A 55,048-nucleotide genomic window follows, 5' to 3' on the forward strand; every position below is an offset into this window, starting at 1 on the left:
CGCCAGCGCCGAGAGATACCCCGCCAGAGCCATTTGCCGACCAAGCGCGGCGCGCAGGATTTCAGAGCGCTTGCCCGGCGCATTGGCCAGATGCAGCGCCCAATCCAGATAGGCAAGCGCGGCCGAGGCCGGCGACAACCCACCCGTCAGCCGCCCCTCACTGGCATGCAGCATCAGATCGAACGGATTGGCGCGAGGCGTTGTCTTCGTCATGGCTTAATTACTCACCTTGGTTACGGCGCGCTTGCCCGCCCCGGACTCAGTGGCATTTTTCGCATCGGCTTGCGCTTGCAGGTTTCCGGCCATCTCGCGAACGAATTCGGCATAGCGGTGGCCCACCTTGTCGGCCAGCTCACCCCAGGTCTCGGCACGCACCGAGGCGGTTTCCATCATCATCCCCAACAGCTCCAGTTGAAAATCCGCTAGGTCTTTGGGATCACGGCTTTGCGTCAGTTTCGCGAAATGCTTGGGAATCTCTGCGTTGCTTTTCAGCAGCGGGTCCATGTGATGCTGAATGGCATCGCTATAAAGCCGTTGCAGATCGGTGGCGAAATCCGTGAGATATTCCAGCCTTTCACTTCCGCTTGCGACCGTATTGGCACCCGGCGGGGTTAACCAGCTTCGGGTCAGCGCAGTCATCTGGTCAAGGCCTTGTTTGAAGACATCCTGCGTATCGGGCATGCGTATCTCCTTTGTTGCTGTATTCGCTGGCGAGGAAGCGCCCCGCCCGTCGCTGCAATGACACAAGCATCACGCCCGCAAAGGCTAGATGGTGTTCGATTTGGCAGCTGTCATCCACCTGACCCTGTGCTTCAGCTATTCGTGAAGCTTGGTTAGCAAAGCGAGACCCGCGCGCAGGGGGGGCTCAGGTAGCCACGATAAGCCCGGCGTTACAGAAAGGAAACATCACGGGAATGTGCCTCTGCCGTCTCGCGCGCCATCTCAGCATCTGGTGATCTCGTCTGCGTCAATCCTCGTAGGGCGAGAGTCGCATCAACCGGGTGTTTCCGTCCCCGAAATTGCGTTCGGGAACAGAAAATATTCATATCATATTGCGACCAGAGGCCGCCTCACTCCCCGTCAGCCGGGAAATTGCGCCGGGCATAGAGCCAGGCAATCAAGTAAAACCCCAAGTATATCAGAGGCACGAAGAAGATGATCTGGACCAAATTCATGCTTTGTTTTCCTTCTGACGGCTGGCCAGTTCTTTTTTCTCTGCGAACTGGGTTTCAAACATCACGCCCCCTGCGACGGACAGCAGAATGATCATCATCGTCCCTAGCAACCAAGCGAAATACCATGGCCCATGATCACTGGCGACGACGGCAAGCAGCAGGCAGAACGCGGCGATGGCCGAGAATGCGACGAACTTGAAGAAACCTTTCATAGTCAAACCTTTCATGTGCAGGAGCCTGTCAATAGGCCTCATCCTCTTCCGAGGCCTCATCAAAATCAGTGACGCGGCGTTTGCCGCTCATCAACGCGTATATCCAGCCTGTGTAGGCGATAATCGCGGGCACGAAGATCAGCGCCATCGCAAGCATCCAGCCAAGCGACATCGCGCTGCCACTGGCGTTCCAGACCGTCAGGCTTTGTGCCGGGTTCGAGGTTGACGGCATGAGGAACGGGAACATCGACACGCCAACCGTCCCGATCGTTGACACCCATGCCAGCGCGTTCACCCACCAGCCAAGGATCGGGCGATCAGACCGAAGCAGGAACGCCGCTGCAAGCATCGAAATCACGCCAATCGCGGGCACTGCCCAAAGCAGAGGCACAGCCGCGTAATTATCAAGCCACGCACCCGCCTGCATCGCGACGGCAGGTCCGTGCAACGGTGTTGCGGGTCCGCCAGCATCGACGACCCCGGTGATGGTGAAGCCCTGAATAAACGACACCCAGACACCACCGATCACGAACAGCACCGCAGCTATCATCCCCGCAATCGAGCCGTAACGCTTGGCACGACCGTAAATGGGATCTTCGCTGCGGATCATCAGCATCGCGGCCCCCTGCTGTAGCGCCAGACACAACGACAAAACGCCCGCAAGGATCGCAAAGGGGTTGAGCAGATACCAGATGAACGACTGCTCGAGCACATACTGACCGTTCCACTCGAAATGATAGGCGACGCCTTGCATGACGTTGCCCATCGCCGCGCCATAGATAATCATCGGCACAGCACCCGAGATCAGGAACATCCAATCCCAAGTTTCGCGCCATTTGCTGCCTTCGAGCTTGGAGCGATATTCAAACGCCACCGGGCGCAAGATCATCGAGAACAGCAACAGGATCATCACCACATAGAAGGTGGAGAACGAAGTCGCATAGAGTGTCGGGAAGGCCGCGAAAATCGCGCCCCCGCCAAGGATGAACCACACTTGGTTACCGTCCCAATGCGGGCCGATGATATTCAGCGCAACGCGGCGTTCCTTGTCATTTCGCCCGACAAAGCGCAGCAACGCGCCGACCCCCATATCCATGCCCACCATCACCGCGATGCCCATCAGCAGCACGCCCAGCAGCACGAACCAGATCAATTTGAGTATGATGTAGATTTCCATGTGTCTCTCTCCGGTTCACTGCCAGTTCTTCGCCGCAGGTGCCGCGCTGGGAATGGTGCCCGCGCCACCCGATGTTCCGAGCGCCGCCATATCCGCGTCGTCGCCGCCATCGTCTTCGGGCCCTTTGCGGGCGAATTTGAACATCAGATACAGCTCGACCGCGATGAACGAGCTGTAAAGCAGCACAAAGCCCGCAAGCGAGAAGATCATGTAGCCCACCGAATGGTTCGACGCCGAAATAAAGGTCGGCAGCTTTTCATAGACCGTCCAAGGCTGACGCCCCGCTTCGGCAGTCACCCAGCCATAAAGCGTCGCGAGCACCGGAAGCGGGATCGACCACATGGACAGGCGCAACACCCAGCGGCGGCTCTCCAGCTTGCAGTTCAGGCTGTAGTAGGCCCCAAATGCGCACAGGAAGAGGAAGAAGAAGCCAAGCGCCACCATGACACGGAAGGCGTAGAATTCGACCCATACGTCAGGAATCGAGGCTTTTGCGGTCTTGTCGATGATCTGCTGGCGATTTTCCGGGGTGATATTGCTGAGATCGAAATGCGGTGCAAATTCGGTTGCCAGCAAGCCATAACCCAGATCTTTCGCATTCACCTGATACGCGGCCAGATCGGTCGCATCCTGCGTTTCCGAGTATTTCTTCAGCGCAAGGGCTGCGTCGATGCCGCGATCAATCTTGGGTTTGTTCTCATCCACGATGGTGCGCAGACCCTTGACCGGCTCGTTCATGGTGTGCGTCAGAAGCGGCGTCAGCACATAGGGAATACCGATCGCGAAATCGTTCTTCATCTCTTTCTGGTTCGGCCAGGCGACGATGTCCCAAGATGCCGCTGGCGGCTTGGTATTGTCCCAAATGCCTTCCATGGCGGCGACCTTCGCTTCTTGCATCAGATAGTCAGTGCGCCCCGAGGCATCGCCCAAGGTGATCACAGCCATCGTAGCCGTCACCCCAAAGATCGCCGCCATCCGGAACGAGCGCAGCGCGAACGCGCGATGGCGCTGGCGCAACAGGTAAAACGCGCTGATCCCCATCACCAGCATCGCCGCCGAAACATAGCCGGCAACGGTCGTATGCACGAATTCCGCCTGCGCCTTGGAGTTGAACACCACTTGGGCGAAATTCGCCAACTCGAAGCGCATCGTGTCGGGATTGAACTTGTCACCGACGGGATGCTGCATGAAGCCGTTGGCGATCAGAATCCACAACGCCGACAGGTTGGACCCCAGCGCAACCAGATAAGTCACAGTCAGGTGGCCGTATTTGCTCATCCGGTTCCAGCCAAACATCATCAACCCGATGAACGTCGATTCCATGAAGAACGCCATCAGCCCCTCAATCGCGAGCGGCGCGCCGAAGATGTCTCCGACCGCATGCGAATACAGCGACCAGTTCGTGCCGAACTCGAATTCCATGGTGATGCCGGTGGCGACACCAAGCGCGAAGTTGATGAGGAAGAGTTTGCCCCAAAACTTCGCCATCTGACGATAAACGTCTTTACCGGTCACAACATAGACCGTCTCGATTGCAGCGAGCATGAAAGACAGGCCCAAGGTCAGCGGTACGAACTGGAAGTGATAGAGCACCGTTAACGCGAACTGTAATCGCGACAGCTCGACGACGAGATAATCCATGCGCTGTTCTCCTGAAGTTAGTAAATCAGCGCTTGGAACGCGAAAAGCGGTCCAAGCAGCATTCCCTTTACGGTTGGAACTTTGGGCGTTGCTGATCATTGATCCAAATCAATGTCGCCCCGGATCTCTCAGGCTTGTGAACGACATGTGATGGGCGCGACGATGTTTTTCGCCGCGAAATGCAGGATCGCTCGCGCCGCTAAGCCCGATACCCAGAGCACGGCAGACACAGCGCCTTGCCATCCTTGAGATGGACCTTGTTTTCAGCAACGACCTCGCCACAAGACTCGCAGACGACCAGATTGAAGTTCGCGTCAGGCGCGTCAGGAAGCGGGTAGTCGAACACGTCAGACACCGTGAACAGGTCTTTGTCCTGCTTTGCCAAAAGGTTCTCAACCAGCGGTTTGCTGACCTCGAGGAGCATAGGGCGTTACCAGCGCGCCGATCGGGGCCGCGATAAGCGATGTCACGATCAGCGGGACCGAGCCACGAATATCGACCATTTTGGCGCGCAGGTAATAGGTTGCCGCAGAAAGCGCCGTCACCCCGTTGAGCAACAAACCAGTCGGGATCGCCACGGTCTTCATATCGAAGCCCAACCAAGTAAAGGCCGGGATATAGACCATCGCGCCTCCAAGTCCCAACATCGAAAAGATGAAGGCCAGCACCCCGATGACAAGACCGGTCAGGACAAGCAAATTCATGGACACCTCCAAGCAGTAAGTCTGGCAGACAGCAATTCTGGGTTTTCGGCGTGGGGCAACGAAACGCGAATGCGCCGCCATCCCTCCTCGCGATTTTGCTACTAGGACTGTCAGACAGCTAACTGCGCCGTCTGTGCAAACACCACAATCAGGGGGTGTCGAGGCCGCCGCTATCGCTGGTCCCATCCCCCGTTAACAGGAGCAAAGCATGTCCCAGACGTCTTCACCGGGCGCGCCACGCAAGGCGCATAAATTCACAGTCTGGGGCGTTGCCCTGATGACTGCCGCTGCCGTTTCTTAGCCTGCGGGGCTTGCCGATGATGGCCCAGGAAGGGCTGACGATGTGGTTCTACATCGGCTTTGCCACGCTCTTCTTTCTGATCCCCGGCGCGTTCGTGTCCGCCGAGCTGGGCGGGATGTTCACCAAAGACAAAGGCGGCGTCTACACTTGGGTCAAGGAAGCGTTTGGCAGCTCCTGGGGCCTTGCCGCCGTCTGGATGCAATGGATTCAGAACGTCGTCTGGTATCCTGTGGCGCTGGGGTTCACCGCTGGGGCGCTGGCGTATGTGATCGGGAAACCCGATCTGGCCTCCAGCCCGTTTTACAATTTCTCGGTGGTGGTTGTCGTCTATTGGCTGGCCACATTCATCGCGATGTTTGGTGAGAAATCCTACGGCAGCTTCAGCCAATGGCTGTTCGTCCTTGGCACGGTGCTGCCCGGCCTGTTCCTGATGGTGCTCGCTGTCGTCTGGATCGCGCTTGGCAACCCTATCGAGTTGATCTCGGCAAGCGCGAGCGTTGCAGATACGGCCTCTGCCACGGCGCAACAGGTTCACCCGTGGTTGCCCCACATTTCGGGCCTTGGCTCAATCGCCTTCCTTGCAGGCACCGTTTTGTTATTCGCCGGGGTCGAGGTGCAAGGCGTGCGCGCAGCCCAAATGGAGCATCCCGCGCGCGAATTTCCCGAGGCGATGATCCTTGCGGCAATGATCGTTTTTGTCATCTTCACCTTCGGCTCGCTTGCCATCGCTGCGATGTTCCCGGTCAAGGACCTTAGCCTGACCGCCGGGATCATGCAGGCCTATAACGCCGCGCTGGACAAGTTCCACCTTGGCTGGATGGTGCCTGTCGTCGCGGCGTTTCTCGCGGCGGGAGCCTTGGGCCAGATCGTGACCTGGATCGGCGGGCCAAGCCGGGCCTTGCTGCAAACCGCCCAGAACGGTGAAATTCCGCCCCACTTTGCGGCCACCAACAAGGCGGGTGCGCCAAAAATGATCCTGCTCATTCAGGCGCTGATCGTCACGGTGCTGGGAAGTTTCTATCTGATCTTTCCCAACCCTTCGGCGGCGTTTTACCTGCTCAGCGCGATGACCGTGTCGCTGTATCTGCTGATGTATCTGATGATGTATGCCGCCGCGATCCGTTTGCGTTACAGCAGACCCGAGGCGGATCGCCACTTCCGCGTCCCCGGCGGGCGTCTGGGGATGTGGCTGATCGCGGGCTTTGGCTTTCTAGCTGTGGCTTTCGCGCTGGTGGTGTCGTTCTTTCCGCCCAGCCAAGTGCCTGTGGGCTCACCCGCACTTTATACCGGGTTGGTTATTGCGGGGCTGGTCGTGTTTGGCGCAGCACCTTTCCTCATTCACGCGCGCAAGCGGCCCGAATGGGTTCAACACGCTGTGAACACAGCGGAAAACTGATACCCTCCCGGCGCGCGCGGTTGATCGGGCGCGCTGCCTTTCCCAACTTCCCTATGAAGGAGCTTCTGCAGTGCCACTTCACCACACAAACACCATTCGCGACGCGTTGCTTGACGATGTTTATGCCGCATCCGACCTGTCGCATGCGCTGCCCAAATACCGCCTGCCACTAAGCGAGCGCAGCCCGCGCCACGCCTATACGCTGGTGCATGACGAGCTGATGATGGACGGCAATGCGCGCCAGAACCTCGCCACGTTTTGTACCACATGGATGGAGCCTGAGGTGCGCGCGCTGATGGCCGAGAGCGTCGATAAGAACATGATCGACAAGGATGAATATCCCCAGACCGCCGAGATCGAGGCGCGCTGCGTGCATATCCTTGCTGATCTGTGGAATTCACCCGAGGCCGCCGACACGATGGGCTGCTCGACCACCGGATCCAGCGAGGCGGCGATGCTGGCGGGCATGGCGCTGAAATGGCGCTGGCGGGACCGGCAACACGCCGCTGGCAAGCCGACCGACAAGCCCAATCTCGTGACCGGTCCGGTGCAGGTTTGCTGGCATAAATTCTGCCGCTATTGGGATGTGGAGCTGCGCGAGATCCCGATGCAAGGCGACCGGCTGCTGATGAGCCCCGAAGAAGTTCTCAAGCGCTGTGACGAAAACACCATCGGCGTGATGCCAACGCTGGGTGTGACCTTTACCGGCCAATATGAGGATGTGAAAGGCGTCAGCGATGCGCTGGATAAGTTGCAGGCCGAGACCGGGCTCGATATTCCGATCCATGTCGATGCGGCCTCGGGTGGGTTCCTTGCCCCCTTTGTGACGCCCGACCTGCTGTGGGATTTCCGTCTGCCCCGCGTCAAGTCGATCAACGCCTCGGGGCATAAATTCGGGCTGGCACCGCTGGGGGTTGGTTGGGTCGTGTGGCGTGATAGCGCCGAACTACCCGAAGACCTTATCTTCAAGGTCAACTATCTTGGCGGCGATATGCCAACGTTTGCGCTCAACTTCTCACGCCCCGGCGGAGAGATCATCGCGCAATACTACAACCTGATCCGGCTGGGCTTTGAGGGCTATCGCAAGGTTCAGCAGGCCTGTTACGACACCGCGTTTCGACTGGCCGAGGCGATTGACCAGATGGGGATGTTCGACCTCATCCATGATGGCGGCACGATGGGTATCCCGGCGGTGTCGTGGTGTTTCAAACCCGGTATCGACCCCGGTTTCAGCCTGTTCGATCTTGCCGACCGGTTGCGCACGCGCGGCTGGCTGGTGCCCGCCTATGCCATGCCACCCGAGCGCGAAGATCTGATCGTTCAGCGCATCCTCGTGCGCCACGGATTTTCCGAAGACATGGGCAACCTGCTGATCGAGGACATGCGCGCAGCCCTTGCGCATTTCGAGAAACACCCCGTCGGCGTGCCGCTGACGCAGTTCGAGTCCGGCAGCTTCGATCACAGCGGCCGCTGACCTTTGGCCCCGCCGGATCGCGGCGGGGCGACATCTTTGATGAACGCCAAAACAGGACGCAAAGCCATGAACACGCAAGCAGACACCTTTGTCGAAACCCTCGTTATCGGCGGCGGGCCGGGGGGCACCCCTGCGGCGATGGCACTGGCGCAATCGGGTCGCGGCGTGATGCTGGTCGAGGCGGGCCAGGGCTTGGGCGGCACCTGCTTGTTTTCCGGCTGCATCCCGTCAAAGATCTTCCGCGAGACCGCGTTTCGACGCCACGAGGCGGCGCGCGCCAGCGAGTTCGGGCTTGGCAATACGCCTTCAGTCTTGCCCGAGGTAAACTGGTCCACGGTGCAAAGCCGCCGTCACCGCATTCTCGCGCAACGCTCGGGCGGCGCGCTGGCCAAGGCTAGCGGCCTGAAGAGGCTGGAAGTCGTCTTTGGTCGGGCCCGCCTCACCGGTCCGCGCAGCGCCGTGATTGAGCGCGCCGGTGAACCGATCCGCACGGTCCAATTCGAAACCGCGATCCTGTCGACCGGCTCGGTGCCCAGCCCCCTGCCCGTCCCCGGCGCGGACCTGCCCGGCGTGCTCGATTCCGATAAGCTGATCAGCATCGGCTTCGTGCCGGAGTCCCTCGTGCTGGTCGGCGGCGGGCCGATTGGCATCGAAATGGCGCAGATATTCGCGCAGCTTGGCACGAAGGTCACGGTGCTTGAGGCCGCGCCGCGTATTCTTGGACCGGTAGATGCGACCTTGGCCGATCTGCTGGCGCACCACCTGACCGATTTCGGCATCGCGTTGGAAACGGGTGTTAAACTCACGAAGATTGACGGAGTCGAGGACGCCCATCAGGTTCATTACACCCGGGATGGCAAGGACCACAGCGTCAATGCGCAGGTGGTGGCGATCGTGGCCGGGCGTCATCCCAATGTCGCAGGGCTTGGTCTTGAAACCACGGCCGTCAAACACGGCCCGCATGGCATCAATGTCAGCGAGACCTTGGAAACCGACGAGCCGGGCCTCTTTGCCATCGGCGATGTCGTGGGCAACCCGATGTTTGCCCATTGGGCCACCGCACAAGCGCACGCGGTGGCGCGTCATATCCTTGGGCAGCCTGCAGCCTTCCCGCGCCCCGAGCATAACAGCGCGGTGATCTTCTCGTCGCCCGAGATCGGGATGGTTGGGCTGACCGAAGAGGCAGCGCGCGCAAGCGGCGACAAGATCAGCGTGGCGGAATATGACTACCGCATCGACGCGCGCGCCCAGATCACGGGCGAGACGCTGGGGCGGTTGCGCATCGTCTATCGCGACGACGATCACCGCGTTCTGGGCATCCACGTTCTGGCCGAAGGCGCGGCAGACCTGATGGGCGAGGCCGCACTGGCGGTGCGCAACGGGCTGACGCTGGAGCAGATCGCCGCCAGCATTCATCCGCACCCGACCCTGACCGAGGCCTTCGGTATCACCGCGCTCTCCGCGCTTGCCCAACCGCCACGAGGCTGAGCCTTATCCAAGCGCGGCTCTTTCGCTGCCAGACGGGGAAAGACGCCGATCTCTTTCCCCGCCATTCCCTTTTGCGCGCACTGCCAATATTCTGATCGCGCTTAACGCGCGGCGGAGTTCCCCTTGACCCATTGGCACCTTAGCAGCATCGATTGGCTCGATAGTCTGCCCGACGCGGCCCGGCAGCAACTGCATCTGCAAACGGCTACGCTCGATTTTCGCGATGGTCAGACGATCTTTGCGCCGATGCCCGAACCCGATGCCGTTTTCATTCTGGTTCAGGGGCTTGTGCGCATCTACCGGCTGTCCAGCGAGGGCACGGAATTCACCTTGGGCTACGTCAAACCCGCCGAGGTCTTTGGCGAGCTGGCCGCGTATGATAGCCAACCGCGCGAGAGCTTTGCCCGTGCAATCGATAACTGCATCGTTCTGAAAGTGCCCGTGTTGCTCTTTCGGGACTTGATGCAAACCCTTCCAAGCCTTTGTTATTCCGTTACGAAACAGATCCAAGGGCGGTTCAAGCGCATTGAACGACGCGCTGAAGATCTTGTCTTTCGCTCGGTCACGGCACGGCTGGCCGCGACCTTGCTGATGCTGATGGAGGATTTCGGCGATGATCGAGGCGGGCATTCCTATATCCGACTGCATCTGACCCAAGCCGAATTCGCCACTCTGGTCGGCGCCGCCCGCCCGACGATCAACCAGACCTTTCACCAGTTTCGCACGGCTGGGCTTGCGATTTTCGAAAAAGGCCACGTCGTGATCCTGAACCCGGCAGGGTTGCGCAAAATCGCCGAGAGTCCGTTGATCCCGCCGACCAACTGATCCGAAAGCCGAGACGGTTTGCTCAGGAAATAAGCTATGTCGCTATGCGCTTCTTCAACACGATGTTGCCGCGGCGATGTCGGTCTCAGTGCTGCGGAGCCTCGCGCGCCGCAAAAGATGACGTTTTTGCTATCGTAGTGCCCGTATCAGGGTTTAGACCTGCCGCGACCGCGCCCAGAATAGCGGAGCCAAGCAGCACCGGCTCTTCGGGTGCTGGCGCGGCCAGTTTACCCCCGGCCGCATCGGCCAAGAGCTTTCGGTTCATGCCGCTGCGCCCTGCCCCTCGAGTTCGCTGCAGCGTCGCGCGGTGTCCTTGGGGATAAAACTTTGGCCTGATGCAGCGACGCCACTCTCGAACCGAACTAGAGGATCATCGACAGAAAATCCTGGGTCCGTTTCTGTTGTGGGTCGTTGAATATTGCTGCGGGCTTGCCCTGCTCGACGATCTGGCCTCCGTCCATGAAGATCAGGCGGTGTCCGACTTCGCGCGCGAAACCCATTTCATGCGTGACGACAACCATCGTCATGCCATCAAGCGCCAGCGCTTTCATCGCCTCAAGCACGCCGCTGACCATTTCGGGATCCAGCGCAGATGTGGGTTCGTCAAACAGCATCACATCAGGTTTCATCGCCAACGCGCGGGCAATCGCTACACGCTGCTGCTGGCCACCTGAAAGCTGTTCGGGGTAGTTGTTTTCTTTGCCAGACAGCCCAACGCGCGCCAGCAATTCACGGGCCGTTTCGATAGCCTCTTCGGGTTTGACCTTCATGACTTTACGCGGCGCGATCGTGATGTTTTCCAGAATGGTCAGATGGTGAAACAGGTTGAACTGCTGAAATACCATGCCCACGTGCTGGCGTAGCTTGTTGATGTTGGTCTGCGGATCCGTCAGCGTCATGCCGGCGATTTCGATTTCACCACTGGTTGCCGTTTCAAGGCCGTTCAAACACCGCAAAAAAGTGCTTTTCCCGCTACCAGACGGTCCGATGACGACGACGACTTCGTTTTTTTCGACATGTGCATCCACCCCCTTGAGGACCTCAAGCGCGCCGAATGTCTTGTGCAGGTTTTTAACGTTTATCAAGTTGAAGCCTCCTCTCGAGGTAGGATGCGAATTTCGATACCGAGAAGATGATAACGAAGTACAAAGCGGCGATAAAACCCCAGATGGTGAAGGACGCAAATGTCGAAGCGATCACGATTTGGCCTTTATAAACCAATTCCGCTACACCGACCGGGGCGAGCAACGAGGTGTCCTTGATCGTTTGCGCCGCCTGATTGACCAGGGGCGGGATCATGCGTTTGAACGCCTGTGGCAGAATAATATAGCGCATGGATTGGAAGTTGGTCATCGCAACGCTTGAGGCGGCCTCTTTTTGGCCGCGATCGACGCCAAGAATACCGGCCCGGATGATTTCCGTGACATAGGCGCCTTCGTTCAAGCTGAGAGTCAGGGCGGCGGCAAGAATGGGATACCACAATTGGCCGAACCACGCGTTCACCGGTAGAATGGCGGGCAGGCCGAGGACAATAAAGAAAAGCTGAACCAAAAGCGGGGTTGATCGGAAAATTTCGACATAGGCGGCGGCGATCCACCTAAACACCGCGATTTTAGACAGGCGCATCAAGGCAGCAATCAGCCCGAAAAGCACCATCAGGATGATGGCGACAATTGCGTATTGAACCGTCAATTGCAAACCAACAAGAAGTGTCGGCAGGTTTTGCCAGATCGTTTCCATGAAGCAATCCTTCATTTGTTATTTTGACGGCAAGACCGCCAGACACGAGAGGCGCAGGCCTGAATCGTCGGCCTGCACCCCTGTGTTTAAGCGAACCTTAGTGGTGGTTATTCCGAAACTGCGACGGCTGCCGGCTTTTCGACAGTGTCAACGGCGCCGCTCATATCACCGCCGAAATACTTGACGAACAGCTGTTTATATTCGCCATTCGCACGGATCTTGGCCAAGCCGGCATTAAGTTTGGCGACCAGTTCGGGGTGTTTCTTGCTGACGGCGATACCGTAATATTCACCCGTCAGAAGCGGGCCGACGGTTTTGACGTCAGGTTGGCTGTTTTTGAAGTTAAGGTTGACGGGATTGTCAAACAGAACTGCATCCGCACCGCCGGTCATCAGGGCCTGATAGGCGGAGTCGATGTTGGGGAATTGTTTGATGTGGTCAGTCGAGAAACCATGCTGGGTCAGATAATCAACCGAAGATGTGGCCATTTTGGTCGCAACCACATGGCCTTTCAGGGTGTCAAATCCGGTGATATCCGATCCTTTTTTAACCAGGATCGACAGGCCGGACTTGTAATAAGCGTCACTGAAATCGACGTTCTTCATCCGGTTGGTCTTGATCGTAATCCCGGCCACAGCCGCATCCAGCGATCCGGCCTGAAGGCTGGGAATGATCCCGCTGAAGGGCAGCGTTTTCAATGTGACCGTCATATTTTCGGCCTTGGCGATACTTTTGATCATATCGATGTCAAACCCGCTGACCTTGCCATCCACTTCGCTTTCAAAAGGCGGAAATGTAGTATCGGCCCCGACCACGATATTGACCGGCGCGCTGCTTTCGGCGAGAGCTGCTGTGGTGGCTCCGAACGAAAACGCTGCACTGGCAATCAAGGGGGCGGCGAGTGCGAAAAGCTGTCTACGTTTCATATTCATCTCCTGTTGCGCTTAGTCAAAAGCCCGGGTTTACAAAAACAGGCCCCATCAATGCGCGACTGCGTTCGGATGACGACGCAGTGTCAGCAAACAAATATAAAGCCAGCAATCTCCGGCTTGATGTGAAAACGATTTGGTTAACACGTGTCAGCCATGGGTCGAAATGATGTGACCGCAGCCTTGCGTCAATTGAACGTATCGTGACTTTAAGCGTGATGAGGGCTGAAAGGCCTGACAGCAGACCCTAGGCTCAAGATTTCGGGAGCAAAATTTTACCGACCAAGCCGCTTTGCTAAAAAATACGCGTCGGCGAGGCATGGTTTACTATGTGGCAGGTATCAATCCCGCGTTTCTGAACGCGTTTCTGCAATGCAGCAAATGGATACAGTCACAAAGCCTCAAAAAGACGTCAACTATCGCTTTGGGTTTCAGCAGGGCTTTTAGACGTCGCGAAGCGAGGTCCTTAGCAGGCTGCTGAAGACCTCGCCGATTCGGAACGGTTTCCCTGTCGATGGGACTGAGAACCTTGAGCGCCTGCCCTTTCGCTGCGAAGGGAATGCACGCCTGATGCCAGTTATAGCCTCAGGCGGCCAGTGCTCTGCCCGTTCACACGCCCTGTCGCGACAAAAGACTGGCCGGGCGGGCGCGTGCAAGCGATGCGGTCAGCAGGCCCGCGATGATGGCTTTGGCGATGTCGCCGGGGATGAAGGCGACGACGAGCAGGGTTGCCTCGCTTAGGGATTTGCCAAGAACCACGGACATTCCGACGATCCCAAAGGCATAGAGAACGCCTATGCCTCCGATGATCGAGGCCACGCTGGCCACAAGGGTCAGCGGCGCTTGGCGCCATTTCTGCACGATCAAGCCAGTGACAAAGGCCGCAGCGACCCAGCCAAACAGAAAGCCCGAGGTCGGCCCAACAAAGACTCCAAGACCGCCGCGACCGCCCGACAGCAGCGGCAAGCCAAGGGCTACGAGCAGCAGGAACACCAGCACGGCCATCGCGCCCCGGCGCGCGCCCAAGATCGTACCACATAGCATGATCCCCAGACTTTGCGCGGTTATCGGCACGCCAAATCCCAACGTGATATTGGGCACGATCCCCAAAACGGCGATCAGGGCCGCAAACAACGCCACATTGGCGACGGTCTTTTCCATGCTCATTCCTTCTGTACATCCATCAAGCCACCGCGGGCACGCAGAGCCTCGGCCACGCGGTCGGCATCATCAAGCGCGCACACCGCAAGCGGCAAAACAATACGCCAGCGCGGCTTGCGCGTCGAGCGCGCGCGCCAGCTTTGCGACAGCAACTGCCCTTTTTGCCCCAGAACGGGGATCATGCGGATCACGAGTGCGAGGCAAATCTCAAGCGCGCGCAAGTTCAGACCGAGCCGCGCGAAAGGCGATGTCAGCTTGTGCACCACCTCCATCATATCACTAAGCCGCGTGGTCATTGTCACCAGATTGGCAAGCGCCACAGCGCTGACCATGCGCAGAGTGATGACAGCGCCCTCGGCCATCGCGTCGATCGCGAAATGCCAGATCAGCACGCCCGCCACAAAAGGCCAAAGGATGAACAGTCGCCGGATTCCGACGCTGAAAAACAGCCTGCCGGGCAAGATATAAAGCCCCAGCACCGCCAGAAAAACCGCGCCATGAAACCACAGGTTCGACACGCTCGCCAACACCACCGTCGCCACCAGCAACGCCCCAAGCTTGAGCGCCGCAGGCAGATCATGGGCACGCGTTCTAACGGGAGAGGTCAGAGATATCATCACCCGCTCCCAGCGTTTCCATGGCCTCAAGATACTGCGCTAAAACGCTTTTCGTATCGCCCGAGCGCGCGATTTGACCCTTTTCCAGCCACAGCACGCTCTCGCAATCTTGCAGATCACTTGGATCATGCGAGATGTGGATCACGGCCCCGTCAAACAGGCGCAGATAGCGGCTGAGCTGCGTTTTCGTAGGAAAATCAAGGCCTGCGAAGGGCTCATCCAGCACAAGAACCTTTGGTGCCATCGCGACAATCGACATCAGACACACGAGGTGTTTTTGCCCATGCGACAGCGACGAAACCGGCGATTGCGCCCAGTCCGATTTGCCAAACCGCGCCAGGATAGCGAGGGCGTCACGCTCGGCCTGCGCCTTTTTGCGGCCAAGTTGCGTCAGCCCGAACGCCACCTCTTCGAGGACGGTGGGAAAGATGATTTGATGATCGGGGTTTTGAAACAGGATCCCGACCTCGCGCAGCGCCGCGCGGCGGTCGGTATAAACATCAACGCCATTAAGCCGACAGGTTCCGCCAGCAGGCGCAATCAGCCCCGCAAGGAGGCGCGCGAGCGTCGATTTGCCAGACCCGTTGCGCCCGACAACCCCAAGACGACGAAACGACAGATCAAGGCTGAGCGGCCCCAGTACGCACCGCGCGTCGATCTCTACGCTGGTATCGACGAGGGTTAGCTGCGCCGAAAACGCCTCTTGCATGTGCTCGGCCGGTCTAAGGTCCAACGTCAGTCTCCCAAAGCGATCTGAAGCAGCCCGCACCGTTGGGCTGCCGCATGTGATCTGCGCAAAGCTCATCCCATTTTGCGCGCGGAGAATAAAGAGCGTAGCGTAAAAACAGCGATGCTGAACGGCGAGCATCTTGCCCAAAGAGTAAAGGGCCGGCCAATCTGGCCAGCCCCTGCACACAACAATCCCAACGGAATCATTTGGCTTTCTTCAGCGCCTTCTTAGCGGCTTTCAGTTTGTCTTCCTGACGCGCCACTTTTTCCTTACGCAGTTTAACTTCTTTTTTCAGCGACTTGATTTCGGCTTTCTTCGCCATGGGGAGTCCTCCTGGAGTTTAGGGTTATTGCCCGTCGAGTTGGTCATCATGCTCTTTCAAAAAGCCACGAATGAAGCGTCGAATTTCACGCGCGGCACTGGTGTCGAGCGTGTCACATAGCGAGACAAAACGGTCCCGCTCTGATCCGGCGATCCGGACAATCAACTGACTGTCTTTCAGCGCCTTCTTCTTTGCTTTCTTCTGATCGGTCATGTCGCAACCTCGCACTGGGCCTATATTTGTTATTGCATACGCTATCATTTGTATATGCATTTATCGCGAAAGCCGCCCTCACAAGCGCAAACGCACCCAAAACGCAAACGTCGTAACGCAGATCAAACAGCGTGCAACTCGCCAATTACGGCTTGAGGGGGATCAGGAAGGGCATGGTGGTCCCGGCGCGATTCGAACGCGCGACCTTTCGCTTCGGAGGCGAACACTCTATCCAGCTGAGCTACGGGACCATGTTTCTGTGCTATCTCTGGAAATCCCAGATTTCAACCCAGATGACGTCTATCTGAGCGCGGATATAGTGCAGCGATGCGTGCGCCGCAACGCCAAATCTTAGGCGCGCCGCGTGGCCAGCGCGTCCTCCAGAACGCCCGCCAGCACATCGCGCGGCACATCCGAACTGACGAAACTATCCCCGATCGCGCGCGCAAGGATAAAGCGCAGCTTGCCATCCTCGACCTTCTTATCTTGCGCCATCAGATCAATCAGCGCGTCCGTATCGGGCAGATCGCCCTCAATGTCGCACAGATCGACCTTCATTCCCATCGCGCGCAGATGGGCGCGCACGCGGCTGGGGGCCTCTTGCGAACACAAGCCAAGGCGTTGCGACAGCTCGAATGCCAGCGCGCAACCAATCGCCACACCCTCACCATGCAACAGCCGGTCCCCGTAGCCCGTCGCGGCCTCAAGCGCGTGGCAGAACGTGTGTCCAAGGTTGAGCAGCGCGCGATCCCCCTGCTCGGTTTCATCGCGCGCCACGATATCGGCCTTCATCTGCACCGAGCGTTTGACCGCATGCATCCGCCCCGCCATATCGCCCGCCGCCATCGCGGGGGCGTTGGCCTCAAGCCAATCGAAGAACGCCGCATCGCCGAGCAGCCCGTATTTCACGACCTCGCCATAGCCTGCGAGAAAATCGCGCGGCTTCAGCGTGCCCAGCACCTCAAGATCGGCCAGAACGAGGCTAGGCTGGTGAAACGCGCCGATCAGGTTTTTGCCTTGCGGCGCGTTGATGCCGGTCTTTCCGCCAACCGAGCTGTCGACCTGCGCCAGCAGGCTGGTCGGGATCTGCACAAACCGCACGCCCCGGCGCAGCACGGCGGCGGCAAACCCCACCAGATCGCCGATCACCCCGCCGCCAAAAGCGATTACGATATCGCGCCGCTCGACCTTTTGCTCCAGCAGCCATTCGACGGTGCGGGTGAATTGTGGCCAGCTTTTTGTGCCCTCGCCGGGGGGCAAACGCAGCACGACCATCTCAATATCGCCAAGCCCGGCGCGCAGCGTTTCAAGATGCAGATCAGCCACGGTCTCATCAGCGACCACCGCGACCCGAGGGCGGCGCAGCAAGGGCGCGATCTCGGCCCCGGCATTGGCCAACAAACCGGTGCCGATGCGCACCTCATAAGACCGCGCGCCCAAACTGACCGGCACTACCTCACGCATCATCTCTCTCCTCAAAAAGCCCGTCAACGGCGTGCAGTTCGCGCACGACCTTTTGCGCCATCGCGGCGATCGACAGCGAAGGCGCGGCCTCTACCGCTATCTGCGCCTTGCAATAGTACGGCTCGCGCGCCTCAAGCAGGGCGGCCAGCGTGGCTTTGGGGTCAGCGGTGCGCAACAACGGGCGCGTGTTTTTATGGCGTACCCGGTTCCACAGCAGGTTCAGATCGGCGCGCAGCCAGACCGAAACACCAAGGCGGGCGATCAAATCGCGGTTCCCTTGCGCGAGAAACGCCCCGCCCCCGGTCGAGATAACGCCGGGCGGCCCCATCAACAAGCGTTCCAGAACCTCTGATTCGCGGGCACGGAAAAACGCCTCGCCATCACGGGCAAAAACCTCGGCGACGCTCATTTGCGCCGCGCGCTCGATTTCGTGATCGCTGTCGAGAAACGGCACATTTAGCAGCCGCGCAACCGCCGTGCCCACGGCGGTTTTGCCCGAGCCCATCATGCCCACAAGCACGATGGAACGACTTAACGTGTCGTTCATGCCTTGCTGATCTGCCGCCACGGCCGCTCCTTCGTGTCAATCCCATTTGGCCCGCACGCGGCCCCATCGGCGGAGCCTTGCACAAACGTGAAACGAGACCCCTTGAATGGCGTGAACTTCCCTGAAAAGCCATATATGATCAATGTGAAACCGCAACTAAGAACGGCGCGCCGCTTCGGGACGGGCCGCAATTCGGCTGAAAGTGAGACTATGGGGCGCATCTTCAAGCTCGTCGTGATCCTTCTGGTGCTCGGCGCGATCGGGATCATCGGCTATGCCTATCTGGGCGACATGAAACCCGATGCGCAGCAGCAGCGTATTGAGGTCACCTTGCCGGGTGGCCCTGGCAGTAGCGGGGCTAAGGGTGGGGATTAAGCGCAGCTTTCCAGCCCTGACGGCGCTTGTGATAAGCGGGGCGATTGTGGTCGCACCCGCCTTCGGGCAATCACAAGGCGCCCAAGGGAATGCCGCAAAACCGCTTTCAGCGATTGACTGGCTGTCGCGCTCGGTCGTGACGCCAGCCGCCGTGCGCCCCGATGGCACAGCCCATCCCCCCGTGTCCGGCGCGGGAGGAATCGAGTCGATTTCGGTCCTGTCCCTTGATGCGCCTTCGGCGGATGCGCTGGGGCTGTTGTCGCTGGCGCGCACCGGATTGCCTGCCGATCTGTGGGGACGCACGCCTGCGCCGGAACTGGCCAGCGCGCTGCGCGATACCCCCGATGACAACCTGCCCGCGCTGCATGATCTGCTTTTGACGCTGCTTTTGGCAGAGCTGGACCCGCCCCAGATCACTACCCCCGCGCAGCGCGATATGCTGTATCTTGCGCGGGTGGACCGGTTGCTGGATATGGGCGCGTTGCAGCAAGCGCATGCGCTGCTGGAACTCGCCGATCCGACCAATCCGGCAGTTTTCCGGCGGCGCTTTGATGTGGCGCTGCTGCTTGGCAACGAAACTGAGGCCTGCCGCGTGATGGGGCGCACGCCCGGCATTGCGCCCTCATATCCGGCGCGCATCTTTTGTCTGGCGCGCATGGGCAACTGGGACACGGCCGAGCTGACCTATGGCACCGGCCGCGCGTTGGGGCAGATCCCCGATGATCAGGCCGAGTTGATCGCGCAGTTTCTGGATCCGGCCTTGGCCGATGGCGCGGATGAATTGACGCCGCCTGATCCGGTGACACCGCTCAGTTACAAGATGATGGAGGCAATCGGGCAGCCGCTTGCGACCTCGATGCTGCCGCTGGCGTTCGCCCATGCCGATCTGACCGAAAATAACGGCTGGAAGGCGCAGCTAGAGGCGGGCGAACGTCTGGCGCGTGCTGGTGTGCTTGATCCCAACCGCTTGCTGGGGCTTTATACCGAACGCAAGGCTGCGGCCTCGGGGTCTCTTTGGGATCGCGTCACGGCCATCACGGCGCTGGATAAGGCGATCAAGGCGCAAGACAGCGCTGCGGTCGCCAAGGCCCTGCCCCGCGCGTGGCGCGAAATGTCGAGCCAAGAGCTGGAGCCGACGCTGGCCGCGCTTTACGGCACGCAACTGGCCGCAATGGGCCTGCAAGGCGAGGCGGGTCGCATCGCCCATGACTTGGGGCTTTTGACGCCCGATTACGAAACGATTGCAAGCGATGGATCGGATTTGGGCGCAAATGCAGCGCTGCTGGCCGGGTTTGCCAAGGGGCAATCCGCCGGCATTCCCGGTCAGGATGGTTTGACCCGCGCGCTCAAGCAGGTCTTTGACACGGCCCCCGGTCACGGCCCTAACGCCGTGCCCACCCGCTACGCAGGCCTGTTGCCCGATCAGTTGGGGCTGGCGCTGTTGCATGCCATTGACGATGTGGCGCAGGGCGCGCGCGGCGATTATCCGCGCTTGGTGGACGGGCTGAAACTGCTGCGTCTGGCGGGGCTGGAAACGACGGCGCGGCGCGCGGCGATTGAGTTGATCGTGCTGGATCGACGCGGATGAGTGACGCCCCTCCCGATCTGCGTTGGCTGCCCGCTTTCCTTGAGGCACAAGCCGCCGAGGCCGGGGCCGCGCGCAACACCATCGAAAGCTATGCGCGCGATCTGACGGATTTTTGCGCCTTCGCGCTCGCGAAATCCCTCGCGCTGGCGACCTTGCAACGTGGCGACATTGAAACCTACCTGATCCGCTGTGAGGCTGACGGGCTGGCCAAATCGACTCGCGCACGCAGGCTTAGCGCGATCCGGCAGATGTTTCGCTTTGCCTATGAGGAAGGCTGGCGCAGCGACGATCCGGCAATCCGCATCGCCGGGCCGGGACGCGCGCAGCGCTTGCCCAAAACGCTGAGCCTGGAAGAGGTCGAGGCCCTGCTGGAGGCCGCGCGCGATCAGGGCCGCTCGCTGCGCGACCAGATCCGCAACCGCGCCTTGATGGAGCTGCTTTACGCCACGGGCATGCGGGTCAGCGAACTGGTCGGCCTGCCGGTGGCAGCGGCGCGCGGCGATCCGCGAATGCTGTTGATTTCAGGTAAGGGCGGCAAGGAACGCATGGTGCCGCTGTCACCCCCGGCCCGCGAGGCTTTGGCAGATTGGCTGCGCGCGCGTGATGCCGCCGAGGAAGAGGCGCGCGTCAAACGCCGCATCCCGCCCTCGCGGTTTTTGTTTCCCTCAAGCGGCAAGGAAGGCCATCTGACACGTCAGGGTTTTCACCGCCTGCTCAAGGATATTGCGGTCAACGCAGGCATTAGCCCCGCCAAAGTCACACCCCACGTCCTGCGCCACGCTTTCGCGACCCATCTGCTGCAAGGCGGGGCCGATCTGCGCGCGATCCAGATGCTGCTGGGCCATGCCGATCTGTCTACCACCGAGATCTACACCCATGTTCTGGACGAGCGCCTGAAAGACCTTGTGCTGGAACATCATCCGCTTGCCAAAGGTGATCGTGGCGCTTGAATAGCGCCCCGGTGCAGCCCATAACCTGAGGCATGGAAAACGTATTCGACCTTGCCTTTTGGATCACCGCTGGCGCCATCGTGCTGCTGCTGGCATTTTCGGCGTTCTTTTCGGGCTCGGAGACCGCGCTGACAGCGGCCAGCCGCGCCAAGCTGAAATCGCAAGCTGATCGCGGCGAAAAAGGCGCGCAAACCGCGCTGGATGTGACCGAAGACAGCGAGCGGCTGATCGGTGCGATCTTGCTGGGCAATAACGTGGTCAATATCCTGTCCGCCTCACTGGCGACGGCGCTGCTGACCAAGACGTTCGGGCAGTCGGGTGTCGCGCTGGCAACGGTTGTGATGACGCTGTTGGTGCTGATCTTCTCCGAAGTTCTGCCCAAGACCTACGCGATCACCCTGCCCGAAAAAGTGGCTGCCAAAGTGGCCGCTCCGATCAAGGTGTTCACCCGCATCCTTGCCCCGATTGTTGCCGTAGTGCGGATGATCGTGCGCGGCATTTTGTATGCCTTCGGGATGCGCACCGACAAGAACCAGCACATGTTTTCGCTGCAAGAAGAAATCGCCGGGGCGCTGGCGATTGGCCAGTCCGAGGGGCAGGTCGACAAGGAAGACCGCGACCGTCTGCTTGGTGCGCTTGATCTGGGCAACCGCACCGTCGAAGAGATCATGCTGCACCGTTCGCAAATCGAGATGCTGGATATCAGCGACGACCCCGATGCGATCCTGTCGGCCGTGCTGTCTTCGTCCCATACCCGCCTGCCGCTGTATCGTGGAGAACGCGAGAATGTGGTGGGTATTATCCATTCCAAAGACCTTTTGCGCGCGGTGGAAAAGGTCGTGCGGGGCGGCGATGGCAATCTGGAGAGCGTCTCCGATCTTGATATCGCGAAGGTGATGATGAAGCCCTATTTCATCCCCGAAACCACGCCGCTGGACGAGCAGATGCAGGAGTTCCTGAAACGGCGCACCCATTTTGCGCTGGTGGTGGATGAATATGGCGATCTGCGCGGATTGCTGACGCTCGAAGACATTCTCGAGGAAATCGTTGGTGAGATTACCGACGAATTCGACCCCAAAGCCGACCGCCGTCTCAAGCCCACGGAAAGCGGCGATTATATCGTCGAAGGCGCGATGACGATCCGCGATTTCAACCGGGAAACAGACTGGAACCTGCCCGATGACGAGGCCAACACCCTTGCCGGTTTGGTCATTCACGAGGCCCAGACAATCCCGACCGAGGGTCAGGTTTTCGCCTTTCACGGCTTCCGCTTTGAGGTCGCCGCGCGCAAGGATAACCGGCTGACGCAGCTGAAAATTCGCCCGCTCGCCAATATTAGCTAGGCGTTTGCATCCAGCCGCCCCGCGAAGACGGCACTGAAAGCGACCATGACACTGGCGCAACCCAGAACAAGCGGCAGCCCGCCAAGCTGATAGGTCAGCCCCGATAAAAGCGTGCCGATCAGCCGCCCGCCCGCATTGGCCATATAGTAAAAACCGACATCCATCGTGACCCGCTCTGCCTTGGAAAACGCGAGGATCAGGTAGGAATGCAGCGACGAATTGATCGCAAAGATCGCCCCAAACGCCAGCAACCCGACGATCAGCGTGACGCTGAACCACAGCGCCGTTTCAGGCGCAAACCACGCAGCCAAAGTCAGCAGCGCGGGCACGAAGAACAGCGCCAGTGCCCAGTGGCGCGCGGCGCCGATCAGTTCGGACTCGGGGCGGGCGGCAGCGCGCAGGATACGTGGTGCTGCGGCCTGAACCGCGCCGTAAAGAATGATCCACACCGCCATGAACGTGCCGATCAGGAAGAATGCCGCGCGGTCTCCGGCGGGTGTGCCATCTGACAGGACCGCGTAGAAATAGATCGGGATGCCGACCACGAACCAGACATCACGCGCGCCGAACAGGAATACCCGCGCCGCTGAAAGCCAGTTCACATTGGCCGATTTCGAGAAGACTTCCGAGAACTTCGCCCCCTTGCGCCCTTTGGGCAGCCCCGGCGGCATCGCCAACACGATCGCGATCAGGATCACCGCCAGAACCGCCGCCATGCCCAGCACCGCCCCGTCAAACCCGACGCCTGCGAGCAAACCTGCGCCCAGCAGAAAGCCCACGCCCTTTACCGCGTTTTTCGAGCCAGTCAGCACCGCAACCCAGCGAAACAATCCGCCATTTTCCGAAGGCGCCAGCAGCTTCACCGCGGATTTCGACGACATCTTGGCAAGATCCTTGGCCACCCCGCTTAGCCCCTGCACAACCATCACATAGGCGACCGACAGTCCTATCGCCCAAGATGGATCAAGCTGCGACAGTGCCAACAGCGCCAGCACCTGCAAGCCAAGCCCGGCATACAGCGTCGCGCCCAGTCCAAAACGCGCCGCGATCCAGCCCGCAGACAGGTTCGTCACCATCCCCGCGATCTCATAAAGCACGAACAGATAGGCCAGTTGCACCGGCGAAAATCCAAGCGTGTGGAAGTGCAGCAGCACGAGCATGCGCAACGCGCCATCGCTCAGCATGAACGCCCAATAAGCCGCCGTGACCGCGATATAGGCTGACATGCCCTCGGGGCGCACAGATCGGGCCGCGCTCACAGCGATTTCCCGACCATCAGCGCCACGTCGATCAGGCGATGCGCATAGCCCATCTCATTGTCATACCACGCATATATCTTTACCTGCGTGCCGTTCACCACCATTGTCGAGGGCGCATCAATGATCGAAGAGCGCGTGTCATTGGTGTAATCCGCCGAGACCAGCGGGCGTGTTTCGTAGCCCAAGATCCCCTTGAGCGGGCCTTCGGCCGCCGCTTTGAACAGCGCGTTGACCTCATCTGCGGTGGTGGCGCGCGCGACCTCGAAAACGCAATCGGTCAGCGAGGCATTCAGCAGCGGCACCCGCACCGCATGGCCGTTCAGCCGCCCCTTGAGTTCAGGGTAAATCAACGTAATCGCCGTAGCCGAACCCGTCGTCGTCGGGATCAGCGAGGTCAGCGCCGAACGCGCGCGCCGCAAGTCCTTGGCGGGGCGGTCGACGAGGGTCTGGGTGTTGGTCACATCATGGATCGTGGTGATCGCGCCATGTTTGATGCCCAGCGCCTCGTGGATGACCTTGACCACCGGCGCAAGACAATTCGTCGTGCAGCTTGCCGCAGTGATGATGCTGTGCTGTGCCGCGTCGTAAGTGGTTTCATTCACACCATAAACGATGTTGGCGGTCGCCCCGTCCTTGACCGGGGCGGACACTACCACCTTCTTGACGCCAGCCGCGAAATAGGGGGCCAGTGCAGCCTCGGATTTGAACACGCCGGTGCAATCGATGACCACATCGACGCCCTCCAAAGGCAGATCCTCGATCCGTTTGGCGCCGACGATGGGCAGGCGCGTGCCATCAACCGTCACACTGTCCGCGTCATAAGAAAACGCAGCGTCCCAACGGCCATGCACGCTGTCAAATTCCAACAGATGCGCGTGCATTTCCGGGTCACCCACCGCGTCGTTGATCCACGCGATTTTCGCACCACGCGCAAGCAACGGTTTCAGCGCCAGTTTGCCGATCCGGCCAAGACCGTTCAAAGCATATGTTGTCACGAGATAATTCCTTTAGCTGCGGCCGATATCATCGACGGCGGATTGCAAAGCGATGCGATCAAGCGCCTCTAGCGGCAAGGCGGTGAAGGCCTCAATCCGGCGGCGCATCGCGCCATAGGTCTGCTGAAAGGCGAGGGCCTTCTCGGCGCTCGTGCCCTCGACCTTCACCGGGTCGGGCAGGCCCCAATGGCCGCTGATCGGCTGACCGGGCCAAGGCGGGCATTCTTCATTCGCGGCCAGATCGCAGACGGTGAAGACGAAGTCGAACTTGGGGGCATCAGCACCTTGGAACTCGGCGAGAGTCTTTGCGCGCAGCGGCGTCACATCATGATCCTTGTCGCGCAGCACCTGCACCGCAAACGGGTTGAGTTCGGACTGCGGTTTCGTGCCTGCCGAATGCGCGACAAAGCGCTCCCCCGCACTTTCGCGCAGGATAGTTTCGGCCATGATCGAGCGGGCCGAATTGCCGGTGCAGATGAACAGCACGTTGAATTTGCGGTCTTCCATGGGTGAGACTCCGTTGAGGTCGGGGATCGGATCGTGGGCGCAGATCTCGGGTCGGCCACGGCAGCAATCGAGCAGGATATAGTCGAAGGTCACGCGAACCTGCGCCATATCCACCGTGTAAAGCAGCGAGGTCCCCACCCGCATCTGCGTGATCAGCCCGACCTGCATCAGCGTGCCAAGATAGGTCGACAGCGTGCTGGCCTTAACGCCCAGCACCTGCGCAATTTCACCCGCAGGCATACGGTCGGGATAGCGGCGCATTAACAACCGGAACAGGGCCAAACGGTGGGCGTGGCCAAGGGCAGTTAGGCGGTCTGGGATCTCTTTTTCCATATTTCACGTATATATGAAATATAGACGGGCGAAAAGTGAAGTTTTTGTAACAGCGCGACGTCTGGGCATCCGGATTCACCTTCTGGAAAGGATGTCTGGAAAAAACCGTTCCGGAGAAGACCTTCCTTAAGATTTCCGGGGCTAGCATGGCTGACACTCTCTTGCTGGCTCTGCGCCAGTTGCTGTCTCGGGGTTTACGACCTATGGCCAAAGACCATCCATCGCGCGAAATCGCAGATGCCCTGAAGGAGAGCTTTTGGGCACTTGTCGGCGTGGCTTTGTTCAGCGCCACGATCAACTTTCTGATGCTCACCGGCCCGCTGTTTATGTTGCAGGTCTATGATCGGGTGCTTGGCAGTCGCTCGACCAGCACGTTGATCGTGCTGTTTGGTATGGTTGTCTTTGTCTTTATCACGATGGGAATCCTGGATTTTTCACGCGGTCGGGTGCTGGCGCGCATCGGCGCGCATTTGCATGACCGCCTGGATGCGCGGGTATTTCGCGCGGTCTTGCGCCAAGCCGAATTTCCCGCTGCGCGCGCGAGATCAAGCTCTGCACAACGCGATCTCGCACAGATACAAGGGCTGTTTTCCACCCCGGCCTTCAGCGCGGTTTTCGACCTTCCTTGGGCGCCAATCTATTTGAGCGTGTTGTTTCTGTTTCACCCGCTGATGGGATGGCTTGCTATAGCCAGCACGGTGCTGATTCTGGCTTTGGCGGTTGCAAACCAGATGCTGACCAAACGCAGTCAAAACGAGGCGCTGCTCGCCATGGATGAGGCCGAAATGCGCGGCGCCTCTATGCGCAAAGAGATTGAGACCCTACTGGGCTTGGGGATGCGCCAGAATATGATGCGGCGTCGCACTGACGCGAATGAGCGTGCGCTCGACGCGCGCATGCATGCCTCTGATCTGGGGGGTGGCATCACGGCGATAACCAAGGCGTTTCGCATCTTGTTGCAGTCCACGATGTTGGCACTGGGCGCGTGGTTGGTGCTGCAAAATGCGCTATCGGCGGGGGCGATGATAGCGGGGTCAATTCTGCTGGGGCGCTCGCTGGGGCCAGTTGAACAGACCGTGGCACAATGGCCGCAAATTCAGCGGGCGTGGAGTGCGCGCAAATCATTGACCGCATTGCTCACCGCATTGCCAGAGCGACAAAAACCGATGGATCTGCCCGCCCCCCAAGCCCGCATCGCCCTGAACAATCTGGCTGTGGTGCCACCCGGCGGGCGCGTCCCGACATTGCAAGGCATCCGGCTAACGGCAAAAGCGGGCGATGCGATCGCCGTGATTGGCCCCTCCGCATCCGGGAAATCCACACTGGCGCGCGCGCTTGTGGGCCTATGGGCCCCGGCGCAGGGCGATATCCGGCTGGATGGGGCCGAATTGAAGCAATACGACCCCGATCAGCTTGGGACATATCTTGGATATCTGCCGCAAGATATCGTCCTTTTCGACGGGACAATCGCAGAGAATATCGCGCGATTTTCAAACCAAGCCGACCCGCAAGCCATTGTGATTGCAGCACAAGCGGCGGCGGCCCACGATCTGATTTTGGGGCTGCCCGATGGCTATGACACCCGCGTCACCGATGGCGGTAAGGAACTGTCGGGCGGGCAACGTCAACGCATCGGGCTGGCGCGTGCGTTTTACGGCGATCCCATCATTCTGGTCTTGGATGAACCCAATTCTGCGCTGGACGACGAAGGGATTCACGCCCTCAACCAAGCCATCGCGACTGCGCGCCAATTGGGAAAAATCACCTTTGTTATGTCACATCGCCGCTCTGCATTGGCGCATTGTAATCTGGTTTTGATGATTGATAGCGGCCATATGCGCGCCTTCGGGCCGCGCGACGAAGTGCTCGTGAAACTGATGAACGCCGCCAGCCCTGCCGTTGAGGCACGAAAGAGGGCGCAAGCATGACAGGCCGCTGGTCTCCTGCAAATTTTCTCATGCTCGGAATTCTGACCTGGGCGATCGGGCTTGGCGGTGCGCTATGGTGGGCGATCGTAACAGATATTAACGGCGCGGTTATCACCACCGGGCGCATCGCCCTAAATGCGCATACTCAAATTCTGCAGCATCCTGACGGCGGGCTGGTCGATGAAATCAACGTGCAAGCAGGTGATCACGTTGAGGCAGGCGCGCCCCTGATCCGCCTTGATGGCACAGAGCTAGAGGCCCAGCGCAGCTTGCTACGCAATGACCTTTACAGCACGCTGGCCCAGATTGATCTGCGACGTGCCGAGCTGAACGAGCATTCGACCTTGATCTATCTACCCGAGCTGCTGAAAGTCGCAGATGAAAGCCGCGTTATTTCGCGCATGCTCAGGGCAGAGCGCCACCAATTGACGACACGGCGCGAAACGCTGAAAAAGACGCGGGCGCAATGGCGCGAACGCAAGATCCAGACCGAGGCGCTTATCGACGGATACGCCCACCAGCTTAACGCGCGAAAGCGCCAAGTTAATCTTATTTCGCAAGAGCTTAGCGATCAAATGTCTCTTTATGATCGCGGCTTGACGCAAGCATCGCGCGTTCTGGCCCTACGCCGCGAACTTGCCAATCTTGAGGGGAGCATCGGCGAAATAGAGGCTGCGACAGCCAAAGCCAACAGCCTGATCGCGGAGTATGAGATCCAGAGACTGCACGACGAATCCGTGCGCCATCAGGAAATAAACGAAGAGATCCGCGCCTTTGAACAGACCGAAAATCAGCTCCGTGAAAAGCTGCGCCTGATCAACACGAAACTGGGGCGTTTGGTCTTACGCGCGCCCATGGCCGGACGTGTGCTATCGCTTGATGTTCACACGATCGGCGGAGTCGTCGCCCCCGGGCGCGAAGTGATTTCCATCGTGCCGCAAGGCCAAGCGCTGCAATTTGAAGTCAGACTCGATCCGCGTAAAATTGACCGGATTCAGCCCGGTTCATCCGCGGCCGTGACATTTCCAAATTTCAACACACGCACCACGCCCAGCTTTAGCGCGCTTGTCCGCAGCATCTCGGCCGACACGATGAACGATGCGCAAACCGGCGCGCATTACTACACTGCCGAGCTGGAGCTGACGCCGCAAAGCAGCGCGGCACTACAATCGTTAGGCCCCAAACCCGGCATGCCATTCGACGCCTTTATTGCCACAGGATCGCGCCCCCTCGCCTCGATCTTGATCAAACCATTTACCGATTATTTTTCCCGAGCGATGCGCGACGATTGAACCGGGCCAAAATGCGTCTCAGAAGATTGTTTTGCTATGTGCCTTGCAGCAAAAAAAAGCTAAAAAGTCTGCGCAGCCGAGAGATCTCGGGGGAGTCATAGAATTTGCATCAAATATTTCTTAAGACCGTTTTAGCTTTGTCCTGCGTTATCGCGTTGAGTGCGTGCTCTCTGCCCCGTGGCATCGGCATGACAAATGAGATCATTGGACGTGACCAAAGCGAAAATGCCGATGCCCCCTTTGAGGTCGTTCGGGTGCAGCGCGACAACGTCAAATTCCTGGATTCCTGGCCCGCAACAGGTTGGACAGGAACGTATAATTGGCTTCGCACCAGCCGTGGTTCCAATGCGCCTGTGATCAGCACCGGGGATATGGTGAGCCTGCAAATCTGGGACAATAGCGAGAACTCGCTGCTGACTGGCACGACGCAAAAAGAGGTCTCGATCAACAAAGTCCGCGTGTCACCGGATGGCACAATCTTTGTTCCCTATGCCGGCGATATTTTGATTCGCGGCATGTCCCCGACCTCTGCGCGCCGCAAAATCGCGTCTGCCTTGCAGCCGTTTATCGCCTCGGCGCAGGTCCAGTTAAGCTATGAACCGGGCCAGGAAAGCTCGGTCGATCTTGTGTCTGGGGTGGCCAAGCCCGGCACTTATCCGCTGCCCAATCGCAACAGCACGATCTTGTCCGCGATCGCGCAAGGCGGCGGCGTTTCGGCCAACCTCAAGAACCCGCTTGTGCGGCTGATGCGCGGCGGCAAGACCTATGACATCCGCGCCGACAAGCTGTTTTCGGATGCGTCCTACAACACGGTTTTGCGCGGTGGCGACAAGGTCGTCGTGCAAGAAGACCAACGCTATTTCACGGCCTTCGGGGCCAGCGGCACGGAAAATCTGATCCACTTTGAGCAAGAAAAGATCACCGCGCTCGAGGCGATGTCGCTGATCGGCGGGCTGGACGACACGCGGGCAAATCCCAAGGGCGTTCTGGTCTTGCGGGAATATAGCGCCAAGCAGGTGCGCACCGATGGCTCTGGTCCGTCACAGCGCGATGTCGCGTTCGTCTTTGATGTGACCAGTGGCGAGGGCTTGTTCGCCGCGCGCAAATTCCAAATCAACCCCAAAGATACGGTCATCGTCACCGAATCGCCGGTGGTCAGCGTGCGCACGGTCTTTGGCCTGCTCAATACTTTGTTGGTGACGGGGAACCGGCTGTAGGCCGGATCGACGCCGTCTGGCTTAGAAATGCAAAACGCGCCCGTCATGGTTTTGACGGGCGCGCTTTTTTCAAAACCGCTGGCGGGTGTCAGATCACACCATGCTCGGCGAAAAGTTTTTTGACATCGACCTCGGGACGCGCGCCATAATGGCCGATGACTTCAGCCGCCGCGATGCAGCCCATGCGACCCGCCGTCTCAAGGCTTTGCCCCATTGCGTAGCCATACAGGAAGCCAGCCGCGAATTGATCGCCCGCCCCCGTGGCATCCACCGGCACCACGCGCTTGACAGGCACTTCCACGCGCTCATCACCGCGCATCACCACCACGTCAGACCCCGATCGCGTGCACACCACCAACTCGCACTCAAGCGCCGCCTGCTTCAGGGCCGAATCAAGATCGGTCTGATAAAGCGACTGCCACTCGTGCTCGTTGCCGATCACATAATCCATCTGTTCGGCCACCAACCTGCGAAAATCGCCGCGGTGACGTTCCACACAGAACGGGTCCGACAGCGCGATCCCTGCCTTACCGCCGCCGCGATGGCACCCCTGAGCCGCCTTGAGGAACGCCGCCTTGCCGTGATCCTTGTCAAAAAGATACCCTTCGAGAAACAGGATCGCTGTGTTTTCCACGACGTCGAGGCTGACATCTTCGGTCGAAACCTCGGCGGAAATCCCGAGATAGGTGTTCATCGAGCGCTCGCCGTCGGGCGTCACAAAGATCATCGAGCGCGAGCTGGGCAATTCGCCTTCCTCGACGGGGACGTTCGGAAAATCCGTGCCCTCGCCATGCAGCGCGGTCTCGTAAAACCGGCCAAGTGCGTCGTCGCGAACCCGACCGATAAAGGCGGTTTGTAGCCCAAGATTTCCCAGCCCCGCGATGGTATTGCCAACCGAGCCGCCGGGGGCCTGCGTGCGCTCTTTCATCGCCGCATACAGCGTTTCAGCACGCTCGCGCTCAATCAGCTGCATGATACCTTTTTCGATGCCCATATGGGCCAGAAAGCTGTCATCGCATTGCGCGATCACATCGACCACGGCATTGCCGATACCGACGACTTGATAGGATGTCACAGAGTTTTCTCCTCGAACTGGCACAGATCCCGGATCGGACAGGCGCCACATTTGGGTTTGCGTGCCACGCAGATATAGCGCCCATGCAGGATCAACCAGTGATGCGCATGACGTTGATATTCCACGGGGACATTGTCTTCGATTGCGCGCTCGACGGCGTCAACGTCTTTGCCCGGACAGATGCCGCTGCGATTGCCAACGCGGAAAATATGCGTGTCGACCGCCTGCGCAGGATGGCCAAACCACATATTGAGCACAACATTAGCCGTCTTGCGCCCCACACCGGGAAGCGATTGCAGCGCCGCGCGCGAGGACGGCACCTCGCTGTTGTATTGATCGACCAGTATCTGGCTTAGCTTGATGACATTCTTGGCTTTTTGACGAAACAGGCCGATGGTTTTGATATGCTCGGTCACGCCCTCAAGGCCAAGTGCAAGCATCTTTTCCGGCGTGTCCGCGCGCGCAAAAAGCCCCCGCGTTGCCTTGTTCACCCCCGCATCCGTCGCCTGCGCCGACAGCGCAACCGCAACCACCAGCGTGTAGGCGTTCACATGCTCTAGTTCCCCCTTGGGATGGGGTTCTGAGGCCTCAAACCGGGCGAAGACCTCTTTCATATGAGCGTAGTCGAATTGCTTGATCATGCCCCTCTAATGCCTTTGAGCGCGCGCAAGGGCAAGTGTGGCGCGAAAGCTCTCGGTATTTTGCGCAAATTGGAAACAAATTCGGCCCGCCTGTTGCTTGGGAATTAACCCGCTATTTGCCGATATGGCGCAAAACTGGCGAGGAAGGGACGTCAGAAAGGGGTTGAAATGGAATTCGGATATCCTGTGGGCAGCGTCGCGCATGACACGGCGACCAATAGCTGGCGGCTTGCGCCGGATTTCGACCATGCAACCGATTTATGGCAGGTCGCGCCAGCCGCTAAGGCTGAGGGAGTGTGTGTTGCGCTTTATGACCCGGCAGGACGGGTCGTTTCACAAGGGGCCTTTAGTGCCGATTTACCCCTTTTTCTCAAGGGGCCTGAAACGGCAATCCGTCTTGATCGCGTGGAAATTGACGGCGAGCTGGTGCTGCTTGTTCCCTCTGCGCCGCTTGAGCCAGGGCATCGGTATGGTGTGTCATACCCCGAGTGGCAAGCCGGAGCCTCTGCCACGCCCGAAGAAATCGCCACCCTGCCCGCGCTTGGCGGCGGCACGTTGATCGCCACGAATGAAGGCGAAATACCCATCGACTGGCTGCGACCGGGCGACAAGGTGCTGACGCGCGACAATGGCTATCAACCGCTTTTATGGCTGGGTCAGCATATCGTGCCAAAGCGCGCCCCGAATGAGCTACGCCCTCTCACGCTGGACCCCGGTCAATTTGGTAAGGATCAGCCCACACAACAGCTGGTCATAACGCCCCGATGCCCGGTGCTTCTGGCCGGGGCCGAGCTTGATTTGTGGTTTGGCGAAAGCGAGATGTTTGCACACGCCAGTGATTTGATTGACGCCCCACCCCGCGCGCCGGGCCGACAGGCGGTTTATACACTGCTTTTTGATGCCCCTGAAATCGTTCTGGCAGGCGGGTTATGGGTGGGAACCGTGCATGCCGAGGCCGCCTATCTATCGTTGCTTCCAACAGGGATGCGCGCCATCGTCGCCCCCTATTTGCTAGGCCTGCATCTACAGCCCGCACGGGCATATCTTGCACAGTGGGAAGTAGAGATGTTCACACGCGAAAGCGTCAAAAAGAAAGGCACGATGGCCGCTTGAATGCGCAGCTTTCGGGTCGCGGGATTGGGGCGCACGGGCTAAGCTGGCGGGCAATAGAGAGGGCTCGCCAATGACCGATCAAACCGCGCTTGACGACCAGTATCACTACCGCCTGATTGCGCGTGCTTTGCGCGAGATTGATGCGGCAGAAGAAGCGGGCGAAATGCTATCTTTGCAGGTTTTGGCGGATCGCCTTGCGATGAGCCCTGCGCATTTCCAGCGCCTGTTCTCGGCTTGGGTTGGGGTCTCTCCCAAGCGCTATCAGCAGTATCTGCGCCTTGATTTGGCGCGCGATTTGCTGGCGGCGCGTCAGCCGCTGGATGCGGTGGCGGATCGCGCCGGTCTGTCAGGCACGGGGCGGCTTCACGATCTTATTTTGCGGTGGGAGGCGATGACACCGGGGGAATTCGCGCGCGCAGGGGCGGATGTAAAAATCCACTGGGGAAGGTTTGACAGTGCCTTCGGCCCGCTTATCGCGATGGGTACCTCGCACGGCCTATGCGGCATGGGATTTTGCGCCGAGATGGGCGAGAGCGAAGCATTCGACGACCTCGCCCGACGTTGGCCCGCGGCCCATTTCGTGCATGACCCAGCGCCATTGCAAGCATGGGTCAACGCGGCACTGACCGGTAAGGGCGAGGCGCGCATGACGCTGATCGGCGCACCGTTTCAGATAAAGGTTTGGGAGGCGCTTTTGGCGATCCCCTCGGGCCATGTCACCACCTATTCCGACATCGCCGCCGTGATCGGGCACCCGAAAGCGACCCGCGCGGTGGGCACAGCCGTGGGCCGCAACCCGATTTCCTATCTCATCCCGTGCCATCGCGCGTTGCGCAAATCCGGGGGCTTGGGGGGCTATCACTGGGGGCTGGGCGTCAAGCGCGCAATGCTTGGCTGGGAGGCCGCGCGCGCCGACGCTGCTGAGTAATCAGGGCATTGAAATATCGGCAGCGCCCAGCCGTTATCACAACTGTGATGGGCGGAAATCTGCCCGCGTTGAAATGTCGATGGAACCCGCCTGCAATTTCTGCGTTAAAGTATCGTCAAGCCTCGCTTCATGGGGCGTAAGACAAGGCAGACGAGCAACATGACAACATATCTCAAGACCAAAACCATTCTGTTAAGCGCAGGCGCAGCAATCGCTTTGGCCGCCTGCGTGCCCAGCGGTTACCCTGAAGCAAACAATTACGATCAAAATCCGAACGTCAATCGCAATACGGGTGCGATCACCGGCGCATTGATTGGCGGCGCTATCGGCGCAACCAGAAAGGGCGACGAAAAGCTGACCAAGGCTGCGGCGGGTGCCGTCGTTGGCGGTCTTATTGGCGGTGCCATCGGCAATCAGATGGACCGGCAAGCGCAGGAATTGCGCCGCGATCTCACCACCAATGGCGTAAGCGTCGTGCGCTCGGGCAATCAGTTGATCGTGACGATGCCGCAAGACGTGCTGTTCGCGACTGACAGCTACAACCTGCGCCCGGATCTGCAGCGCGATCTTTACACGCTTGCTGGCAGCCTCAACCGCTATCCCAACACCACCGTCGAGGTCGTCGGGCATACCGACAATACAGGCGACGCGGCTTACAATATGAAGCTGTCGCGTGAGCGCGCGCGCTCGGTCGCGTCTGTTCTTGAAGCGGGCGGTGTACCCAATTCCCGCGTCATCACCAGCGGGCGCGGTGAAAGCGATCCGATCGCATCCAACCTCACCGCAGAGGGGCGTCAGGCCAACCGTCGGGTCGAGTTTATCATTCGCCCCAACAACTGATCACGGCACAAGCGTTTGATAAGGCCGGGGAGACCCGGCCTTTTTACATTGTCTGGCCCGAGGCGCGGTCATATATCTTGACCAGTCGGGAGGAGCCATGCCGTTTCAAAAGATCGAATCCGAAAAGCTTGCGAGCGCCGTTGTGCGTCAAATCGAAGATCTGATCTTGCAGGGGATTTTGCGCCCCGGTGAGCGCCTGCCCTCCGAGCGAGAACTATCCGAGCGCCTTGGCGTCTCGCGCCCCAGCCTGCGAGAGGCCATCGCCGAGTTGCAGAATGCAGGGCTTTTGTGCACCAAGGCTGGCTCGGGCATCTTCGTCGCTGACGTTCTGGGTTCAGCCTTTTCGCCCGCTTTGATCCGGCTCTTTTCAAGCAACGAACAGGCGCTATTCGACTATATTTCCTTTCGCCGCGACCTTGAGGGGCTGGCCGCAGAGCGGGCGGCGATCTGTGGCTCGGATACCGATCTGAAGGTCATCAACACGCTGTTTGGCCAGATGGAAGCCGCCCATGCCAAGCGCAACCCCTCTGAGGAAGCGCAGCTTGATGCGAAATTTCACATGGCGATTATCGAGGCCAGTCACAACGTCATCATGATCCACATGATGCGCGCGATGTTCGAATTGCTCGCCGAAGGCGTGTTCTTCAACCGCGCGATCATGTTTCGCAATCGCGCGACGCGCGGGCAGTTGCTGGAACAGCACCGCGCGATGAATGAGGCGTTGCAACTACGCGATCCGATAGCCGCGCGCGCCGCAATTGCGAGCCATATGGATTTCGTCGATCACGAGATGACCGCGATGCGCCGCGCCGAGCGCAACGAAGCGACCGCGCGCCTGCGGCTTTCCCATAGCGGCGAACACTAATGCCCCCCGATACAGCATGAAAAACCCCGGCCTTTCGGACCGGGGTTCTATCTATGTCAACGGCCTGAAAGGCTTAGTTAAAGCGGCTTGCCACTTCGCCCAGTGATGCGTCGATCAATGCGGCGCGATCCTTGGCGGTGAACTGCTTGGCAAGCACATCGCCTGCAGCGGCCACAGCCACGGAAACGGCACGGTGTTTGACGTCGCGCACGGCCTGCGCCTCGGCAGATGCGATCTGCTCTTCGGCGGCTTTCAAACGACGCGCGATCGAAACTTGCAGATCCTCGCGGGCTTTCTCGGCCATCGCCTCGGCATCGCGCTTGGCGGCTGCGATGATCTGATCAGCCTGACCTTGGACTTCACGCGCTTTGCGCTCGTAGCTGGCCAGAACCGATTGCGCCTCTTCGCGCAGGCGGCGGGCCTCATCAAGATCGGAGCGGATATTGCCCGAACGCTTGTCGAGCATCTTGCCCAGCGTCCCCGGAACTTTTGCATAAAGCACAAGCCCGACGAACAGCAGGAAAGCCAACATCACGATGAAGTTGGTATTCCAGAGCGAGAAGAACGGACCTGTCGCCGCAAAGGCGGGCTGCGCAGCAATCAGGAACAGAAGTGAGAGTTTTTTCATCTTCTTACCCTTTCAACCGCGCATCGACAGCGCCATTCACAGCGCCCTTATCTGCCTTGCCACCCAAAGCCGCGACGATCTCGCCAGCGGTATCCTTGGCGACCTCGTCAATCGCGGCCAGCGCACCGTCGCGAATTTCGGTGATGCGCTTTTCAGAATCCGCAGAGCGTGCGGCAATCTCGGCATCGGCCTTGACGATGGCCGCGTCGAGATCTTTCTGGATCTCGGCCTTGGTCTCGCCAGCAATCTTTTGCGCATTCGCGCGTGCCTCGGCCAGTGCCTTTTCATAGGCGGCCTCAGCCTCTTCGGCTTTGCGCTTGAAATCTTCAGCAGCGGCAATGTCGCCAGCAATCGTGCCTTGACGATCGCCCAGCACGCCCGCAATGCGGGGCAGCGCAATGCGCGACAGCAACCAGTAGATCACCGCAAGGGCGACCAGAAGCCAGAAAATCTGGTTCGGGAAGCTCCCGAAGTCAAGCTGCGGCATGCCACCAGCATCGGCGGTATGCATATGCTCGGCGCCCGGCAGCCCGCTTGCGGCTGCGCTCGCCATGTCGTGCGTTTCGCTTGCCATGTCGTCCCTCGACCCTGCTACACGGTTTCCCTGAAAGGTCACGGGATGGGCCCCGGATGGGCCCACCCGCCTCAAGGAAAAGAGTGCCGGATTAGACGGCGAACATCAGCAGCAGAGCGACGAGGAACGAGAAGATCCCCAGTGCTTCTGCGAATGCGATGCCGATGAACAGCGTCGCGGTTTGGCCGGCAGCGGCCGAAGGGTTGCGCAACGCGCCCGACAGGAAGTTACCTGCAACATTACCCACACCGATAGCCGAGCCGCCCATGCCCATGCATGCCAGACCAGCGCCGATGTAAGCACCCATTTGTACGATATCGCCTTCCATGTTCGTCACTCCTTGAGGTTGGAATTGGCAGATTAGTTGTGAACCGTGTGATCCGTTATCCCGTCAGTGTGCCGGGTGAAGCGCGTCTTTCAGATAGACGCAGGTGAGGATCGTAAAGACATAGGCCTGGATAAAGGCCACGAGAACTTCAAGCCCGTACATCGCAGCAATCGCGACGATTGACAGCGGGGTCACCGCGATGCCGACACCCGAGAACAGGATCAGCGGCGCGAAGGCAGCAAACACTTTCATCACGGCGTGTCCCGCCATCATGTTGCCTGCAAGACGAATTGAATGGCTAACCGGGCGCACGAAGTAGGAAATCACTTCGATCACCGCAAGGATCGGACGCAGCGCCAGCGGCGCCGAAGCCACCCAGAACAGCCCCAGAAAGCCCGCACCATGTTTGACAAAGCCAACGACGGTGACCGTCACGAATACCAGCATCGCCAGAAAGCCGGTCACGGCGATATGCGAGGTCGTGGTGAAGGCGCGCGGCAACAGGCCAAGGAAGTTCGAGAATACGATGAACAGGAACAGCGTGAAGATATAGGGGAAGAACTTGAGCCCGTCCTTGCCCGCAACATCTTCGACCATTTTATGGATGAAGCCATAAGCGAGTTCCGCAATCGACTGCGCGCGGCTCGGGATCACAGCGCGACCACGCGTGCCGATCACCATCATGAAGAAGATCGCCGCAACGCAGATTGCAAGCCAGAGCGTCACGTTGGTGAGCGTATACCAATGCACGGGGCCATCCCCAAAGAGCGGCCTGACGATGAACTGGTCCATCGGGTGAAACACCAACTCATTGCGGACATCCTGCGGCACATCAGTCACGTCTGTCATCCTCTTCATCAGCAACCGATAGCGTCTCAGCCTGCTCGGCAGCACGGTCTTCGTTCATCTCTTTGGCAGAGCGTAACATTACCTTCACGCCCGCCGCGAAACCCAGCATCGTAAACAGCACCATGAATATCGGCATCGTGCCAAACAGCGCATCCAGCCCCAATCCGATGCCGAAGCCGATACCCAGCCCCGAAACCATTTCGACCACCATACGCCACGCCATATTGGCCTGACTGAGGTGATGATCGACCCTTCGCGGAGGCGGCTCTTGCGCCTTTCTCACCGCAGCAAGCTTTTTCTCGAGCGCAGCAAGGCGCTTGGGATCTGGCTCGTCTGGGGGGAGATCGGACATGGAGTGACCCCGCTAAACTTGCAAGTTTGATAGCCGCCACCCGCGCCTGAGTCAATCGCGTTAAAACCCGCATGTCGCGCACATAGACAATTGATTTTTATGTGTTTTTCAAAATCCCGCGAATTTCCCCGGCGGCAATCTTCACGCAAACGCGAGCGGGAACATATTCAACCAATCGGTTGACGTTTTACGCGCCGCGCGCCATCAGATGGCTATGATACCCCCTGCCCGCCCCTCACTCGACGCGATTTTCGCCGCCCTGTCGGACCCGACGCGGCGGGCGATCCTGACGATGCTGCTTGAAGATGACATGGCGGTCACCGATGTCGCCGAGCCCTTCGCGATGTCGCTGGCGGCGATTTCCAAGCATCTGGGTATTCTGGCCGAGGCCGGGCTGATCTCGCAGGAAAAGCGCGGGCGCGTGAAATGGTGCAAGCTGGAACCGCTGTCGATGCAAGAGGCGATCACCTGGATTCAAGGCTTCGGGCAGTTCGAGCCGCTCGATTTCGACGCGTTTGAGCGGTTCTTGGAAACCGAGCTAAACCCAGAGAACAGCGCGCAAAAAGAGACCCCGGACGCGATGCCGGGGTCAGGTTCGCCACGATAGAAAACGCGGGCGATTGCCAGGCCGCTCATGCGGCGTTGTAATACTCATACATCAGGTCCAGCGCCTCTAGCCCGGTCGCAACGCGTGCGGCGGGTGCGGGTTTAGTGGACTGACTGCGGGTTTCGGGCGTGTAATAGGCCAAATGCTCGTCGGCCTCGGTCGTAACTTGCTTGCCCTTAGGGAAGTTTACGATGCTCGTCATGGGAACTCTCTTTTTTGCTCGAGTTCCTCCCTGCGCAATAACTTAAGGGAGTTTTCAGCGTTGCACAGTGCCCAATGCTGCAACTGCGCTATGCACTTGCTGCAACGCAGCAAAAAGGGCAGCTTTCGCCGCCCCTTAGCCAGTCTTTGGGGCCAGTAGATGCCAGCCCCCTATATCGGGTAGCGATCAAACCGTGCGGCTGACCATCATCTTTTTGATCTCGGCAATGGATTTCGCCGGGTTCAGACCCTTCGGGCAGGTCTTGGTGCAGTTCATGATGGTGTGGCAGCGATACAGTTTAAAGGGGTCTTCAAGCTGATCCAAACGCTCGGCGGTAGCCTCATCGCGCGAATCGATAATCCAGCGATAAGCGTGCAGCAACGCCGCCGGGCCGAGGTATTTATCGCCATTCCACCAATAGCTCGGGCACGAGGTCGAACACGACGCGCACATCACGCATTCATACAGACCGTCCAGCTTTTTGCGGTCTTCGATCGACTGGCGCCATTCCTTTTCAGGACGGTTGGTCTTGGTTTCCAGCCACGGCATGATCGAGGCATGCTGGGCATAGAAATGCGTCAGATCGGGGATCAGATCCTTGACCACCGGCATATGCGGCAGCGGGTAGATTTTGACATCGCCCTTCACCTCATCCAGCCCGTAAATACAGGCCAGCGTGTTGATGCCGCCGATATTCATCGCGCAAGATCCGCAAATCCCCTCGCGGCACGAGCGACGGAAGGTCAGCGTCGGGTCGATCTCGTTTTTGATCTTGATCAGCGCGTCGAGAACCATCGGACCGCATTTGTCCATGTCCAGAAAATAGGTATCCAGACGCGGGTTTTCCCCGGTGTCCGGATCCCAGCGATAAATCTGGAACTTTCGGATATTCTTGCCATCCGGCTTTGGCCAAGTCTTGCCAACGCGGATTTTGGAATTCTTCGGAAGCGTGAACTGAACCATTTCGGTCCCCCTTATTCCGTCAATACGAATAGAGCGGTCGCGTGGGCATACGACCGGATTTACGATAGACACAGGCGTCATAATGGGCCGAGGCATCGCCCTGATCCGCCGTGCCCAGATTGAGATTGAGCTTCATCTGCGTGTAGGCACCGTCAGTGGTGGCCCCTATGCGCCCCTCGCCGCTGATCGGCGCTTTGCGGGCATATTGGGGGTAGCACTGGCGTTCTGCCGTTTCGACCGAGACAGGCGCACAAGCCGACATGGCCAAGGGCAAGGCCAGCACAGCCATCGCGCGCCCCAAAGGGGTCGCCGATCTGGTCTGCTGAGCTGTCCATCCCATGCGCATCTCCTAGTTCAGCCCAAGCTTGTTCTTGGCGATGCAGGTCACGGTATCGGGGCGTTTGGCGATATCCATCACGGTCGACACCGTGCTGTCGTCAATTCCCGTCACCGCAGCCTTGGCGATCGTGAAGACCTCGTTCATCGAGGCATTGTCGATAATGCAATCGGTCACCGGGGCAGCATTCAGCCCCGGCATTTTGCTTTCGACAACCGTGTTGACCACCGTCTTGGCCTGCCCGCGCGCGGCCTCTTCAGCAGATTGCTGAAGCGGTGCGCTCATCTGGCAGGCACAAAGCCCGGTCAAAGCCACGATGGACACAAGCGCGCGCATTAATAGACCCGCTTTTTGGGCGCGATCTTCTTGAGCTCGATGCCACCCTGATCTTCAGGCGTCAGCGGATCGATATGCACCGGACGGAAGGTCAGATCGACCTTGTTGCCCTCCACATGCATGATCGAGTGCTTGCGCCATTCCTTATCGTCGCGATCAGGATAGTCCTCATGGGCATGTGCACCACGGGATTCCTTGCGCGCCTCGGCCCCGACAATAGTCGCCAAAGCGTTGGGCATCAGGTTTTCCAGCTCAAGCGTTTCCATCAGATCCGAGTTCCACACCAGCGAGCGGTCGGTAACCTTGATGTCGTCCAGCTTGGCCGCAACAGCGACCATCTTTTCGACGCCTTCGGCAAGCGTTTTGTCGGTGCGGAAAACGGCTGCATCGGATTGCATCGTCTTTTGCATCTCAAGGCGCAGCTCGGCAGTCGGGGTGCCGCCATCGGCGTAGCGGACCTTGTCAAAGCGCTCGAACACCGCGTCGATCTTGGCTTTCGGGATCGGGCGGTTTTCGGCCTCGGGATCAACGACCTGACCGGCGCGGATTGCAGCCGCGCGGCCAAACACCACAAGGTCGATCAGCGAGTTAGAACCCAAACGGTTCGCCCCATGCACCGAGGCAGAGCCTGCCTCGCCCACAGCCATCAAGCCGGGAACAATCGCATCGGGGTTATCGGCGGCGGGATTGATCACCTCGCCATGATAGTTCGTCGGGATACCGCCCATGTTGTAGTGCACGGTCGGCAGAACCGGGATCGGCTCTTTGGTCACGTCGACGCCTGCGAAAATCTTGGCGCTTTCCGAAATGCCGGGAAGGCGTTCGTGCAGCGCTTCGGGTGGCAGGTGGCTGAGGTTGAGGAAGATGTGATCCTTGTGCTCGCCCACGCCGCGCCCTTCGCGGATTTCCAGCGTCATACAGCGCGACACTACGTCTCGCGAAGCAAGGTCTTTGTAGGTCGGCGCATACCGCTCCATAAAGCGCTCGCCTTCGGAGTTGGTCAGATAGCCCCCCTCGCCGCGCGCGCCCTCGGTGATCAGACAACCCGAACCGTAGATGCCGGTCGGGTGGAATTGCACGAATTCCATATCCTGCAACGCCAGACCTGCTCGCGCCACCATGCCACCGCCATCGCCGGTGCAGGTATGCGCCGAGGTGGCCGAGAAGAACGCGCGACCGTAGCCGCCCGTTGCCAGAACGACCATCTTGGCGTTGAAAACATGCATCGTGCCATCGTCGAGCTTCCAGCAGACGACACCCTGACATTGCCCGTCATCGGACATGATCAGGTCAATCGCGAAATACTCGATGTAGAATTCGGCATTATGCTTGAGCGACTGGCCGTAAAGCGTGTGCAAGATCGCGTGGCCGGTGCGGTCAGCGGCGGCACAGGTGCGCTGCACGGGCGGGCCTTCACCGTATTCGGTGGTGTGGCCGCCAAACGGGCGCTGATAAATCTTGCCCTCTTCGGTGCGCGAGAACGGCACGCCATAATGCTCAAGCTCGTAGACGGCCTTCGGAGCCTCACGCGCGAGATATTCCATCGCGTCGCTATCGCCCAGCCAGTCAGAGCCCTTGATCGTGTCATACATGTGCCACTGCCAGCTATCGGGGCCCATATTGCCCAGAGAGGCGGCGATGCCCCCTTGCGCGGCCACGGTATGCGAGCGGGTCGGGAACACCTTGGTCACGCAGGCGGTGCGCAGGCCCTGTTCGGCCATGCCAAGGGTTGCGCGCAGGCCAGAGCCGCCAGCACCCACCACAACCACGTCGTAGTTATGCGTTTCGTATTCGTAAGCTGCCATTGTCTCGTCCTGACTTATCCGTTCGCGCCCAGAAGAAGGCCGATAAAGACCATCTTGCCGAGGGCATAAAGCACCGTCGCCATGATGATATAGGCCAGCGAATGCATTGCGATCTTGAGCGCCTTGGCCGTGGTGCCGCGCGCATAATCTTCGATCCAGATTTCGGTGCCCTTAGCGAAGTGGCGCATACCGACGATCACGACCAGAGCGGTCAGGATAGCCGGGAAGGGTTGTGCGAAGGTGGCGATCACCGCTTGCTGGGGCATCCCAAGGGTCGTGCCCACGATATACAGCCAGGTCGGGATCATGAAGGCCAGCGCCACGGCAGAGGCCGACATCCACCAGTGATGCTCGGTGCCGGTGCCCGAAGCGCCTTTGCCAACGGCGCGTTTGCGGTCAGTTAGGTAACGCATCTCGAGCCTCCGTTATAGATGAATGATGATAAGGGTGAGCGCGGTCAGCACGACCGAACCGATGACACAGATCCAGCCAAGCATCTCGGCGGTCTTGATGTCCATCATCTTGGCGCTGTCCCAGATCAGATGCCGGATGCCCGCAAGGTAGTGATACCACACGCCCAGCAGCGACAGCGTAAACACCAGATCGCCGAACCACGAGGTCGCGATAGCGTTCACGAAGTCAAAATAGTCCGGGCTGGTCACGGCTGCGAGCAGCCACCACACTAGCAAGAGAACCCCGACGATGATCCCGTTGCCCGTGATCCGCGTCAGGATCGAGGACATCGACGTCATTTGCGGGCGATAGATTTGGAGATGGGGGGAAAGCGGGCGTTCAACCGGTTTCGCTTCAGCCATGTTCGGTCCCTTCGTGCTGTGCCACGCGCCACGCACGATAACACCCGTGCGGCGAGGCTGGCCGGAATTCTTTCTGGTTTAGCGCAATTTTCGCGGGAGTCACGAGGGCAGAGACGTAAAAACAGCGGAAACGTATCAAACAGGTGTGAAAAATTCGCTTTGTGATCACAAATTTTCAGAGCGTGATCACATGTTACCGCTCGCAACGCACAAGGCGTTGCGAGTCGCGTCGCGCCCTAACTCAGATCGGCATCAACGCCCAATAGTCGAGATCAAGCAGCACTTCGGGGGCGTATTTCCCGTCCTCGCCTTTATAGGCAAACTCCGCCGCGCCTTGTTTGGTGGCCACCAACCGCAACCGGATCGCCCCCACGCCCGGCACGCCGGTTTCGACCTTATCAAGCACCTCGGACCACGCTTTCACGGTATCGCCCGCGAAGCATGGATTGGCATGCGCACCACCGTTCAGCGCCACGATCATCTGCGCATTCGCCAGACCGTTGAAGGACAGCGCGCGCGCCATGCTGATGACATGCCCGCCATAGATCAGCCGCTGGCCATCCTCGCGGAAAGTCGCGTCGAAATGCACCTTGGCGGTGTTCTGCCACAGCCGCGTGGCGATCATGTGCTCGGCTTCTTCGATCGTCACACCATCCACATGGTCGATCTTTTCGCCGATCTCGTAATCGCCCAAGCGGTGGGGCTCGCCAGCAAGACCAAAATCGTAATCGTCGAACGTCAGCCCCTCGGGGATCACCAGATCGGTAGCCGCCACAACCGGCGCAAGATCGGGGATCACCGTTTCGGGTGCGGGCGCATCAAAATCGCGTTTGCGCACCATCACCCAGCGCACATAGTCCAGCACGATCTCATCAACCTGGTTGAACCCGCGCGTGCGCACATAGACAACGCCCGATTTGCCATTCGAATTCTGCTTGACGCCAATCACCTGCGACTCTGATCGCAGCGTATCGCCAGGATAGACCGGCTTTAGCCAGCGCCCCTGCGCGTAGCCCAAATTCGCCACCGCATTCAGCGAGACATCCGGCACCGTTTTGCCAAACACCACATGAAAGGCGATCAGATCATCAAGCGGCGCGCCCTCCAGCCCGCAATTGGCGGCGAATTCGTCACTGGAATACAGCGCATGCCGCGCCGGATAAAGCGCGTGATACAATGCGCGCTCACCCTCAGCGACGGTGCGCGGCACGGCATGACGGATCACATCGCCAACCGCGTAATCCTCAAAGAAACGGCCCGGATTGGTCTTGCCCATCATTGCTCTCCCAGCTTCATGTCGGGGTGATAGTCCCCGTCGATTTCCTTTGTCACCGCCTGCGCACACCGCATCACGCCGCGCGCACCATCAAAGGCATATTGCGGGTCGCCGTAGATCTCCCAGCCCTTGGACAGCGCCAGCGAGATCTTGTGGCAAAAGGCCGAGGTGTCGTCTTCGGTGAGCAGGCGGTAGATCTTCATATCAGGCCCCGAACGGGTTGTGACCGAACCAGATGTGGATCCATGCGATCACGCCATACAGCACCAGCGTCCCGACGATCCCGCCGATCTCTTTACCGATATTGACCTGCGGATGGGGCTTGGCCGGCTTGCTTTGCTTGTTGATCAAGATCACCTCAAGCACCGCCCAAGCCAGCAACCCGCCAAACAGGATGATCCCCGGCAGCGTTGGATTGACCAGCAAATGCGCCAGCGCCCAGGTTTTCACACCCGTCAGCTGCGGATGGCGAATCTTACCGCTCAGCCACAGCTTCATCCCCGAGACCGCGAACAGATACACCGCGAAGATCATCAGCAGATTGTTGATGCCTTTAAGCGCGGCGTTCGGCGTCCAGAGATAAAACACCGGATCGCTGCCGCGCCAGCCAATGAACATCAGCACAAGGCTCAGCAGCACCAGCGCCGTCACCATCGGGCGCTCGGCCCCTTTCATCGCGCGCCGGAACCCCGGAAACAACCGTTTCGCGAGATGTGCAAGCGACCAAATAAGGACGCCGAGAATCAGTAATGCCATTTGGTTAGCCCTTTAGCTGCCTAGCGCGGCAATCGCCTGCGCTTTCGCCAAGACCTGCCGCGCGGTCACGATATGCAGATTTTCGACGATCTTACCATCCACAACGGCCACGCCCTGCCCTGCGGCCTCGGCGGCCTCGAACGCGGCGATCTGGCGCTGCGCAAGGTCGATTTCGTTGTCAGAAGGTGCGAAGGCGGCATTACAGACCGCCAATTGCGCCGGATGGATCAGCGTTTTGCCATCGAACCCCATGTCGCGACCCTGATCACATTCAACCTTGAGGCCCTCATCATCCTTGAACGCGTTGTAGACGCCATCAACGATGATCTTGCCATGCGCCTTTGCCGCCAGCAGGCACAGGCCCAGACCGGCTTGCATTGGCAGACGATCCGCACGGAAACGGCTGCCCAGCTCTTTGGCCAGATCATTGGTGCCCATCACCATGCCCTCAAGACGCGGATGCGCGGCAATGGCGCCTGCGTTCAGCATGCCCTGCGCCGTCTCCATCATCGCCCAAAGCGGCACACCTTGAATCAGATCGGCCACCGCATCCAAATCGGCAGGCGTCGAGACCTTGGGGATCAGGATCGCATCGACCTTGGCACCGGCGCGGATCGCATCAGCGAAGGCCAGCACATCCTCGCGCCCCCATGCGCTATCCAACCCGTTCACGCGCACGATTTTCAGCCGCGCCCCGTAGTCGGCCTCGCTGAGCGTTTTCGCCAAAAGCGCGCGCGCATTGGCTTTCTCATCAATCGCCACCGCATCTTCGAGATCAAAGATGATCGCATCGCAGGCCAGCCCCGTGGCCTTTTCCAGCGCACGCTCTTTCGAGCCGGGGATATAAAGGACGGAACGGGTCGGGTGGGCCATTTGATTCTCCTCTCGCAATTTTCTTTCGCCAGATCGCACATTTCAGACAGAATCGGCAAGGCTAGATTTGCCGCATCGCAGAAATTCGCTGCGTTACAGGCCCGTGCGCGCTCGGTTAACCTTATTTTCTCATCTTTAACGGCAGGCTGGGGCACGTTGTCCTAAAAGGTTCGCGCCATGCTTTACAAGATGATCGCCCTGTCCTTCGGCTTTGTCGCGCTGATTTTGCTTGGCGGGCGCAGTTTCGCCCAAGAGGCAACCTGTGCCGCGCGCGACGATCTGGTCGCGCAATTGCACACCCGGTATTTTGAAACGCGCCGCGCGGTGGCACTGGCGGCGAATAATTCTGTGCTAGAGGTGTTCGCCGCAGAGTCGGGCAGCTGGACGATTCTCGTGACCGAGGCGTCGGGGCTAAGCTGTCTGATCGCCTCGGGCGAGGCATTTGAAACGGTGCGCGATAGCCTGCCCGCAATGGGCGCGCCGACTTAAGCGAATAGAGATTGCTGCACAAGCTTAAGAGAGATCAGCAAAAGCGCCCAGATCACGATCTTATAGAAAACCGCCGTTGGCATCCGTTTCACCAACCACACCCCCAGAAATACCGAGGCCGAGGCCGGAATCGCCAAGATCAGCGCCGTGCCAAGGCTGTGCCAGTTCACCTCGCCCAGCGCGATATAAGGGCCAAGCTTGGCCAAGTTCACATAGGAAAACAGCACTGTCGCCGTGCCTGCAAACACCTGCTTTGGAAGATTTAGCGGGATCGTATAGGTCTGAAACGGCGGCGCGCCGGAATGGCTGACAAAGCTGGTGAACCCCGCGATGGTGCCCCAGAATAGACCCGGCGCGACCTTGGCCTCTTGCCGCGCGCCCATCCTGTGACGCAGCAGCGCGTTCAGGGAAAACACCACGCCGATAACGCCCACCAACAGTGTCACATAGCGTTCGGGCACGATCTCGGCAGTCGCCCAACCGATGCCGATGCCAATCGTCGTGGCGGGAATCATGATTAGCAAAACGCGCTTGTCGAATTCCTTGCGATAGGCCCACAGGCCGAACATATCCGCGATGATGTAGACCGGCAGCAGCAGGCCAGCCGCCTCGACCGGGTTCATCACCACCGCCAGCACCGGCACCGAGATCGAGGCCGCCATCGGGATGCCGCCCTTTGATAGCCCGACCATCACCGCTGCGAGCAACGCAAGCGCCCATCCCAATGTGCCCAACTCTAGCATAAGCCCTCAAAACCCTGAAAAGAATCGCCGCGCGGTGCCGCGTTGGTCTTGAATGCCATGCCCCTGCGCGATTGGGAACCGCGCACAATGCACGGCGCTTGCACATGCCTCTCGCACCCAGAAATGTGGCATACGATTGCATACACTTCTCGCCCCGCTGCTGCGCCGCAGCGCAGCACCCTTGCTCTCGGGCGACCAAAGGGCTAGGTGAACGGCGTCAGATTTTTCCATTCCATCCACTCGGAGGACCAAATGGCCAGACCCAAAATCGCGCTTATCGGCGCAGGCCAGATCGGCGGCACGCTCGCCCATCTCGCCGCCATCAAGGAACTCGGTGACGTTGTTCTGTTCGACATCGCCGAAGGCACGCCGCAGGGCAAAGCGCTCGACATCGCGGAATCCGGTCCCGCCGAGGGCTTTGACGCTTCGCTCAAAGGCACCACCGATTACGCCGATATCGCAGGCGCAGATGTGTGCATCGTGACCGCTGGCGTGCCGCGCAAGCCGGGCATGAGCCGCGACGATCTGCTGGGCATCAACCTCAAGGTGATGAAATCGGTCGGCGAAGGCATCGGGGCGCACGCACCCAACGCATTCGTGATCTGCATCACCAACCCGCTGGATGCGATGGTCTGGGCGCTGCAACAGTTCTCGGGCCTGCCGAAAGAGAAAGTCGTCGGCATGGCTGGCGTGCTCGACTCGGCGCGTTTCCGTCACTTCCTGAGCCTTGAGTTCGGCGTCTCGATGCGCGACGTCACCGCTTTCGTTCTGGGCGGGCATGGCGATACGATGGTGCCGTTGGCACGCTACTCGACCGTTGGTGGCATCCCGCTGCCCGACCTGATCAGCATGGGCTGGACCACGCAAGAAAAGCTCGACGCGATCATCCAGCGCACCCGTGACGGTGGTGCTGAAATCGTCGGCCTGCTGAAAACCGGCTCGGCCTTCTATGCACCCGCCACCTCGGCCATCGAGATGGCAGAAGCCTATCTCAAAGACCAAAAGCGCGTTCTGCCCTGTGCGGCTTACGTGAAAGGCGCGCTTGGACTGGACGGCATGTATGTCGGCGTTCCGACCGTGATCGGTGCCGGTGGCATCGAGAAGGTCATCGACATCAAGCTCAACAAAGACGAGCAAGTGATGTTTGATAAATCGGTCGACGCCGTGAAGGGCCTTGTTGACGCCTGCAAGGCGATCGACGGCTCACTGGTCTGATTGATCTTACTGCTTAAAGCATTCGGGGCGTGCCGCTTGGCGCGCCCTTTTTCATGCGCTCATCAAGGGTGTGGGATCAAAGCCGAACGTCTCGTCCAAACGCCCGATCAGATCAGCCTCATGCATGATCAAGGCGCGATCAAACGCGGCCGGGCTCAGATCGACCTTGTCGCCAAACAGCGCGTTGACCTCCCCCACGATTGGCACATCGGGGCGCGTGAGCAGGCCGTGTTCCTCTAGCTCTGCCGCCTCATAATCGCGCAGTCCCTGCACCTGCCACCACAGATCGCGCAGCCCTTCAGGATCATCGGCGAAATCCGCCGCCGCGGAAAACTGCGCCGTGCGTGGCCCGACATAAGGCACCGGTTCGCCCTTTACCTTGGTCGTGGCGCGGCGCAGCATTTTGAGGATGTAATGCAGCGGCGTCAGCCCGTCGAAATGCAGCAGGCGGGCGTTATAACTGGGACGATAGGGCAGATCGTTGACCTTGCTATCCCAATGCGACAGCGGGAAATGCACACCAATCGCATAGCCATGCCCCGAGCGCACAATCGGCTTGCCCGCGATATGCCCCCCCACACCGCGGTTCAAAAACCGCTTTCGCGTGCCGTAAAACAGCAGACCCTCTTTTTCGAACCCGTCCCATTTGCGCCGGAACGCGCCCTCGAAAATCGTCGCACCCGGCGCCGCGTCCAGATAGCAGCGCTCATCCACCTCAAAGCGAATCCACGCCTTTTGCGGGCCGGTCTTTTCCAGCTCCCACTCCAAGGGGCGCTCAACGCGGACATATTCATCGGCATCACAATGCACGAGCCAATCCAGCTTGGTCTCGTTCAAAATGCGCGTCGCATTATATTTCTGACGGCCCTGATGGCGCGCGGGGCGTTTCTTGCGCCAGCCGCGTTCCCAACCATCCTCACCGCTTTGATGGACATGCGCCCCGTCAACATCGGCCAATAGCGCCTCGGCTTCGGGATTGGGACGGTCGCAAAAGACATGCACTTCACGCGCGCCCGCAGCCAGATGATGCGCGACGAAGGCCGCAACAAGGGGGGCGGGTTCATCTACAGTCGAAACCACACCCCAACTGGGCATTTGCGTGTCTTGTGTCATACGGCTGTCATACTCCGTTCGGTTAATGCGCGCGCAGGTGACTCGATTTTGACGAGTCGCGCCAGTGCAAGCGGGTCACAGGCTGAAAATATGCATTTGTGATCACACCCAGATAGCGCGTGATCACAAATGTCGGATTTTCGCCCATGAGGTGACCAAACCGCGCGATTTCGGTTTGTCGCAGCGCATAAACACCCTAGAACCCCTGCCAATCGCACCAGCAACCAGCATGGGGTATCTGAGGATGAACATCCACGAGTATCAGGCCAAACAGCTTCTCAAGAGCTATGGCGCACCGGTCTCTGACGGGCGCGTTGTGCTTCGGGCCGAAGACGCCAAAACCGCAGCAGGCGAGCTTGACGGCCCGCTTTGGGTCGTGAAGGCCCAGATCCACGCCGGCGGACGCGGCAAAGGCCACTTCAAAGAGCCCGAAGCGGGCGAAAAAGGCGGCGTGCGCCTTGCGAAATCGGTCGAAGAGGCCGAAACGCTCGCCAAGCAGATGCTTGGCAAAACGCTGGTCACGCACCAGACCGGACCGGCAGGCAAGCAGGTCAACCGCATCTATATCGAAGACGGTTCGGACATCACCCGCGAACTCTACCTCGCGCTGCTCGTTGATCGCGTGTCCTCGCGCGTGTCGATCGTGTGCTCGACCGAAGGCGGCATGGACATCGAAGAAGTCGCAGCCTCCACCCCCGAAAAGATCCTGAGCTTCTCGATCGATCCGGCGACTGGCTATCAAGCGTTCCACGGTCGCCGCGTTGCCTTCTCGCTGGGTCTTGAAGGTGCGCAGGTCAAACAGATGGTCGCGCTGCTTGGCAATCTCTATAAAGCCTTCCTTGAGAAGGACATGGAGCAGCTTGAGATCAACCCGCTGATCGTGATGACCGACGGCAATCTCAAAGTTCTTGACGCGAAAGTCGGCTTTGACGGCAACGCGATGTATCGCCAGCCCGACGTCGCCAATCTGCGCGACGAAAGCGAAGAAGATTCCAAAGAGCTCGAAGCGTCGAAATATGACCTGAACTACATCGCGCTTGATGGTGAAATCGGCTGCATGGTGAACGGTGCAGGTCTGGCGATGGCCACGATGGACATCATCAAACTCTACGGCGCAGAGCCGGCCAACTTCCTTGATGTGGGCGGCGGCGCGACGAAAGAGAAAGTGACCGAAGCGTTCAAGATCATCACCTCGGACAAGAACGTCAAAGGCATTCTCGTCAACATCTTTGGCGGCATCATGCGCTGCGACATCATCGCCGAGGGCGTGATCGCTGCGGTGAAAGAGGTCGGGTTGCAAGTGCCGCTCGTCGTGCGCCTTGAAGGTACGAATGTCGAAAAAGGCAAGGAAATCATCAAGAATTCCGGCCTGAACGTGATCGCAGCCGACAACCTGTCGGATGGCGCCGAGAAAATCGTCAAAGCGGTGAAAGGCTAATTTTATGGCAATCCTCGTTAACGAAAACACCAAAGTCATCTGTCAGGGGTTCACCGGCAGCCAAGGCACGTTCCACTCGGAACAGGCGATTGCTTACGGCACGAAAATGGTCGGCGGCGTGACGCCGGGCAAAGGGGGGCAAACCCACCTTGACCTGCCCGTCTTCAACTCGGTCCATGAGGCGAAAGCCAAGACCGAAGCGAACGCGACCGTGATCTACGTGCCGCCGCCCTTCGCAGCCGATTCCATTCTTGAGGCAATCGACGCCGAGATGGAGCTGATCGTGTGCATCACCGAGGGTATCCCGGTTCTGGACATGATGAAGGTCAAGCGCGCGCTGATCGATTCCAAATCACGCCTGATCGGCCCGAACTGCCCCGGTGTCATCACGCCCGACGCCTGCAAAATCGGCATCATGCCCGGCCACATCCACAAGCGTGGCTCGGTCGGTGTTGTGTCGCGCTCGGGCACGCTGACCTATGAGGCGGTCAAACAGACCACCGATATGGGTCTGGGCCAGTCCACTGCCGTGGGCATCGGCGGCGATCCGATCAAAGGGACCGAGCATATCGACGTGCTCAACATGTTCCTTGATGATCCCGAAACCACTTCGATGATCATGATCGGTGAGATCGGTGGTTCGGCTGAAGAAGAAGCCGCCGAATTCCTGGCCGCAGAGCGCAAAAAAGGCCGCTGGAAACCCACCGCGGGCTTTATCGCGGGTCGCACGGCCCCTCCCGGACGTCGCATGGGCCATGCCGGTGCAATCGTCGCGGGCGGCAAAGGCGACGCTGAATCCAAGATCGAAGCCATGAAATCGGCCGGTATCGTGGTCGCTGACAGCCCCGCAACGCTGGGCGAAGCCGTGATGAAAGCGATCAAAGGCTAAGGCCATTCGCGCCGCGCCTTTCGGGGCGCGGCGCGGCAAAACGGAGGGCGACCCGATGCCACTGCATACCGCCACGCGCGCAGGCCACCCTTTTGCAGGGCTGGTGATTTGCGCGCTGCTTGCGGGATGCGTGACGCAAGGCGAGCCCTCAGTCGGACCCGGGGCTGTTGGCCCCGGTGCCGAGCTTGCCCCGGCGCATGTCAGCAGCTCAAATCATCCGCTTGGTCCGGCGGTTCCCGTCGATGACCAATCGCATGCGATGTATGAGTCCCTTACCGGTATCAATGGCGACGCGGTCGCGGGTGTTCAAATTGGCACACCGCGCAGTTACGTCTGGTTCGACGCGGTGGCCGCAAACCCGCAATTGATCGCCCAAGCGCCTGTGCGAATGTGCACGGCACGTGGCGCGCTCGTAAAAAGCTCCTATATCACTAACCCTAAGGATAATACGCCCGGGGTCAAAGTGCTGGTAGTCGAGTGTCTGACATGAATTTTGTTTCCCCTACCCTCGGCCGCGCGGCGACCTCTCAAGGAGCATTTGCATGACGCACTCGTATTTCCTGCCCGTCTTTGCGGTTTCGGCGGCCTCTGTACTGGCGGGTTGCACCGCTCCCGATCATCCCGACCGCGCGTTTGATGCCTATACTGCGCCTGCAGATGTCTCGTCGGAGGGCTATGTAAGCCCCTACGCGACCCAGCCGGGCTATGACGTCACGCGCCCCTCGACTGCCGCCACCGATACCAATCCGATCAACGCGCCCGCACGGGTGCGGGCCGCTGCGGTCATCCCGGCCACGGGCCAAAGCGCAATGATCACAGACCGCCCCCTGACGCTAAATGAACGCGAGCGCATCAGCGCCGAAAAATGCCGCTCTGTCGGCAAGATACTCGTTTCCACACGGCATGTCGGCAATTCGACACTCGCTGAGTGCCGCTGAATTAACTTACCCTTCGAGGTTACAAAATGACCGAACAATCCCCCAATGATCAGTTCAACGCCTCGCAATTCCTGCAAGGTGCCAATGCGGAATATGTCGAGCAACTTTACGCGCGCTTCGCCGAGGATCCGTCTTCGGTAGACACGGCATGGGCTGCGTTTTTTGCCTCGCTGGGTGATCCCGAGCCGGACGTCAAGAAATCCGCCGCCGGTGCAAGCTGGGAGCGCAGCGATTGGCCACCAGTCGCGGCGGACGATTTGACAGCCGCACTGACCGGCGAATGGCCCGCGACCGAAGGCAAGGCCGTTGCCGAGAAGATTTCGAAAAAAGCCGCCGCCGCCGGTGTCGCCGTTGATGAGGGCGCGATCAAACGCGCAGTGCTGGATTCGATCCGCGCACTGATGATCATCCGCGCCTACCGGATCCGGGGGCATCTGGCTGCCGACCTTGATCCGCTGGGCATGCGCGAAGATGTGCCTCATCCCGAACTAGACCCGAAAAGCTACGGCTTCACCGATGCCGATATGGATCGCCCGATCTTCATCGACAACGTGCTGGGGCTGGAAGTCGCCTCGATGCGTCAGATCATGGATCTGGTGAAACGCACCTATTGCGGCACCTTCGCGCTGCAATACATGCATATTTCTGACCCCGAGCAATCGTCCTGGCTGAAAGAGCGGATCGAAGGCTACGGCAAAGAGATCAGCTTTACCAAAACCGGACGCCGCGCGATCCTGAATAAACTGGTCGAGGCCGAGGGTTTCGAGAAATTCCTGCACGTCAAATACATGGGCACCAAGCGTTTCGGCCTTGATGGTGGCGAGGCGCTGATCCCCGCGATGGAGCAGATCATCAAGCGCGGTGGTCAGCTGGGCCTTGAAGAAGTCGTGATCGGCATGCCCCACCGGGGCCGCCTCTCGGTTCTGGCCAATGTGCTGAGCAAACCGTTCCGCGCGATCTTCCATGAATTCCAAGGCGGCTCGTTCAAACCCGAGGACGTCGATGGCTCGGGCGATGTGAAATATCACCTCGGTGCGTCGGCGGATCGCGAGTTTGACGGCAACAAAGTTCACCTGTCACTGACCGCCAACCCCAGCCACCTTGAGGCGGTGAACCCCGTCGCGCTTGGCAAGGTTCGCGCCAAACAGGACCAGCTCAACGATCAGGCCGACCGCTCCAAAGTGATGTCGATCCTGCTGCATGGCGATGCGGCGTTTGCCGGTCAGGGCGTGGTTGCGGAATGTTTCCAGCTTTCGGGCATTCGCGGTCACCGCACGGGCGGCACGATCCACCTTGTCGTGAACAACCAGATCGGTTTCACCACCGCGCCGCACTTCTCGCGCAGCTCGCCCTATCCGACCGATCTTGCGCTGATGGTCGAAGCGCCGATCTTCCACGTCAACGGCGATGACCCCGAGGCCGTGGTGCACGCCGCACGCGTAGCCATCGAGTTCCGCCAGAAGTTCCACAAAGACGTCGTGATCGACATCTTCTGCTATCGCCGCTTTGGTCACAACGAAGGCGACGAGCCGATGTTCACCAATCCGGTGATGTACAAGGCGATCAAGACCCACAAGACCACCTTGCAGCTTTACACCGAACGTCTGATCGCAGACGGGCTGATGCCCGAAGGCGAGATCGAGGATATGAAAGCCGCGTTCCAATCCCATCTCAACGAAGAGTTCGAGGCGGGCAAGGTGTTCAAACCCAACAAGGCTGACTGGTTGGATGGTCGCTGGTCCGGTTTTGAGCAGGAAAAGGCGGAATATGAGCCCGGCTCAACCGCAGTGTCGCCCGATACCTTCGCCGAAGTTGGCAAGGCTCTGGTGTCGCCGCCCGACGGGTTCGCGCTGCACAAGACCGTCACGCGACTGCTTGAGAATAAAAAGCAGATGTTTGAAACGGGCACGGGCTTTGACTGGGCCACGGCCGAAGCCCTGGCCTTCGGCTCGCTTGTCACCGAAGGATGGCCGGTGCGCCTGTCAGGGCAGGACGCCACGCGCGGCACCTTCTCGCAGCGCCATTCGGCCTTTGTCAGCCAGACCGATGAAGACCGCTACTACCCGCTTAACCACATCCGCGAGGGCCAAGCCCGGTTCGAAGTTATCGACTCGATGCTTTCGGAATATGCGGTGCTGGGTTTCGAATATGGCTACT

The 55,048-nt window shown here is 59.4% G+C and carries 63 protein-coding genes and 1 tRNA gene (1 of these 64 cut by a window edge); 23 read left to right on the top strand and 41 right to left on the bottom strand.

Annotation, left to right across the window (positions count from 1 at the left end):
• From DT23_RS15020 to DT23_RS15050, 7 genes are all read right to left on the bottom strand, one after another.
• The coding region (locus tag DT23_RS15020; RefSeq protein WP_038132527.1) for a poly-beta-hydroxybutyrate polymerase N-terminal domain-containing protein at window positions 1–213 on the bottom strand (213 nt) is incomplete at its 3' end.
• A 3-nt stretch (window positions 214–216) separates the two neighbouring features.
• Window positions 217–681, bottom strand: coding sequence for a hypothetical protein (locus tag DT23_RS15025; RefSeq protein WP_038132529.1), 465 nt, complete (start codon window positions 679–681; stop codon window positions 217–219).
• Window positions 682–1,171: 490 nt separating this feature from the next.
• Entirely contained in the window at window positions 1,172–1,402 is a 231-nt protein-coding gene (locus tag DT23_RS15030; protein ID WP_205618255.1) for a hypothetical protein, read from the bottom strand.
• Between the two features lie 13 nt (window positions 1,403–1,415).
• On the bottom strand, window positions 1,416–2,564 hold the full coding sequence (gene cydB, locus DT23_RS15035; RefSeq protein WP_038132531.1) for a cytochrome d ubiquinol oxidase subunit II: 1,149 nt from the start codon (window positions 2,562–2,564) through the stop codon (window positions 1,416–1,418).
• 15 nt (window positions 2,565–2,579) lie between these two features.
• The gene (locus DT23_RS15040; protein WP_051697342.1) at window positions 2,580–4,205 is read right to left on the bottom strand and encodes a cytochrome ubiquinol oxidase subunit I; all 1,626 of its coding nucleotides are present in this window, start codon (window positions 4,203–4,205) and stop codon (window positions 2,580–2,582) included.
• Between the two features lie 199 nt (window positions 4,206–4,404).
• Window positions 4,405–4,629: a TraR/DksA C4-type zinc finger protein gene (locus DT23_RS15045; protein WP_038132532.1), complete on the bottom strand. Its 225-nt coding sequence runs from the start codon at window positions 4,627–4,629 to the stop codon at window positions 4,405–4,407.
• The gene (locus DT23_RS15050; RefSeq protein ID WP_051697343.1) at window positions 4,598–4,909 is read right to left on the bottom strand and encodes a TSUP family transporter; all 312 of its coding nucleotides are present in this window, start codon (window positions 4,907–4,909) and stop codon (window positions 4,598–4,600) included. Before DT23_RS15050 ends, DT23_RS15045 begins: the two co-directional genes overlap by 32 nt.
• Window positions 4,910–5,226: 317 nt before the next feature.
• Here DT23_RS15050 and DT23_RS15055 point away from each other — a divergent pair, with 317 nt between their 5' ends.
• The 4 genes from DT23_RS15055 (at window position 5,227) to DT23_RS15070 (ending at window position 10,393) form a co-directional block, all read left to right on the top strand.
• Complete coding sequence (locus tag DT23_RS15055; protein ID WP_205618256.1) at window positions 5,227–6,606, top strand: amino acid permease; 1,380 nt, start codon at window positions 5,227–5,229, stop codon at window positions 6,604–6,606.
• A 70-nt stretch (window positions 6,607–6,676) separates the two neighbouring features.
• Entirely contained in the window at window positions 6,677–8,080 is a 1,404-nt protein-coding gene (gene gad / locus DT23_RS15060; RefSeq protein ID WP_038132533.1) for a glutamate decarboxylase, read from the top strand.
• A 66-nt stretch (window positions 8,081–8,146) separates the two neighbouring features.
• On the top strand, window positions 8,147–9,568 hold the full coding sequence (locus tag DT23_RS15065) for a dihydrolipoyl dehydrogenase family protein (RefSeq protein ID WP_162177266.1): 1,422 nt from the start codon (window positions 8,147–8,149) through the stop codon (window positions 9,566–9,568).
• A 123-nt stretch (window positions 9,569–9,691) separates the two neighbouring features.
• On the top strand, window positions 9,692–10,393 hold the full coding sequence (locus DT23_RS15070; RefSeq protein ID WP_038132535.1) for a Crp/Fnr family transcriptional regulator: 702 nt from the start codon (window positions 9,692–9,694) through the stop codon (window positions 10,391–10,393).
• 85 nt (window positions 10,394–10,478) lie between these two features.
• Here the strand turns inward: DT23_RS15070 and DT23_RS15075 are convergent, their stop codons facing one another.
• The 11 genes from DT23_RS15075 to DT23_RS15125 all read right to left on the bottom strand — a co-directional run bounded on the left by DT23_RS15075 (window position 10,479) and on the right by DT23_RS15125 (window position 18,116).
• Window positions 10,479–10,658: a hypothetical protein gene (locus DT23_RS15075; protein ID WP_038132539.1), complete on the bottom strand. Its 180-nt coding sequence runs from the start codon at window positions 10,656–10,658 to the stop codon at window positions 10,479–10,481.
• A gap of 97 nt (window positions 10,659–10,755) precedes the next feature.
• Window positions 10,756–11,478, bottom strand: a complete 723-nt coding sequence (locus DT23_RS15080) for an amino acid ABC transporter ATP-binding protein (RefSeq protein WP_038132541.1) — start codon at window positions 11,476–11,478, stop codon at window positions 10,756–10,758.
• Window positions 11,465–12,133 carry an amino acid ABC transporter permease gene (locus DT23_RS15085; RefSeq protein WP_038132740.1) on the bottom strand — a complete coding sequence of 223 codons (669 nt, stop codon included), beginning with the start codon at window positions 12,131–12,133 and terminating at the stop codon, window positions 11,465–11,467. The genes DT23_RS15080 and DT23_RS15085 overlap by 14 nt, the downstream gene beginning before the upstream one ends.
• 107 nt (window positions 12,134–12,240) lie before the next feature.
• On the bottom strand, window positions 12,241–13,059 hold the full coding sequence (locus tag DT23_RS15090; protein WP_051697344.1) for a transporter substrate-binding domain-containing protein: 819 nt from the start codon (window positions 13,057–13,059) through the stop codon (window positions 12,241–12,243).
• A 612-nt stretch (window positions 13,060–13,671) separates the two neighbouring features.
• Window positions 13,672–14,223 (bottom strand): biotin transporter BioY, encoded by a 552-nt coding sequence (locus DT23_RS15095; RefSeq protein WP_038132543.1) that lies wholly within the window; start codon window positions 14,221–14,223, stop codon window positions 13,672–13,674.
• Between the two features lie 2 nt (window positions 14,224–14,225).
• Window positions 14,226–14,840: an energy-coupling factor transporter transmembrane component T family protein gene (locus DT23_RS15100; RefSeq protein ID WP_038132545.1), complete on the bottom strand. Its 615-nt coding sequence runs from the start codon at window positions 14,838–14,840 to the stop codon at window positions 14,226–14,228.
• Complete coding sequence (locus DT23_RS15105) at window positions 14,815–15,573, bottom strand: energy-coupling factor ABC transporter ATP-binding protein (RefSeq protein ID WP_240473635.1); 759 nt, start codon at window positions 15,571–15,573, stop codon at window positions 14,815–14,817. Before DT23_RS15105 ends, DT23_RS15100 begins: the two co-directional genes overlap by 26 nt.
• Window positions 15,574–15,916: 343 nt before the next feature.
• Window positions 15,917–16,105 carry a hypothetical protein gene (locus DT23_RS15110; protein WP_038132549.1) on the bottom strand — a complete coding sequence of 63 codons (189 nt, stop codon included), beginning with the start codon at window positions 16,103–16,105 and terminating at the stop codon, window positions 15,917–15,919.
• A gap of 174 nt (window positions 16,106–16,279) precedes the next feature.
• Window positions 16,280–16,356 (bottom strand) — tRNA-Arg (locus tag DT23_RS15115).
• Window positions 16,357–16,456: 100 nt separating this feature from the next.
• Window positions 16,457–17,569, bottom strand: a complete 1,113-nt coding sequence (aroB, locus tag DT23_RS15120; protein ID WP_038132551.1) for a 3-dehydroquinate synthase — start codon at window positions 17,567–17,569, stop codon at window positions 16,457–16,459.
• On the bottom strand, window positions 17,562–18,116 hold the full coding sequence (locus tag DT23_RS15125; protein WP_038132744.1) for a shikimate kinase: 555 nt from the start codon (window positions 18,114–18,116) through the stop codon (window positions 17,562–17,564). Before DT23_RS15125 ends, aroB begins: the two co-directional genes overlap by 8 nt.
• 102 nt (window positions 18,117–18,218) lie before the next feature.
• Here DT23_RS15125 and DT23_RS15130 point away from each other — a divergent pair, with 102 nt between their 5' ends.
• The 4 genes from DT23_RS15130 to DT23_RS15145 are packed head-to-tail and all read left to right on the top strand — an operon-like array spanning window position 18,219 to window position 22,372.
• Window positions 18,219–18,491: a hypothetical protein gene (locus DT23_RS15130; RefSeq protein ID WP_156023978.1), complete on the top strand. Its 273-nt coding sequence runs from the start codon at window positions 18,219–18,221 to the stop codon at window positions 18,489–18,491.
• Window positions 18,481–20,079, top strand: a complete 1,599-nt coding sequence (locus DT23_RS15135; protein WP_051697345.1) for a hypothetical protein — start codon at window positions 18,481–18,483, stop codon at window positions 20,077–20,079. The genes DT23_RS15130 and DT23_RS15135 overlap by 11 nt, the downstream gene beginning before the upstream one ends.
• Window positions 20,076–21,029, top strand: coding sequence for a site-specific tyrosine recombinase XerD (locus tag DT23_RS15140; protein ID WP_038132556.1), 954 nt, complete (start codon window positions 20,076–20,078; stop codon window positions 21,027–21,029). Before DT23_RS15135 ends, DT23_RS15140 begins: the two co-directional genes overlap by 4 nt.
• 32 nt (window positions 21,030–21,061) lie before the next feature.
• Window positions 21,062–22,372 (top strand): HlyC/CorC family transporter, encoded by a 1,311-nt coding sequence (locus DT23_RS15145; protein WP_038132558.1) that lies wholly within the window; start codon window positions 21,062–21,064, stop codon window positions 22,370–22,372.
• Here DT23_RS15145 and arsJ read toward each other — a convergent pair.
• From arsJ to DT23_RS15160, 3 genes are read right to left on the bottom strand one after another with little or no spacing between them, the layout of a single operon-like run.
• Window positions 22,369–23,598, bottom strand: a complete 1,230-nt coding sequence (gene arsJ, locus DT23_RS15150; RefSeq protein ID WP_038132746.1) for an organoarsenical effux MFS transporter ArsJ — start codon at window positions 23,596–23,598, stop codon at window positions 22,369–22,371. The genes DT23_RS15145 and arsJ overlap by 4 nt on opposite strands.
• Before the next feature lie 29 nt (window positions 23,599–23,627).
• On the bottom strand, window positions 23,628–24,626 hold the full coding sequence (locus DT23_RS15155; protein ID WP_038132560.1) for an ArsJ-associated glyceraldehyde-3-phosphate dehydrogenase: 999 nt from the start codon (window positions 24,624–24,626) through the stop codon (window positions 23,628–23,630).
• A 12-nt stretch (window positions 24,627–24,638) separates the two neighbouring features.
• On the bottom strand, window positions 24,639–25,466 hold the full coding sequence (locus tag DT23_RS15160) for an arsenate reductase/protein-tyrosine-phosphatase family protein (RefSeq protein ID WP_038132562.1): 828 nt from the start codon (window positions 25,464–25,466) through the stop codon (window positions 24,639–24,641).
• 146 nt (window positions 25,467–25,612) lie between these two features.
• Here DT23_RS15160 and DT23_RS15165 point away from each other — a divergent pair, with 146 nt between their 5' ends.
• The 3 genes from DT23_RS15165 to DT23_RS15175 all read left to right on the top strand — a co-directional run bounded on the left by DT23_RS15165 (window position 25,613) and on the right by DT23_RS15175 (window position 29,903).
• Window positions 25,613–27,394: a type I secretion system permease/ATPase gene (locus DT23_RS15165; RefSeq protein ID WP_051697346.1), complete on the top strand. Its 1,782-nt coding sequence runs from the start codon at window positions 25,613–25,615 to the stop codon at window positions 27,392–27,394.
• The gene (locus DT23_RS15170) at window positions 27,391–28,686 is read left to right on the top strand and encodes an HlyD family type I secretion periplasmic adaptor subunit (RefSeq protein ID WP_081847222.1); all 1,296 of its coding nucleotides are present in this window, start codon (window positions 27,391–27,393) and stop codon (window positions 28,684–28,686) included. Before DT23_RS15165 ends, DT23_RS15170 begins: the two co-directional genes overlap by 4 nt.
• 188 nt (window positions 28,687–28,874) lie before the next feature.
• Window positions 28,875–29,903 carry a polysaccharide biosynthesis/export family protein gene (locus DT23_RS15175; protein WP_051697347.1) on the top strand — a complete coding sequence of 343 codons (1,029 nt, stop codon included), beginning with the start codon at window positions 28,875–28,877 and terminating at the stop codon, window positions 29,901–29,903.
• A gap of 88 nt (window positions 29,904–29,991) precedes the next feature.
• On the opposite strand, the gene DT23_RS15180 is transcribed toward DT23_RS15175, so the two are convergent.
• Window positions 29,992–30,978: an adenosine kinase gene (locus DT23_RS15180; protein WP_038132565.1), complete on the bottom strand. Its 987-nt coding sequence runs from the start codon at window positions 30,976–30,978 to the stop codon at window positions 29,992–29,994.
• Complete coding sequence (nth, locus tag DT23_RS15185) at window positions 30,975–31,619, bottom strand: endonuclease III (RefSeq protein ID WP_038132566.1); 645 nt, start codon at window positions 31,617–31,619, stop codon at window positions 30,975–30,977. The genes DT23_RS15180 and nth overlap by 4 nt, the downstream gene beginning before the upstream one ends.
• Before the next feature lie 168 nt (window positions 31,620–31,787).
• Between nth and DT23_RS15190 the strand changes: the two genes are divergently transcribed.
• The 4 genes from DT23_RS15190 (at window position 31,788) to DT23_RS15205 (ending at window position 35,365) form a co-directional block, all read left to right on the top strand.
• Window positions 31,788–32,732 (top strand): Hint domain-containing protein, encoded by a 945-nt coding sequence (locus DT23_RS15190; RefSeq protein ID WP_038132567.1) that lies wholly within the window; start codon window positions 31,788–31,790, stop codon window positions 32,730–32,732.
• Between the two features lie 70 nt (window positions 32,733–32,802).
• Window positions 32,803–33,660 carry a methylated-DNA--[protein]-cysteine S-methyltransferase gene (locus DT23_RS15195; protein WP_038132568.1) on the top strand — a complete coding sequence of 286 codons (858 nt, stop codon included), beginning with the start codon at window positions 32,803–32,805 and terminating at the stop codon, window positions 33,658–33,660.
• A gap of 159 nt (window positions 33,661–33,819) precedes the next feature.
• Entirely contained in the window at window positions 33,820–34,500 is a 681-nt protein-coding gene (locus DT23_RS15200) for a YiaD family glycine zipper/OmpA-like lipoprotein (protein WP_038132569.1), read from the top strand.
• Between the two features lie 97 nt (window positions 34,501–34,597).
• Entirely contained in the window at window positions 34,598–35,365 is a 768-nt protein-coding gene (locus tag DT23_RS15205) for a FadR/GntR family transcriptional regulator (RefSeq protein ID WP_038132570.1), read from the top strand.
• A gap of 73 nt (window positions 35,366–35,438) precedes the next feature.
• On the opposite strand, the gene DT23_RS15210 is transcribed toward DT23_RS15205, so the two are convergent.
• From DT23_RS15210 to DT23_RS15230, 5 genes are all read right to left on the bottom strand, one after another.
• A complete protein-coding gene (locus DT23_RS15210; protein ID WP_038132571.1) occupies window positions 35,439–35,993 on the bottom strand; it encodes a F0F1 ATP synthase subunit B in 555 nt (184 codons plus the stop codon).
• A gap of 4 nt (window positions 35,994–35,997) precedes the next feature.
• Window positions 35,998–36,567: a F0F1 ATP synthase subunit B' gene (locus tag DT23_RS15215; RefSeq protein WP_038132573.1), complete on the bottom strand. Its 570-nt coding sequence runs from the start codon at window positions 36,565–36,567 to the stop codon at window positions 35,998–36,000.
• Window positions 36,568–36,658: 91 nt separating this feature from the next.
• Entirely contained in the window at window positions 36,659–36,895 is a 237-nt protein-coding gene (locus DT23_RS15220) for a F0F1 ATP synthase subunit C (RefSeq protein WP_038066250.1), read from the bottom strand.
• Between the two features lie 63 nt (window positions 36,896–36,958).
• On the bottom strand, window positions 36,959–37,744 hold the full coding sequence (locus DT23_RS15225; protein ID WP_038132575.1) for a F0F1 ATP synthase subunit A: 786 nt from the start codon (window positions 37,742–37,744) through the stop codon (window positions 36,959–36,961).
• Window positions 37,728–38,096, bottom strand: a complete 369-nt coding sequence (locus tag DT23_RS15230; protein WP_038132578.1) for an AtpZ/AtpI family protein — start codon at window positions 38,094–38,096, stop codon at window positions 37,728–37,730. Before DT23_RS15230 ends, DT23_RS15225 begins: the two co-directional genes overlap by 17 nt.
• Window positions 38,097–38,304: 208 nt before the next feature.
• On the opposite strand from DT23_RS15230, the gene DT23_RS15235 reads away from it, so the two are divergent.
• On the top strand, window positions 38,305–38,703 hold the full coding sequence (locus tag DT23_RS15235) for an ArsR/SmtB family transcription factor (protein ID WP_240473636.1): 399 nt from the start codon (window positions 38,305–38,307) through the stop codon (window positions 38,701–38,703).
• 25 nt (window positions 38,704–38,728) lie between these two features.
• Here DT23_RS15235 and DT23_RS19620 read toward each other — a convergent pair whose 3' ends face one another.
• From DT23_RS19620 to DT23_RS15285, 11 genes are all read right to left on the bottom strand, one after another.
• On the bottom strand, window positions 38,729–38,905 hold the full coding sequence (locus DT23_RS19620) for a hypothetical protein (protein ID WP_156023979.1): 177 nt from the start codon (window positions 38,903–38,905) through the stop codon (window positions 38,729–38,731).
• A 186-nt stretch (window positions 38,906–39,091) separates the two neighbouring features.
• A complete protein-coding gene (locus tag DT23_RS15240) occupies window positions 39,092–39,868 on the bottom strand; it encodes a succinate dehydrogenase iron-sulfur subunit (protein WP_038132583.1) in 777 nt (258 codons plus the stop codon).
• Between the two features lie 19 nt (window positions 39,869–39,887).
• The gene (locus DT23_RS15245; RefSeq protein WP_156023980.1) at window positions 39,888–40,208 is read right to left on the bottom strand and encodes a hypothetical protein; all 321 of its coding nucleotides are present in this window, start codon (window positions 40,206–40,208) and stop codon (window positions 39,888–39,890) included.
• Window positions 40,209–40,217: 9 nt separating this feature from the next.
• Complete coding sequence (locus DT23_RS15250) at window positions 40,218–40,541, bottom strand: hypothetical protein (protein ID WP_038132585.1); 324 nt, start codon at window positions 40,539–40,541, stop codon at window positions 40,218–40,220.
• Entirely contained in the window at window positions 40,541–42,346 is a 1,806-nt protein-coding gene (gene sdhA, locus DT23_RS15255; RefSeq protein WP_038132587.1) for a succinate dehydrogenase flavoprotein subunit, read from the bottom strand. The genes DT23_RS15250 and sdhA overlap by 1 nt, the downstream gene beginning before the upstream one ends.
• A gap of 14 nt (window positions 42,347–42,360) precedes the next feature.
• A complete protein-coding gene (locus DT23_RS15260) occupies window positions 42,361–42,759 on the bottom strand; it encodes a succinate dehydrogenase, hydrophobic membrane anchor protein (RefSeq protein WP_038132589.1) in 399 nt (132 codons plus the stop codon).
• 12 nt (window positions 42,760–42,771) lie between these two features.
• Entirely contained in the window at window positions 42,772–43,161 is a 390-nt protein-coding gene (gene sdhC, locus DT23_RS15265) for a succinate dehydrogenase, cytochrome b556 subunit (RefSeq protein WP_038132591.1), read from the bottom strand.
• A gap of 241 nt (window positions 43,162–43,402) precedes the next feature.
• Window positions 43,403–44,437, bottom strand: coding sequence for a MaoC family dehydratase (locus DT23_RS15270; RefSeq protein WP_038132596.1), 1,035 nt, complete (start codon window positions 44,435–44,437; stop codon window positions 43,403–43,405).
• Entirely contained in the window at window positions 44,437–44,640 is a 204-nt protein-coding gene (locus DT23_RS15275; protein ID WP_038132598.1) for a DUF1737 domain-containing protein, read from the bottom strand. Before DT23_RS15275 ends, DT23_RS15270 begins: the two co-directional genes overlap by 1 nt.
• 1 nt (window position 44,641) lies before the next feature.
• On the bottom strand, window positions 44,642–45,193 hold the full coding sequence (locus DT23_RS15280; protein WP_038132600.1) for an NnrU family protein: 552 nt from the start codon (window positions 45,191–45,193) through the stop codon (window positions 44,642–44,644).
• Window positions 45,194–45,205: 12 nt separating this feature from the next.
• Complete coding sequence (locus tag DT23_RS15285) at window positions 45,206–46,066, bottom strand: HpcH/HpaI aldolase/citrate lyase family protein (protein WP_038132602.1); 861 nt, start codon at window positions 46,064–46,066, stop codon at window positions 45,206–45,208.
• Between the two features lie 177 nt (window positions 46,067–46,243).
• On the opposite strand from DT23_RS15285, the gene DT23_RS15290 reads away from it, so the two are divergent.
• Window positions 46,244–46,555 (top strand): hypothetical protein, encoded by a 312-nt coding sequence (locus DT23_RS15290; protein ID WP_038132604.1) that lies wholly within the window; start codon window positions 46,244–46,246, stop codon window positions 46,553–46,555.
• Here the strand turns inward: DT23_RS15290 and DT23_RS15295 are convergent.
• Entirely contained in the window at window positions 46,552–47,298 is a 747-nt protein-coding gene (locus DT23_RS15295) for a sulfite exporter TauE/SafE family protein (protein WP_038132605.1), read from the bottom strand. The genes DT23_RS15290 and DT23_RS15295 overlap by 4 nt on opposite strands.
• Window positions 47,299–47,550: 252 nt before the next feature.
• On the opposite strand from DT23_RS15295, the gene mdh reads away from it, so the two are divergent.
• Complete coding sequence (gene mdh, locus DT23_RS15300) at window positions 47,551–48,513, top strand: malate dehydrogenase (protein ID WP_038132611.1); 963 nt, start codon at window positions 47,551–47,553, stop codon at window positions 48,511–48,513.
• Between the two features lie 51 nt (window positions 48,514–48,564).
• Here mdh and DT23_RS18715 read toward each other — a convergent pair whose 3' ends face one another.
• Window positions 48,565–49,626, bottom strand: a complete 1,062-nt coding sequence (locus DT23_RS18715) for a glycosyltransferase family 2 protein (RefSeq protein ID WP_051697349.1) — start codon at window positions 49,624–49,626, stop codon at window positions 48,565–48,567.
• A gap of 244 nt (window positions 49,627–49,870) precedes the next feature.
• Between DT23_RS18715 and sucC the strand changes: the two genes are divergently transcribed.
• The 5 genes in view from sucC to DT23_RS15330 are tightly spaced (at most 55 nt apart) and all read left to right on the top strand, a layout consistent with a single transcriptional unit that may run on beyond the window.
• On the top strand, window positions 49,871–51,064 hold the full coding sequence (gene sucC / locus DT23_RS15310; RefSeq protein WP_038132613.1) for an ADP-forming succinate--CoA ligase subunit beta: 1,194 nt from the start codon (window positions 49,871–49,873) through the stop codon (window positions 51,062–51,064).
• Window positions 51,065–51,068: 4 nt separating this feature from the next.
• Complete coding sequence (sucD, locus tag DT23_RS15315; protein WP_038132614.1) at window positions 51,069–51,953, top strand: succinate--CoA ligase subunit alpha; 885 nt, start codon at window positions 51,069–51,071, stop codon at window positions 51,951–51,953.
• Between the two features lie 55 nt (window positions 51,954–52,008).
• The gene (locus DT23_RS15320; protein ID WP_038132615.1) at window positions 52,009–52,443 is read left to right on the top strand and encodes a hypothetical protein; all 435 of its coding nucleotides are present in this window, start codon (window positions 52,009–52,011) and stop codon (window positions 52,441–52,443) included.
• Between the two features lie 52 nt (window positions 52,444–52,495).
• Entirely contained in the window at window positions 52,496–52,891 is a 396-nt protein-coding gene (locus tag DT23_RS15325; protein WP_038132616.1) for a hypothetical protein, read from the top strand.
• Window positions 52,892–52,917: 26 nt separating this feature from the next.
• Window positions 52,918–55,048 carry the 5' portion of a 2-oxoglutarate dehydrogenase E1 component gene (locus tag DT23_RS15330; protein ID WP_038132618.1) on the top strand. It continues 821 nt past the right edge of the window, so the window shows 2,131 of its 2,952 coding nt (coding positions 1–2,131); the start codon lies at window positions 52,918–52,920; its stop codon lies off the right edge, out of view.

It is taken from the genome of Thioclava indica (genome assembly GCF_000714545.1).
Lineage (GTDB): Bacteria > Pseudomonadota > Alphaproteobacteria > Rhodobacterales > Rhodobacteraceae > Thioclava > Thioclava indica.

Excerpts from the sequence above, each read along its gene's own strand:
- DT23_RS15025 (WP_038132529.1), bottom strand. The coding sequence starts at position 681 with ATGCCCGATACGCAGGATGTCTTCAAACAAGGCCTTGACCAGATGACT.
- DT23_RS15030 (WP_205618255.1), bottom strand. The coding sequence starts at position 1,402 with ATGAAAGGTTTGACTATGAAAGGTTTCTTCAAGTTCGTCGCATTCTCG.
- cydB (WP_038132531.1), bottom strand. The coding sequence starts at position 2,564 with ATGGAAATCTACATCATACTCAAATTGATCTGGTTCGTGCTGCTGGGC.
- DT23_RS15040 (WP_051697342.1), bottom strand. The coding sequence starts at position 4,205 with ATGGATTATCTCGTCGTCGAGCTGTCGCGATTACAGTTCGCGTTAACG.
- DT23_RS15045 (WP_038132532.1), bottom strand. The coding sequence starts at position 4,629 with ATGCTCCTCGAGGTCAGCAAACCGCTGGTTGAGAACCTTTTGGCAAAG.
- DT23_RS15050 (WP_051697343.1), bottom strand. The coding sequence starts at position 4,909 with ATGAATTTGCTTGTCCTGACCGGTCTTGTCATCGGGGTGCTGGCCTTC.
- DT23_RS15055 (WP_205618256.1), top strand. The coding sequence starts at position 5,227 with ATGATGGCCCAGGAAGGGCTGACGATGTGGTTCTACATCGGCTTTGCC.
- DT23_RS15065 (WP_162177266.1), top strand. The coding sequence starts at position 8,147 with ATGAACACGCAAGCAGACACCTTTGTCGAAACCCTCGTTATCGGCGGC.
- DT23_RS15075 (WP_038132539.1), bottom strand. The coding sequence starts at position 10,658 with ATGAACCGAAAGCTCTTGGCCGATGCGGCCGGGGGTAAACTGGCCGCG.
- DT23_RS15085 (WP_038132740.1), bottom strand. The coding sequence starts at position 12,133 with ATGGAAACGATCTGGCAAAACCTGCCGACACTTCTTGTTGGTTTGCAA.
- DT23_RS15090 (WP_051697344.1), bottom strand. The coding sequence starts at position 13,059 with ATGAAACGTAGACAGCTTTTCGCACTCGCCGCCCCCTTGATTGCCAGT.
- DT23_RS15095 (WP_038132543.1), bottom strand. The coding sequence starts at position 14,223 with ATGGAAAAGACCGTCGCCAATGTGGCGTTGTTTGCGGCCCTGATCGCC.
- DT23_RS15100 (WP_038132545.1), bottom strand. The coding sequence starts at position 14,840 with ATGATATCTCTGACCTCTCCCGTTAGAACGCGTGCCCATGATCTGCCT.
- DT23_RS15110 (WP_038132549.1), bottom strand. The coding sequence starts at position 16,105 with ATGACCGATCAGAAGAAAGCAAAGAAGAAGGCGCTGAAAGACAGTCAG.
- aroB (WP_038132551.1), bottom strand. The coding sequence starts at position 17,569 with ATGCGTGAGGTAGTGCCGGTCAGTTTGGGCGCGCGGTCTTATGAGGTG.
- DT23_RS15125 (WP_038132744.1), bottom strand. The coding sequence starts at position 18,116 with ATGAACGACACGTTAAGTCGTTCCATCGTGCTTGTGGGCATGATGGGC.
- DT23_RS15140 (WP_038132556.1), top strand. The coding sequence starts at position 20,076 with ATGAGTGACGCCCCTCCCGATCTGCGTTGGCTGCCCGCTTTCCTTGAG.
- DT23_RS15145 (WP_038132558.1), top strand. The coding sequence starts at position 21,062 with ATGGAAAACGTATTCGACCTTGCCTTTTGGATCACCGCTGGCGCCATC.
- arsJ (WP_038132746.1), bottom strand. The coding sequence starts at position 23,598 with ATGTCAGCCTATATCGCGGTCACGGCGGCTTATTGGGCGTTCATGCTG.
- DT23_RS15160 (WP_038132562.1), bottom strand. The coding sequence starts at position 25,466 with ATGGAAAAAGAGATCCCAGACCGCCTAACTGCCCTTGGCCACGCCCAC.
- DT23_RS15165 (WP_051697346.1), top strand. The coding sequence starts at position 25,613 with ATGGCTGACACTCTCTTGCTGGCTCTGCGCCAGTTGCTGTCTCGGGGT.
- DT23_RS15170 (WP_081847222.1), top strand. The coding sequence starts at position 27,391 with ATGACAGGCCGCTGGTCTCCTGCAAATTTTCTCATGCTCGGAATTCTG.
- DT23_RS15175 (WP_051697347.1), top strand. The coding sequence starts at position 28,875 with ATGACAAATGAGATCATTGGACGTGACCAAAGCGAAAATGCCGATGCC.
- nth (WP_038132566.1), bottom strand. The coding sequence starts at position 31,619 with ATGATCAAGCAATTCGACTACGCTCATATGAAAGAGGTCTTCGCCCGG.
- DT23_RS15190 (WP_038132567.1), top strand. The coding sequence starts at position 31,788 with ATGGAATTCGGATATCCTGTGGGCAGCGTCGCGCATGACACGGCGACC.
- DT23_RS15195 (WP_038132568.1), top strand. The coding sequence starts at position 32,803 with ATGACCGATCAAACCGCGCTTGACGACCAGTATCACTACCGCCTGATT.
- DT23_RS15200 (WP_038132569.1), top strand. The coding sequence starts at position 33,820 with ATGACAACATATCTCAAGACCAAAACCATTCTGTTAAGCGCAGGCGCA.
- DT23_RS15205 (WP_038132570.1), top strand. The coding sequence starts at position 34,598 with ATGCCGTTTCAAAAGATCGAATCCGAAAAGCTTGCGAGCGCCGTTGTG.
- DT23_RS15210 (WP_038132571.1), bottom strand. The coding sequence starts at position 35,993 with ATGAAAAAACTCTCACTTCTGTTCCTGATTGCTGCGCAGCCCGCCTTT.
- DT23_RS15215 (WP_038132573.1), bottom strand. The coding sequence starts at position 36,567 with ATGGCAAGCGAAACGCACGACATGGCGAGCGCAGCCGCAAGCGGGCTG.
- DT23_RS15220 (WP_038066250.1), bottom strand. The coding sequence starts at position 36,895 with ATGGAAGGCGATATCGTACAAATGGGTGCTTACATCGGCGCTGGTCTG.
- DT23_RS15225 (WP_038132575.1), bottom strand. The coding sequence starts at position 37,744 with ATGACAGACGTGACTGATGTGCCGCAGGATGTCCGCAATGAGTTGGTG.
- DT23_RS15230 (WP_038132578.1), bottom strand. The coding sequence starts at position 38,096 with ATGTCCGATCTCCCCCCAGACGAGCCAGATCCCAAGCGCCTTGCTGCG.
- DT23_RS15235 (WP_240473636.1), top strand. The coding sequence starts at position 38,305 with ATGGCTATGATACCCCCTGCCCGCCCCTCACTCGACGCGATTTTCGCC.
- DT23_RS19620 (WP_156023979.1), bottom strand. The coding sequence starts at position 38,905 with ATGACGAGCATCGTAAACTTCCCTAAGGGCAAGCAAGTTACGACCGAG.
- DT23_RS15240 (WP_038132583.1), bottom strand. The coding sequence starts at position 39,868 with ATGGTTCAGTTCACGCTTCCGAAGAATTCCAAAATCCGCGTTGGCAAG.
- DT23_RS15245 (WP_156023980.1), bottom strand. The coding sequence starts at position 40,208 with ATGGGATGGACAGCTCAGCAGACCAGATCGGCGACCCCTTTGGGGCGC.
- DT23_RS15250 (WP_038132585.1), bottom strand. The coding sequence starts at position 40,541 with ATGCGCGCGCTTGTGTCCATCGTGGCTTTGACCGGGCTTTGTGCCTGC.
- sdhA (WP_038132587.1), bottom strand. The coding sequence starts at position 42,346 with ATGGCAGCTTACGAATACGAAACGCATAACTACGACGTGGTTGTGGTG.
- DT23_RS15260 (WP_038132589.1), bottom strand. The coding sequence starts at position 42,759 with ATGCGTTACCTAACTGACCGCAAACGCGCCGTTGGCAAAGGCGCTTCG.
- sdhC (WP_038132591.1), bottom strand. The coding sequence starts at position 43,161 with ATGGCTGAAGCGAAACCGGTTGAACGCCCGCTTTCCCCCCATCTCCAA.
- DT23_RS15270 (WP_038132596.1), bottom strand. The coding sequence starts at position 44,437 with ATGGGCAAGACCAATCCGGGCCGTTTCTTTGAGGATTACGCGGTTGGC.
- DT23_RS15275 (WP_038132598.1), bottom strand. The coding sequence starts at position 44,640 with ATGAAGATCTACCGCCTGCTCACCGAAGACGACACCTCGGCCTTTTGC.
- DT23_RS15280 (WP_038132600.1), bottom strand. The coding sequence starts at position 45,193 with ATGGCATTACTGATTCTCGGCGTCCTTATTTGGTCGCTTGCACATCTC.
- DT23_RS15285 (WP_038132602.1), bottom strand. The coding sequence starts at position 46,066 with ATGGCCCACCCGACCCGTTCCGTCCTTTATATCCCCGGCTCGAAAGAG.
- DT23_RS15290 (WP_038132604.1), top strand. The coding sequence starts at position 46,244 with ATGCTTTACAAGATGATCGCCCTGTCCTTCGGCTTTGTCGCGCTGATT.
- DT23_RS15295 (WP_038132605.1), bottom strand. The coding sequence starts at position 47,298 with ATGCTAGAGTTGGGCACATTGGGATGGGCGCTTGCGTTGCTCGCAGCG.
- mdh (WP_038132611.1), top strand. The coding sequence starts at position 47,551 with ATGGCCAGACCCAAAATCGCGCTTATCGGCGCAGGCCAGATCGGCGGC.
- DT23_RS18715 (WP_051697349.1), bottom strand. The coding sequence starts at position 49,626 with ATGACACAAGACACGCAAATGCCCAGTTGGGGTGTGGTTTCGACTGTA.
- sucC (WP_038132613.1), top strand. The coding sequence starts at position 49,871 with ATGAACATCCACGAGTATCAGGCCAAACAGCTTCTCAAGAGCTATGGC.
- sucD (WP_038132614.1), top strand. The coding sequence starts at position 51,069 with ATGGCAATCCTCGTTAACGAAAACACCAAAGTCATCTGTCAGGGGTTC.
- DT23_RS15320 (WP_038132615.1), top strand. The coding sequence starts at position 52,009 with ATGCCACTGCATACCGCCACGCGCGCAGGCCACCCTTTTGCAGGGCTG.
- DT23_RS15325 (WP_038132616.1), top strand. The coding sequence starts at position 52,496 with ATGACGCACTCGTATTTCCTGCCCGTCTTTGCGGTTTCGGCGGCCTCT.